Here is a 57,671-nt window from a genome sequence, read left to right on the forward strand (position 1 = left end):
CGGGCAACCACGACCCGAGTCGACCGACGTCGACCAGTGCAGCGCGGGCGGTCGTCGTCGGAACCCAGAATGTCGCTGCGACCTCGGGTGAAAGACCGTGGGGCACCTCGACCAAAGCCTTGTCCTTGACGACGACGTACTCGGCCCACGTTCCGTTCTTGAACAGTCCGAGGCCACCGCCGCGCAGAACGACCTTGGTGCCGGGCTCGAACACGGCGGACTCGACGACGACGCCGCTGCCCTCCACGCCTCCGGTGTACGGCAACGTCGGCTTGATACCGAACTCACCACTGGCGACGGTCACGTCGAGGTGCGCTACCGATGCGGCCTCGACGCGGACGAGTGCCTCGCCCGCTGCCGGCACCGGCACGTCGACGTCTTCGACGACCGGCGCTTCGCCCCACGCGTGCACCCGGGCTGCGCGCATCGTCGCACTCATGCGATCGGGTGCTTCTCGAGGAACGCGAGGCTGGCCGCGTTGTACTCGTCCGCGTGCTCACGCTGGGGCCAGTGGCCGCAGTTCTCGAACAACAGAAGCTCGGATCCGGCGATGTTCTGGTGCATCGCGTGTGCCTCCGGAATGTCGCCGAACGGGTTGTTGCGCCCCCACACGACCAGGGTGGGAACAGTGATCTGAGCGAGGTCCTCGGGTGTGAGGATGTTCCGCAGCCGAGTCTCCATGTTCTGCAGCGACAGGAGATTGTCGATACCTGCGATGAAATCCGGCTGGTGATAGATGGTGTGCCGAACCGAGATCAATTCCTCGCTCGCGTTGGCCGGATCGTGCATCAGCAACTGCATCCGACGGCGCGTCAACTCCACGTCGTCGGTCTCGACGGCCTTTCGCGTACTCGTGCGAATGCGATCCATGACCTCCGGATTGGCCACTGTTCCACCGGCCGCGATCATCTGCAGCGAAGCGACACGATCGGGGTTGTCGATTGCGGTCCGACCGCCTACCCAGCCGCCCAGTGACTCTCCGCCGATGTGCGCCTTGTCGATACCGACGGCATCGAAGTACGCGAGCAAGTGATCCCGGTAGCGCGGAATTTCGTACGGGTAGTCCGGCTTTCCGGTGTACCCGTGGCCGAGCATGTCTATCGCGTGAACGGTGTAGCGCTCCGCGTGCGGCTTGATGTTCTGGACGAACGCTTCCAGGTGCCCGCTGGTGCCGTGCAAGAACACGATGTGCTCGGCACCGTTACCTGCCCGAAGCGATCGGGTGGGGATGCCACCTGCGTCGATGGTGCTGACACTGAAGTCGAGCCCCGCCAGTTCCGTCCAAATTGTTCGTGCGAGTTCCTGCGTCACGTTGGATGCTCCTACTCAGTCGATACGGTGCTATTGATTGATGCGATGTACTTGGGTGTTGACGCGTGCCAACGGGTTCGGGATCAGACGCTGGTGGGTGGCCAGGCGCCCGCTGAAGTAGCGCAGCGCGCCGATCCCGGTACCGATGGCCAGCGGGATGTACAGAATCTTCACGACGGTGTCCTCGTTCGCTCGATCAGGGATGTTGGCTGGCAGTGAAGAATCCGGAGACCACGGCGTAGTACGCAGCGGGCCGCTCTTCCTGCAGATGGTGCGAGACGTTGTCCATCACATGCAGATTGCCGCGTTTGATCATGCGCGCGAGCATCATTGGATAGTCGGGCGTGAGGAATGCATCCTCGCGGCCCCAGATGAACAAGGTGGGCGCCTCGATCAGGCCCAATTGCTGTGTCAGGTCCTGCCATTCGCCGCGTGGGCTGTCCGACATCGCAGCGAGTGCCGTTTCCTCGGGATCGAGGCTCTGCTGGTAGCGCATGTCCAGGGTCTCCTCGGGGAGACGATCGGGGTCGCACCATTCCAGGCGGGTGATCAGCGTCCGCATCTTCTCCCGGGTGGGTCCTTCGCCGCCGTAGTAGACGTCCCGTGCGGTCCGTCCCCGATGACCGCGCTCGGGAAGTGGTGCCAGTGGACCGTAGAACACCGGCATACTTCCGGTGATCACCAGTGAGCGAACACGCTCGGGGTGCAGGGCAGCGAAGTTCAGGGCGATCGTTCCACCCCACGAGTTGCAGACGAAGTCGGCTTGCTCGATGCCGAGTGCGTCCATCAGCGCCACCGTCTTGGCCGCGTGGAAGTCCCACATCGGGCCATCGATCAGGCACTTCTCCGACTGCCCGTACTGCAGGATATCCACCAGCACGCAACGTCGGTCTGCCTCGAAATACGGTGCGACGGGGCCGAAGTCACTCCACGCGGTGCATCCTGGGCCGCCGCCGTGCAGGAAGATCGTGTCCTGCCCGGTGCCGATGTCGTAGTAGTGGTACGTGGCACCGTCCGCTTCGATGAAGCGGCTTTCCGGGGGTGCCGAAGCGGCGGGCGACTTCCCGACCGCAACCGGTGATGCGACAGTCATGAGTTCTTCTCTCCTGGCAAGGTGTGGGGTTCGATCACTGCCACGCCCATTCCCGTCAACCATTCGGGCATCGGCGAATACGCAAGGGTCTTGCCCGGCGCGAAGCCGAGAGCAGCAGCCATCATCAGCCACGTTCGTAGCTCCTGGCCACCGTTTCCTGCGTTTTCGGCAATCTGCTCGGACGTCCACTGTGTGTATTTCTGCAGATCTCCGTGTTCGAGATCGCGCAGAAACTGTTCGTCGAATTCCGGGAATATGGTCGGCTTCGCTCCGACGATGATTTCCCGTCGCCGCTTGTCGTAGCGTTCCCATTCGCCGCGCCCGTTCAACCAGGCTTCGACCAGGAACTCCTCGTCCTCGCCCTCGGGAGCGGTCCAGTCACTGGGCCACGGCAACTGGTGTGACAGTCCGCCCGAGGCGACGACCACGACGCGGCGGTCACCGAAGCTCTCGATTGCCGCGGCGATATTGCGACCGAGCTCGGCGACACGAGGAAGTGTCGGCAGGGGCGCGGCGAACACGTTGACCACCAACGGCACCACCGGGACGTCGATCCCGTCGAGCAGGTACTGAATTGCGTGGGACTGACCGTGGTCGATCTGCAGGCGTGCCGAAATGGCGACTTCGGTGCCGGCATCGACGAGGTACTGAGCCAACGCACGAGCGAATTCGGGATCGGTCTTCTGCGGGCCCTTCGGTGTTCCGCCGTCACCTGCGGCAACGACCTCGCCGACGCCCATGGTGAAGGACGGGATCATGTCCAGCCAGAACCCCCGGAAGTGATTGGATCCCACCAGAACCACGACATCCGGACGTGCTTCGACGATGCGGTCGCGGGCCGTCGCGAGTCCTTCTCGAAACGCCTCGGCACGCTCGGTGTGAACGACCTTGTCCCAGTGGGTGTTCATCAACGTGGAGTGAGATGCCCCGATTCCCAGCACGATTGACATGTTTTGCTCCTTAGGTCGAGCTCGAATCAGAGGGTGAGATCAGTTCGGGGTCGGTACGTCGATGCCCTGTTCGGCCAACGCATCGATCCGATCCTCTGTCGTGTCCTCGGCGAGCTTGCGCCACTGCAGAAGCGAGTCGTCGGGCCGGTACAGCTTCTCCGGCGGTGCATCGGTCACCTCGACCATCCACTTGTCCTGGCTGGAGAACTGACCGTGGAACAGCCAACGGACCGCTCCGAGGTACTTGAAGTAGAAGGGAATGGTTTTGAGCCCCTTCTGGAAATCCGCCATCACTCCCACGTAGAGGTGGTTGTCCTCGTCCACCGGTACGTAGAACTCGTAGTGAATGAAGGTGGGGTAGGCGATACGCAGAACACCCGGCATACTCACCGACGCGAACCCCGGGAACTCCTGTGCCGCAATCACCGGGTTCACCTCACGGTGGGAGCCGGTGTTGCCGATGTTCGTGGTGGTCTTCGGCGGGTTGCTCTTGAACCACGCCTTCCCGGTCCACTTGCCGAGGCCGGGGAAGTCCGCATCCCAGAACTGTTCCAGCTGAACTCGGTAGATCCAGCGACCGCGCTTGACGATCTTGGTGGTGTTCCACACCGGCATCGCCTTGAACAGCCGCCACAGCGCCGTTCGGTGCAGGTACTTCGCATGTCCCTCGTCGTACCCGTTCTCGCAGGCGAAGCGCCAGTTGCCTTCTCGCGGCATGATTCGCGATCCGATGACGGCAGCGTTGCTGACGAGTTCCTCGGGCAGCTGCTCGTCGATGGGGTGTGGCTCTTCACCGTCGCCGACGAAAATCCACACCATTCCCAGTCGTTCCTCGACGTGGTAGGTCGGTTGGGTGACCTTGCCGCAGATCGGCGACTTGGGACCGTCGGTGATGGCGGCCTTGAGGTCTCCGGTCTCGAGATCGAAAGTCCAGCCGTGGTACACGCACGAGATCGTGCCGGGAAACTGCTTGTTCCCGTAGCTCAGCGGCACTCCGCGGTGGGGGCACCGATTGGCCATGCCTCGAACGACACCGCGGTCGCGGATGACGAAGATGTCCTCGCCGAGCAGCTTGACCCGTACGGGACGCTCGCCGACCTTGGACGAGAACACCACCGGGTACCAGTAGCCGCGAAAGCCTGCTCCGGCTGCCTGATACAGGGGCCAACTCGACCAGTCCTGCCTACCGGGCAGGTTGCCGTCCTTCTTCTTCTGGGCCGGCGTATTCACTCGGTCCGCTTCTTTCGGCGGTGTCGCGACGGTAGGGCGCGATACCGTCGACGCCGCGCGGGGTTCCAGCGTCTCGCTCATATGTGCTCTCCAGGTGCAGTTCACTCGTGTCGTGGGAAGCGATCGACTTCTCGACCGATCGCTCCGAGTCGGCACAGCACATCACTGCGTTGCGGACACCACAATCGAAGCGGTCCGCCTACCGGAATTTGTCCACGCGCCTGGCCTTCTCTGACCGAGAACCCCGCCCGGTTCCGCTCAGCGGTCCAATCCACGTGATGTATCCGACGGCGGCGCCTACTGTCCCTAGGACCCAACGAACTCGAAGGAGACCCGATGACCATTCAGCCCTCGGTCGTCACGACCGACGTCGCCATCGTCGGTGCTGGCCCGACCGGACTCTACGGCGCGTACTACGCCGGCTTTCGCGGGCTGGAGACCGTAGTCATCGACGCTCTCCCCCAGGCAGGAGGGCAGGTGATGGCCCTGTACCCGGAGAAGCAGATTCGCGACGTGGCCGCGCTGCCGTCGATACGGGGTCGTGACTTCGTCGCCAATCTCGTGGAGCAGGCCGGTGCCTTCTCACCGACTTATCTACTCGGCCGTCAGGCCATCGAGCTGACCCACGAGGACGGCCTGCCGGTCCTGACCCTCGACGACGGCACGATCGTTCGTGCCGGTGCCGTCGTGCTGACCGCCGGTATCGGTACCCCGACGCCGCGGGCGATGGAGACCGGTACCGAATGGCTCGGATCCGCGCTCTCCTACTTCGTCACCGATCCCACGGTCCATGCCGACCAGGATGTCGTCATCGTCGGTGGCGGTGACTCCGCGCTCGACTGGGCAGATGCACTGGCCTCGATCGCCCGATCGGTCACATTGGTCCACCGCCGAGCCACGTTCCGAGGTCACGCCGCGACTCTCGAACGCGTGCGTTCGGGCAAGGTCGCCATCCACACGGACACCGAAGTCCTTGCCCTGGTAGGCGATCTGGAAACCGGGTCATTGTCGAAAGTGGCGCTTCGGGCGAAGAACGGCGAGGAAACCGTCGTCGCGGCCGATCATGTGATCGCCGCTCTCGGCTTCATCAGCAATCTCGGCCCCATCCGCGATTGGAACCTCGAACTGCGAGGTCGTTCCATCGCCGTCGACCGTTCGGGTCGAACCAACCTGCCCCGCGTCTACGCCGCCGGTGACGTGACCGACTACGACGGAAAGGTCAAGCTCATGTCGGTCGGATTCGGTGAAGTCGCGACCGCGATGAATCACGTTGCGGTCGACCTCGACCCCGACCTGGTGCTCTTCCCCGGACATTCGACCGACGGCGCCTGAGCGCCTCACCACACCAGACCTCACCACACCAGGAGGAACCAGCATGTCCTACGTCATCGGAATCAACTGCATCGATCAGCTCGATCGGTCGTGCATCGAAGTGTGCCCCGTCGACTGCATCTACATCGGCGACCGCCGCAGCTACATCAACCCCAACGAGTGCATCGACTGCGGGGCATGCGAAGTGGAGTGCCCGGTGGACGCCGTCTTCGTCGACCGAAAAGCGCGCAAGGATCCCGAGCTCGCAGAATTCGTCGCAGATTCCATCGCCTTCTTCAACGAGCCGTTGCCGGGAAGAAGCGAGCCGATCGGTGATCCGGGCGGATCTCAGAAATTGGGACCGTTGGGCGTCGACACCGAATTCACGGCGAATCACTGAGCGATCAGCTCGCGACCAGACGCCGGAGGACTTCTCGCAGCTGCTCCAGCAGCTGCGAGGTCCTGTCGTCGTCGGAGAAGACCATGTGCTGCATCACGAGTCCGTCCAGTGCCGAGAACACCAGCTCCGAGATGCTGCCGTCGGGGTCGGGCACGCCGGCATTGTCGAGCGTGTGTCGGACCTGAGCCGCATACCGCCGGTACAGTCCACGCACGTTTTCGATCGGTAGATTACCGCGGACCGCCTGAGTGGTCTCGTCGTATTGAAGCAACTGGCGCTTACGCGAATTATTGAGTGTTGGAACGAGATTGGAGGCAAACTCGTCGATCGAGTTCGCCTCCAGCCCGACGTCGTCCGAATCCTGTTCCGCCGCTCGGCGAAACGCTTCGATCAGCAACTGCTCCCGGGTGCCGAAATGGTGCCGGACCAAGCCGTGCGCCATGCCCACACGGGCAGCCACGGCCCGGTAGGTGACGGCCTGTACACCGGTCTCACCGGCGATATCGATGGCCGCATCCAGCAGTCGATCCCTGGTGGACTGATCGGATTCATGTTCCGTCGAGTCGTCGGCAGCGTTCATCCTCACAGCAAACCACGCTACCGACGACCGCGTCGCTACTGCCCGGCCAATCCCCACAGTGGTGGTCGGTCGCCTCCGAGATCGATGTTGACCGACTTGACTGCGGAGTACTCACGGAGCGTCTCGAACGACAACTCACGTCCGAACCCGCTGTCACCTCGGCCGCCCATCGGCATCCCGGGCGGCAGATCGAACCATCGGTTCACCCACACGATTCCCGCGTCCAGGCGATCTGCGAACTGATGCGCGCGGCGCAGGTTCTGTGTCCAGACTCCGGCCGCCAAGCCGTACGGCGATGCGTTCGCGCGAGTGATCGCTTCTTCGTCGGTTCGGTAGCGTTCCGCGACGGTCACCGGACCGAAGACCTCGGTCCGCACGATCGTGGCCTGGCCCTTCGGATCGGCCAGCAGCACCGGACGATGATAGAACCCACCGTGCAGAGAGTCGTCCAGGTCGAGTGGCTCGTCTCCGACGACCACCGAGACACCCTCCGCGCGCGCCCGCTCGACGTGTGCGCTGACCAGTTCGAGTTGACGACCCGACACCAGCGGTCCCATCTCGCTGCTCGGATCCGTCGCGTCGCCCACCTTGATCTTTCGGGCCACCGCAGCGAACCGCTCGACGAATTCGTCGTGGATGTCGTCGTGCAGCAGTAGACGCGAGGCTGCGATGCACGCCTGACCGTTGGCCAGATAGATCCCCATCAGCGCGTCCTGAACCGCGAGTTCGAGGTCCGCGTCGGCAGCGACGATCATCGGTCCCTTGCCGCCGAGCTCCATCAAACTCGGCCGCAGTGTGCGCGCTGCGGAACCGAGAATTGCCCGTGCAGTGTCCGGACCACCGGTGAACGTTATCTTGGCGACGTCGGGGTGCGAGACCAGAGCCGCTCCCGTCTCGGGGCCGAGACCGGTGACGATGTTCAGCACACCGGCCGGCAGGAGGTCACCGATCAACCGGGTGAACTCGAGAATGCTCGCAGACGCGTACTCCGAGGGCTTGACGACGACCGTGTTGCCGGCGGCCAGCGCGGGTGCCACCTTGTTGGCGAAGGTGATCAACGGCGAATTCCACGAGATGATCGCCGCGACCACGCCGAGAGGTTCGCGCTTGGTGTAGAGCAGGGTGTCGGGGTTCGACAGCGGAATCTGCTCGCCGTTGAATGCGCGAATGACGCCGGCGTAGAACCTGAAAATTGCCACCACTGTTGGGATGTCGGCAATTCCTGCTTCGCGGACCGGTCGGCCGTTCTCGGTCGCCAACAAGGCACCGAAACGTTCGCCGTCGGCCTCGAAGCGATCCGCGATCGACAGCAGGATTGCTTGTCGCTGGTCCTGCGTCGTCCTGCGCCACTGTCCGAAGGCGCGGACGGCCGCCGCCACGGCGGACTCCGCGTCCTCGGCCGTGCCCTGCGGCAGGACCGCCCACGGGCTTCCGACGCTGGGGTCGACCGCTTCGAAGGTGCTACGGGCGCTCACCCAGTCGCCACCGATGAACTGCTGATAATCCCCGTTGGGGACGAAAGCCGCGCGGGCTGTTTCCGACGAGAGAATGGACGACATTGTTCTCCTTCTGACGTGACACGTTGCGAGTACAACCCGCTTCCGTAGCGCGATACACGGAGAAGGGTTGTCTCGGTTTACTACTGGAAGGAAGCGCTCACCGATCCGAGGCCGGTCAGGGTGGCCGTGACCGACTGTCCTGCTGCGACCGCCCGCATCGGTCCCAAAGCTCCGGACAGAACGACCTGGCCGGCACGCAGCGGCCGACCGAGGTCTGCCGCGGTCTGCGCCAGCCAGACGACGGCTGCGACCGGATCGCCGAGGCAGGCGGCACCGGTGCCCTCGGACACCTGAGTTCCGTCGATCGACATGGTCATCTGCACCTCGGTGAGGTCCAGATCCCCGAGCAACACTTGCCGATCACCGAGTACGTAGGCACCCGCCGACGCATTGTCGGCCACGGTGTCTGCAAAGCTGATGTCCCAGTTGCTGATTCGGCTACCACATACCTCGAGGGCGGCGACCACGTAATCGGTGGCTCGTCTGACGCGATCTGCGTCGAGAGGCCCGTCGGCCAGATCTTCGCGCAATACGAAGGCGATCTCGGCCTCGACCCGCGGCTGTGACACCTGCTCGGCGGGAATGACGGCGTCGGCACCGTAGGCCATGTCGTCGAACAGCATTCCGAAGTCGGGACGGTCGACACCCAATTGCGCCTGAACGGCTTTCGACGTCAAACCGATCTTTCGGCCGACCACGACCGCTCCGGAATCCAGACGCTCGTTGTTGAGAATCTCCTGTACCGCATAGGCCGCCGTCACGTCGTCACGGCCGATCAGGTCGCGGACCGGCTCGCAGGGCTCGCCGCTGTTCGCAGCGTGATTCAGCCGCTCAGCGGCGGCCTCGATGTTGTTCTGGCTCACAGTCACGACGCAAGCTTCGGACACGGGGGCGTCACCGGCAACAACTGCGTCTCGCTCAGCGGTCCTCACCGTCGGTCCGGTGCCGACGAGAACCAGCACCAAGGCAACCGACGCCGCGAAAGCCATCATGGTCGCCACTGCGAGGGCATCGTTGCCGAGCAGACCGACGACGGGAGCGGCTGCCGCTGCGAAGGCGAATTGGACGCCGCCGATCAAGGCCGACGCGGTACCGGCCACGGACCCGTAGCCGGCCAGTGCTTGCGCCGGAGCGTTCGGTAGGACCGTGCCCATCACCGCCAAGATCAGCAGCACCGGCACGCCGAAACCGATCAACCCACCCGTATCGGTCGCCGCCAAGACCACGAACACGACGGCAACGACGGTGCCGATCAACAGCGCAGCGAGCAGAACGGTTCGAGTTGTCCATCGACGAAGAACGACGACGTTGAGCTGAGAAGCTCCGATCAACACGACTGCGCCTGCGGCAAAAGCGATTCCGAACTGCTGCGGAGTGAGTCCGAAGCTACCTTGTAGGACGAACGGCGAGGCAGAGATGTACGCGAACATCACCACCCGGCCCAGGCCACATACGAGCACCATCGAGACGAAGGCTCGATCCGTGCCGAGGCGCGCGTAATTCCGCAGAACCGTGCGCGCACTGTTCTGCTGCCGCGCCGCCGGGGGCAGGGTCTCGGGCATCGCGAACGCACCGATCGCGACCGCCGTCAGGCCCAGAGCTGCAAGGATCACGAAGATCACGCGCCACGTCGACATTTCGACGACCAGGCCACCGATCGACGGTGCCAGGATCGGTGCCACGCCCATCACCAACATCAGCCGGGACATCATGACCGCAGCGGCGTTGCCCTGGTAGAGGTCTCGCACCACGGCCATGGCGAGGACAGCTCCGGCTGCACCTCCGAAACCCTGCAGGACCCGAAGCACTGCCAGCACCTCGATACCCGGCGCGACCACGCACCCGAGAGAGGCCGCAACATGGAGCAGCGACGCCACGATCAGTGGACGTCGCCTACCCAGTGCGTCCGACATCGGACCGATCACCAATTGGCCGACAGCGAAGCCGATCAGAGTGCCGGTCAGGGTGAACTGCACCGCCGTCTCCGATATCGCGAATTCGGTTGCGATGACGGGAAAAGCCGACAGATACATGTCGACGGTGAACGGACCGAGTGCGGTGAGCGCACCGAGCATCACGACCAAGCGAAGACGGCCCCGACCCGACGGTGCCGTCACCGCGGACACGGAAACTCCGGTGCCGTCGGCACCGGAGTTTCCGTGTTCGCTCTCGGTCGCGGCGATGGATCTACTCACCGCCGGCACGCAGTGCACGCACCGATGCGCCCACTGCCAACACGATCTGAAGGGCTGCGAAGAACAACCCGGCCTGCATCAATCCCTCGAACGACTGCGCGGACAGAACACTGCCGGAGCCTGCCATGTCCATCGCCCCGTGCCCCATCGCAGCGTGATCCATGGCGCCGCTTTCCGCCGCCGTGTGGCTCGAGTGGCCCAGCGACGTCGACATCAACGCCCAGTGCACAGTGAGCATCGCGATACCGAAACCGGCGGTCACCGCGTACTCGCGTACGCGGTGGCCGTTGCCCTTCCTGCACGTGAACGCCACGCACAGGCCGGACAGAACGAGCATCGGCACAACCATGCCGAGCATCGCCGTGCCCGTGACGATGAGCAACACGACGTGCACCACCAGACACAGAATCGCAACAGCGGCGAGGACGGCATCGACGAGATCGACTCCAGCCCTAGTTCTTTCGCGCCCGGGTGGCATTCCCACCACAGGCCCGAGGGTCAGTGACACGACGCTTCGCCCGGCTGGTCGTCTGCAGTGCTCCCGCCGTGCGCACTCGACGAAGCAGGCACGTCCAGCGCCGGGTTCTTGTCGAAGAAGTTCACCGGCAGCAGGTGGAAACCGACGACCTCGGTCGGCATGACCGGCCAGTCCTCGGCGCGCGGAATGTGTGTCACTCCCAGGGTGTGCCACAGCACCACATCCGTGTTGTCGGTCGCGCGATTTTCCGCAGTCCATCGGGGAAGACCGTCACCGGAGCGGCTCTGGTTCGGGAAGTCACCCGAGGGGCGCATTTCAGCGGGCGAGTACGGCGTCACCCACATGTTGCGGGTGCCGAAACCGGCTCGCTTGGCAATCAATGAGGGATCCTGCGCCAGCATCGTTGCCGACGACCAACCGGGCAGGAACTTGTAACTGACCGGATTGCCCCAGGCGTTCTTCTTGGCGGTGTTCATGATCTGCCAACTGCGAGACGACTGCGTGTTGGTGTGGTCGTCACCGGTCAATTCGCGGTCGATGACCGTTTTCTTGACTCCGATTGCGTTGCCGTAGGGATTGTCCGGGCCGACAGGCACCCCGTAGGCATCGTTCTGTACGACAGTGTTCTGCCATCCGTCGATTTCGGTATCGAGCCGGAACGAGAACAGATGCTGGTGGTAGCTGGACACGATGTTCTTGGCGATCCGGGTGCCGTGCGCAGAGGTCTCACCCTCTTCGACGGAGCGGGTCTGCACGATCCCCAGTAGCTTGACCTCCATTTGAATGGAGGCGTCCTGGTAGAAGTTCCAGTAGAAGCCGTAGTGGTAGTTGCCGACGGTGGCGATGAAGCTGACGACCAGGCGACGCGAGCGACGTACGTCGACCTTGCCGGTCATCCAGTCGGTGTGCTTCCACAGAATGCCCGCGTCCTCTTCGTGGATGCAGATCGCATTCTCGATAGTGGTCGGTTCACCGTTCTCGCCGGCATTCTCCGCGTCCAGGTAGACGATCTCACCGAGGCAGTCACAGCCGAGTCGAAGCGAATTGGCGAGCTTTCCGAGGCCGAACTCGCCGGCGTCGAATGCGCTGCGCCAGAAGTGCTCCTTGGACGGGTCGCCGTAGGGTACGACCATTTCGCCCAGGGACGCGCGGTGCAGAACCGAGCGGTACTCGTCCCCGTCCAGGTACTCCACCGCATGCAGCACCAGTCCCTCGAGCGGATGCCAGTTGATCCGGAAGCGCCACTTCTGCCAGGTGAGCTCGCGGCCGTCGATCTTGAATCCGACGCCCTCGGGCTGAGTGATGACGAGCGGGGCGACGTCGGAGCGCATCGGCTGGTTCGCGTCCGCCGTGTAGTTGGCCTGCTCGACGTTCATCGGCCGCACGCCGAAGTCGTGGACGTCGATGACCTTCAGCGCCACCAGATCGACCACAGCGATGACACCCTCGATGGGGTGCGCGTACCCGTTGTCGTCGGGAAAATCGCGGTAGTAGGAGACCGAGCCGGCCAGACGCCTGCCGTCGACGGGGTAATCGAGCACGCCGGGCACGGCCATGTTGCCGACGCCCCACGGATCGATCTGGACCTTGTCCATGTCGGTGATGCCGCGCAGCGCAAGCGCCTCGACGTATCGCGGATCCTGCTTGATCAGGTCGGGAGCAAGATCGAACTCCTCGAGCAGGACGGGTGCAGCACCGTCGGTGATAACGGAGGACGAGACCACGGCGTCGGCATCGAGATCGACGACGACATCGTGCGTCGTTCCGGACGCACGATCGACCAACAGAACCCTTGCGCGACGGGCGATCTCGTGACCTTCGCGGAGCAGTCGCTTGTCCGGCTCGTCGGTGTAGACCGCGGCGAACCCCGGCCTTTCTGCGATGGCCTCACGACGAACGACATCTGCGACGCGGCGAAACTCGTCGGATGTCAGGGAATCGAAGAGCGGATGACGCACGGGTGTTCCTTTCATAGCATTCATCTGGTCGAGATCTCGAGTCGCCAGCGTGTGCTTCCTACACAACCAGTGTGCGGTCGAGCGCGCAGCTCGATGTTTTGCTCAGCGGTCCTCGAGGCAGCCGGGCCTCTGTGTCGCGAGCTCCGCCCGGGCGGCCGCCGCACGCAGTATCGCGGGGCATCTGCCCCGATCACGCTGTGCCGGTTCGCTCACCGAGACTGCGGGCCCTGCGATCGATGGTCCAGGTGGACACTGGCGAATTCTGACTGAAAGGAGTTCTGGTGACTGTCGATTCCGCACGATCATCCTGGGACCGCCGTGTTTTGGCCGCACTCTGCGACACTCTGATTCCGCGAATCTCTGCGCCACATTCGGCCTCGACGGACGAGCAGGTGTTCTGGAGCACGAGTGCCTCCGATCTCGCCGTGGACCAGATTCTCGACTCGGTCCTCCCACTCTGGGCCCCACATGTGCACATCCTCGTAGGCCGCACCCTCGACGCCCTGTCGGAATCGTTCGCGGACAGCTCGCCCGATCGCCGCGACGAGCAGTGGCTGACGGTGCTCGCCGACCCGTCGACTCGTCCTGGCGCTCTGATAGTGCAGAGCACGGTGTTGGCAATGTTCTACACCGTGCCGGACGAGGCGTCGAAGAACCCGACGTGGCCGGCCCTCGGCTTTGCCGGTCCGTTGCTCGAACCGCCGACCGCAGTGCAGTTTCCGAAGACCTTGACCGTGGCCGAGCTACCCGACAACGGGTCGATCACGTTGACGGTCGATGCGGTGGTCGTGGGTTCCGGTGCGGGCGGCGGCGTTGCCGCGGCCCGTCTCGCGGCCGCGGGTATGAAGGTACTCGTACTGGAGAAAGGTGGCTATCGGAACGAGCCCGATCTACCTCAGTTGGAGGCGTTGTCGTTTCCGAATCTGTATCTCGGCGGTGGATTCGTCTGGTCGACCGATGCCAGCGTCGGCCTGTTGGCAGGCTCGACTGTCGGTGGCGGAACCACGGTCAACTCCATGGCGTGTCTCCCGACGCCCGAGTACGTACTGGACGAATGGGTCGAGGCAGGCATGGAGGGCGCGTCCTCGGACGAGTTCGGCCCGCACATCGAATCGGTGATGCAGCGGATCAACGCTGTACCCGCCAATACCGTGCACAACAGCGTCAACCGAATTCTCAATCGCGGCCTCGACGCTGCCGGACTCCAACGAAATACTCTGGCACGCAACGCCAAAGACAATGACGACCGATTCTGCGGCGAGTGCAATGCCGGTTGCCTCGTAGGATGCAAACAATCCACGATGAAAACTTTCCTTCAGGATGCCAGCGACTCGGGTGCGCAGTTGCTACCCCAGTGCGACGTCCAGGAAATCGTGCACGCCGATGGCCGCGCAGTCGGCGTCCGAGCGGTGGTGAGCACTCCCGACGGAGACCGGGACGTACTCGTGGAGGCACCGATCGTCGTGGTCGCCGCGGGCGCGCTCGCCTCGCCCGTTCTGCTGCAACGTTCCGGGCTGGGTGGGCCGAGCGTCGGTCGAAACCTGCACGTTCACCCCTCGTACTTCGTCAGCGGAGTGTACGACGAGGTCGTGAAGGGTTGGGCCGGGCAGATTCTCACCAGCGTCAGTCACGACTTCGAGCACGTGGAAGGCGAACACGGATTCGTCGTGGAAGCCGCGCCCATGGGCCTCGGCTTCTGGACGGGTCTCACACCGTGGCACTCCGGTGAGCAACACAAGCAGGAGCAGTTACGCCTCGAACACGTCTCCGGAGTCTGGGGCTTCGTTCGAGATCACGGCTCCGGACGTGTGGAAGGCGACGCGCACGGAATGCCGGTCGTCACATGGGGTCTCGACGATCCGGTCGACCTGGCAGTCGTCCGCCGTACGCATCAGGAACTCGCGCGCATCCTCCGGGCGTCGGGTGCCAAAGAAATTTTCACGTTCCTTCCGTCCGACCCACGCTGGCGTCAGGGCGAGGACTTCGATGCATTTCTCGACATGCTCGGCAGCCTGGACGCCGCGGACATCCTGACGTTGTCGGCACACCAGAGCGGCTCCTGCCCTACCGGCCTCGACCCGACGACATCGGTGGTGAACGGCCGCGGTCGCCTCCACGATTGTTCCGGAGTCTATGTCGCGGATGCGAGCGCGCTACCCACTGCGCCTGGTGTGAACCCCATGGTGTCGATCGAAGCCTACGCACGCAGAACCGCAGAATTCATTGTGCAGGAATGGGACTCCGAAATACCCTGACCGTCGCAGCGCACAAGCTCGAACGCTGGTGTGCACTGTGCACACCAGCGTTCGAGCTTGTCGATGTCGGTTTCAGCGATCCTTGGGCGTGTGCGTATCGAGGAAGCCGACAACAGCGTCGGCCACCGGTGTCGGTAGTTGCTCCACCATGGGAATGGTGCCGCCCTCGATGACCACGATGTCGACCGTCGCTGCCTGCACGAGACCGTCCCGCACGAGGCCGACATCGGGGAAGGAGAACGGGTCCGCGTCGCCACCGAGGATGAGTACCGGGGCCGTCACTTCGCCGATCCGATCTTCCATGACGTACCGCGAACACGCGATATGTCCCTCGGCCGGATCCACCCCCGGCGCAAGCGCGTCGCGCACGAAGCGATCGAGTAGGTCCGGGCGATTCGGCGGATAATACGGTTCTCGCTGGCCCCACCACGTCGTGAGATGGCCACCGTGCGAGTCGATTTCCGCGACGTCGACGCCGGGGCCGTCGGCATGACCGGCACGGTACTCGGGGCCGGTGTAGGACGGCGACGACAGGATCACGGACTTCACCCGACCTGGTACCGCACTGGCAACCTCCACCGCGACCACGGCCCCGGTGTGGTGACCCATCACCGAGAACTGATCGAGACCCAACGCATCCGCTAGATGCAGAACACCCGAGGCATACTGCTCGATCGTTTGCGGGCCAACAGGTTTGGCGGACTGCCCGAATCCGTACATGTCCATGGCGATGATGCGACGGGACGGGCCGACGAGGGGCATCAACTCGGCGAATTCGTCCCACGAACGCGGGGTCTGGTGCAGGCAGATCAACGGGACTCCCTCGACTCCGGCTTCTGCATAGTGCAGTTGACCGAGCGGGGTGTCGGCGTAGCCGAAGCGCACGAGGGTCGTGGTGTCGTCGAGCACGGCTTCAGTCGACAAGGGTTCGGCCCATGTTCGCGTAGGTGTCCTGCCGGTTCTTGCGTGCGTACAGCGCAACCCCGATTGCCACCACGATCGTCGCGAGATGCAGCAACGGTAGACCGTTGATGATCACCGAATCGGTACCGGTGATGGCCGAGAAGTTGGACAGCGCGAAATATGTGATTGCTCCGAAACCGATCAGCGCCAGGGCCGGCGCAACCGTGTGGCCCCAACCGAATCGACGCTGCCGAGCGAAGAACACCAACACTGCCAGGGATGTCGTGGTGATCAGGACCATCAGACCGACCGCTCCGAAACCGGTCAGCGCGGACGTGAGAGTCGTCAGAGGGTCGAGCCCGGCGACGGCGAAGACGATGACGACCGCCGTCTCGATCACATAGCTCGTCGAACCGGCAACCACCGGCGACTGATGGCGCGGGTGCAGGGTTCGCATCGACCGCGGCAGGAAACCGTCCCGACCCAGTGCGAACAAGTACCGTGACGCTGCGTTGTGGAAGGCAAGCACTCCGGCGAAGCAACTCGTCACGATCAACGCCTCGAGTGTCGTGGTCCACGCGGAACCGACGAACTCGTCGCTGAGGTCGTAGACGAATGTGCCCGGGCTTGCGGCTGCCGCGGCGGTGGCACCACTCGAACTGGCCAGGAATGCCCAGGACGTCAGGACGAAGAAAAAGCCGATGCACCCCATCGAAATGTACGTCGCACGAGGAACGGTGCGTTTCGGATCGCGTGCTTCTTCAGCGTAGATCGCTGTCCCCTCGAAGCCCTGGTAGCACGAGAACGCGAAAATCATCGCGACGCCGATGGCTCCGGGAACGAAAACCTGACTGGGACTGAACGATTCCATCGGAAAGCTGCCGATCCCGTTTCGCGCGATGATCGCAATGTCGAGCACCAGAATGACCACGAGCTCGACGACGAGGGCCACTCCGAGTACGCCTGCAGCAAGCGTGATCTTGCGATAGCCGAGCAGGAACACGATCACCAGGCCCACCAAGGTATAGACCCACCATGGAAGATCGATGCCGAAAATCTTGTTGGCGCTACCCGAGGCGAAGAAACCCATCGCGCCACTGGTGGCGCATGCCAGCGCGATGTAGGCACTGGTAGCGATGTAGGCACCGGCCAAGCCGACGGGACGCCCCAGCCCTCGCACGATGTAGGCGAAGAAGGCTCCGGCGTTCTGCACATAGGGAACCATCCGGGTGAAACCGACGGCGAACAGAAGCATGATGACGAGTACGAACACGTACATTCCGGGTGTACCGATACCTACCCCCAGTCCGATGGCGAGCGGCAGAATTGCCACAGCGCCTCCGGCGGGCGCAACCGTGGCCATCACCATGAACACGATGTGCGCGACATTGAGACTTCCCTGCGCGAGCTCGGTCGACCCCTCAGTCGTCGATGCGCTGCTCTGCGTACGTGGCACCATAGATTTCAACTCCTCCTGCGAACACCAAGGACGACGAGCGCCGTCGAATAGCGATCAGTGTGGAGAGATATTCACCTGGTCGCCATGTGAAAGGTCCGCTCAGTGACACCGAGGCCGGCCTCGACCCAGCTGGAACCCGCCATGAGCACCCGGTTTCGACTATTTCGACCCGCTGGCCAGCGGTTCGCTGACCGGAATTACGTGCACCTCGATCCTTTGCCCGGGTGGTCCACACCAGCAACGTACCGCCTGGTCGTGTGGCCCGGACGTGTACCGCTCGGTGTTCTGCATCCCCTACTCCGTCCAGCGACGGTGCCCTCCCCGATGCGGACGACTCATCCATATTTGGGCGTGCGCAGTGGGCGAAGAATCCATCCCCCCTGAAGCCTGCTTCCCCTACTGTCGGCACCATGACCATCGATCGAGTACCTGTACCCGGCGGAGACATCGTCGTCGAAACACACACCGGCACCAGTGAGCCCGTCCTCGTGGTGCACGGCGTGTCCAGCCACCGCATGCTGTGGGGTTGGCTGCGGGCGGAGTCGCCGCACCTGACACTGGTCGCGCCGGATCTGCGCGGCAGGGGCGGCAGCGTCGAGGTCACGGGGCCGTCGTCGCTCGCTCGGCACGCAGACGACCTGGACGCCGTCATGGATGCCCTCGGACTCGACGCCGCTCACGTGTGCGGAATGTCCATGGGTGGATTCGTGGCAGTCGAGTTCGCGGCCCGGTATCCATCTCGAGTGAAGAGTCTCGTTCTGGTCGACGGAGGCGTTCCGGTGGCACCGCCCGCCGGTCTCACCCGCGAGACCGTAGGAGCCGTGTTCGCGGACAGAATTGCTCGAACTCAGAAGCATTTCGGTGCCGTCGACGACTACGTCGACTTTTTGGTCTCGACGTCGCTGCCGCTTCTCGACCCGGCGGATCCACTCCTGCGGACGTACGCCGAACACGATCTGGTCGACGGGTCGGTGCGACTGTCGACCGATGCAGTCGTCTCCGACGCCGAGGGTGTGTTCTTCGGCGAGTCACGGTTCCGAGAACTGACGATGCCGATTCGATTCCTGCACGCGCAGTGGAGCATTGGTAAGAATTCGGCACCGATGTACTCGCCCGAAGACATCGATGCGCTCGACCTGACCTCGATCACCCCGATGATGGAACTGGACCATGCCGGCACGATCATGACCTCGGCCGGTGCCGCCGCCGTGGGAGCACGAATCGACGAGGCGCTGCGGAACGGGTGATGAAGCAGCACAAGGACCGGAATGGAGCGGTCGGGGGACTTCGGCTGTCCATTTCGTCAGCTGTGTCGTGCGTCTCGTTCAGCCAGACTTAGCCGACAGTGAGCGTTGCCTCACCCTCGTCGAGCATGGTCAGGAGAAACAAATGAGCGGTGCCGGTGCAGTCCGGGAGGACAGCGGTGTGCGGCTGCGGTTCATCGACACTGTGGACGAGCAGCTGCCCGTTGCCATCCTGGAGTGGCAGCGTCGCGCTCCACTTCTCGCCGATCTGGTCGCACTGTTCGCCGATCTCGGGCTGCGTGTGGCGAACCACGAGTTGTTGCCCTCGGGCGAAGACAGCGACGCCCTCGTTCACAGATTCGGTTTCAGTACCGATGAAATCGATTGGTCCGCAGCAACTCCGAACCTGCTGCGGGCCGCATTCGAGGCCGCTGCATCGGGCGATCTCGAGGTCGATGGTTTCACTCGCCTCATCGCATCGGCGTCCATCCCCTTCACCGACGCCGTTCTCGTTCGCGCCGCAGCCCGCTATCTGGGCCAGGTAGGGCTGGAGCTGTCCGAACCCACTGTGGTCTCGATACTGCTGCGGCACAGCGACTTCGTCCGAGGATTCTGCGCACTCTTTCATGCACGATTCAATCCCGACGTGACCGACCGCGACAGGCCGACGACTGCCGCCGAGGACATTCTCGACACCGCTGTCGAGCGCACCTCGGCACTCGACGAGGATCGCTTGTTACGAGGACTGCGTTCTTTCCTCTCGGCAGTGTTGCGCACCAATTGGTTTCGACACGACCGCACGGTAGGCACCCCACCCGCAGCGTTCAAGATCGACCCGGCACGATTGTCCCTCGCTGCGGCTGTCACCCCGTACCGCGAAATTTTCGTGCACTCGCCGATCGTCGAAGGAAGTCACGTTCGGAGCGGTGCGATATCTCGCGGGGGCCTGCGTCATTCGGACCGGCACGACGATTTCCGCACCGAAGTACTCGATCTGATGAAGACGCAACACGTCAAAAATTCACCGATCGTGCCGATGGGCGCCAAGGGCGCTTTCGTGGTTCGAACGGAGACGACTCCCGAAGGTGTCCGCAACGCGTACACCGATTTCATAGAGGCACTGCTCGATGTCACCGACAACGTCGTCGACGGCGCGGTGGTGCATCCGACGCGCACGGTGATCCGCGACGGCGACGACCCGTATCTCGTCGTCGCCGCCGACAAGGGGACTGCCCGATTCTCCGACCTCGCCAACAGCATTGCAGTCCGCCGAGGCTTCTGGCTCGGGGATGCGTTCGCCTCGGGAGGCTCGGCGGGCTACGACCACAAGGCCATGGGCATCACCGCACGCGGCGGGTGGCTGTCGGTACGACGCCACTTCGCCGAGAAAGGGATCGACGTCGATACCGATGCGTTCACGGTGGTCGGCATCGGAGACATGTCGGGTGATGTGTTCGGCAATGGAATGCTCCTGAGCCACGCCATCCGACTCGTCGGCGCGTTCGATCACCGGCACATCTTTCTCGATCCGAACCCCGACCCCGAGGTCTCGTACCGCGAACGGGAACGGCTGGCATCGATCGCCGGAAGCAGCTGGGCAGATTACGACACCAGGGCACTGTCGTCGGGCGGTGCGGTGTGGCCCCGTTCGGTCAAGTCCATCGAACTGTCACCGCAGATGCAGGCACGACTCGGAATCGATGTCGGCTCCCTCTCCCCCAATGCACTCGTCGAGGCGCTGCTCACCGCCCCGGTGGATCTACTGTGGAACGGAGGGATCGGCACCTACGTCAAGGCCTCGACCGAGGGACACTCTGACTCCGCCGATCCGGCCAACGATTCCGTTCGCGTCGACGCGTCCGAACTGCAGGCCCGGGTGGTGGGCGAGGGTGGCAATCTCGGCCTCACGCAGCGTGCTCGAATCGAATTCGCCCTTGCCGGGGGTTGCGTCAACGCCGACTTCATCGACAACGCGACGGGCGTCGCCACCTCCGATCGAGAGGTGAATCTGAAAATCGCGGTGGATGCGGCCGTCGCGGACGGCGAACTGTCCGTCACCGAGCGAAACAGAGCGCTGTCCCAGGTTCAGGACGAGGTTGCCGAGTCGGTGCTTGCAGATGCTGCATCGCAGACCCTGGCGATCAGCCTCGCCGAGGCCCACGCGCCGTTCCTGCTGGGCCGGCACGAACGGTTGATCGACAACCTCGAACGCGACGCGGGAATCAGTCGAGTCGCTGCGGTTCTTCCCTCGCCTGCCGAGTTGCGGGCTCGACATCGCTTGGGGCAGGGACTGGTTCGGCCCGAGATCGCGGTGCTGTTGGCGCAGTCGAAGAACCTAGTGGCCACCGAATTGCTCGCCTCTCCCCTATTGGACGACCCGGTGTTCGACGGGGTACTCGCCGGCTATTTTCCAGAATCGATCCGTGTCCTGGTTCCTCACCACATTCGCAGGCATCCACTGGCCCGGGAGATCGTGGCGGTCGTCGTGACCGGACACATGATCGACCGCGTCGGGCCCGGCATGATTCACCGGCTGGAGGAGAGGCTGGGCGTGAGCACTGCCGATATCGCGGTCGCGTATGCCGTCGTGCGCCAGGTTTTCGACATCGACCACCTGTGGGACATCGTTGCCGATCTACCTGGAATCCCGCAGAGCACCAGGCTGGTTTTGCAGTTCGGTGTTCAGGATCTGATCGAGCGGACCACGTCGTGGTTGTTACGGAACCGCGACGAACAAGCGACGCCTCTGGAGACGATCGAACGCTTCACGCGGCCGGTACGTGAACTCCGAGCATCGTTGCCGGAGTTGACCGGCGATCTCGTCGTCGATCAGAACACACTTCGACTCCTCTCCGAGGCATTCGCATTGGAGACGACAGCCCGGTCGCTCAACCGATCGATAGCGCACGTGGCGCAGACGTATCTCGAATTCGGCCGCGTCGTGGGTCTCGACCGGTTGGTGGAACGCTCCTCTGTCGCCTCCGGTGGAGCCGACTACTGGGACGCCATGGCAAGCGCGATTCTGGTCGATGCGATTCGTGAGCACTGGCACAACATGACCGAACAGGTCCTGTCCGAGGCGGTACACACCGAATCTGCTCCCGACGCCGTTGCAGCGTGGCAGTCTGTGCACACCAATTCCGTCGAACGATTGGCCCAGATGGTCGGTGAACTCCACAGCGTGGAAGGGCTGAGCAATTCGCAAGTGTGCGTGGTGAGCGCAGAGCTGTCGCTCGCCCTGTCTCGGTGCCGATGATTCGCAGGAGCGAAGCCTGCGGAGTGACTATTTCAGTACTACCTCTACCTGTTCGATCGAAACGAAGGAGCCGTCCCCATGCGCTTGATCGTCGGATATCTCGCCACCCCCAGCGGTAAGGACGGTCTTGCCCTCGGGGTGCAGCTCGCCCGCAGCCTGGGTGCTCAGCTCGACATCTGCATGGTTCTACCGCCGGACCGCACCGTTGCGTCCAGAGTCCCCGCCGAGACCGGTTACGAGGACGTCCTGGTCACACGAGCGCAAGGCTGGCTCGACGAGGCGAAATCGTTGGTGCCGTCCGACATCGAGGTCGCCGTGCACGCGAGTTTCAACGACTCGTTCGCCCAGGGACTGCTCGACGAGGTGGCTCGGCTGGGGGCCTCGGCCATCGTCGTGGGTGCGTCCGGAGACGGCCTGCTCGGACGGCATTCCGTCGGCTCGGTCTCGACCGAACTGCTGCATTCGGCACACGTGCCGCTTGCACTCGCGCCGCGTGGCACCCGGCACTCGTCTGCTCGGGAGATCCGTCAGGTGACCTGCGCACTCGGGACCAGGACGGGAGCGGATGTGTTGCTGCGGACGGCGGTACGGACCTGCGAGAGAATGCACACTCCGCTCCGGCTCGTGTCCCTGGTTGCGCTCGACCCCCGCAACGATCTTCGCGATGCCCGGGACAGCTACGACAGCGCGCGTGACCGTGCCGTCGCGCACGCACGTGCCCTTGTGGACGAAGCGAAATCCACGTTGCCGGAAGACTTTCCGATATCGGTGACCATCGCGGACGGATCGTCCGTCGAGTCTGCGGTGCGGACGCTCGACTGGCAGGACGGCGACCTCGTCATGGTCGGCTCCAGCCGCCTTGCCCAACCGCGCCGACTCTTTCTCGGTTCGACGGCAGCGAAGATGCTTCGCGTCCTGCCCGTTCCCATGGTGGTCGTCCCCAAGCAGGAGTTCGAATCATGAATCCGTCGACGGAAGGCTCGAATATGGGCAAGAACGCAAGCGGGCCCTCGCCCACTGCCGGTGAAGTCAGCGCCAAGGGGCTGGCGACAGGCACAGTCGGCACCTTCTCTGGTGCGATACTCGGAATCTCCTCTGTCGCACCGGGTTACACTCTGACGGCAAGCATCGGTCTGATCGTCGCGGCCGTAGGTCTGAAAATGCCGGCAATCCTGATCGCGGGCTTCGTTCCGATGTTTCTCACCGCTTATGCCTACCGCGAGCTGAACTCCGAGTCTCCCGATTGCGGTGCGTCGTTCACGTGGTCGACCAAGGCATTCGGACCTTACGTCGGATGGATGTGCGGTTGGGGCATGGTGATTGCGACGATCATCGTGTTGTCCAATCTTGCGGCCATCGCGGTGCAGTTCTTCTATCTGTTCATAGCGAAGTTGTTCGACACACCGTCGATCGCCGATCTACCGGGCAACAAGTTCGTCAATGTCGGTACGACGCTGGTGTTCATCGCAGCGGCCACCTGGATTGCCAGCAGAGGCATCACCACCAGCGAAAAGCTGCAGATCGTCACGGTCGGCTTTCAGATGGTGCTTCTCGTCGTCTTCGCCGTCGTTGCGCTGATTCATGTCGGAGCAGGAGACGCCCCGGGCGAGGTCACTTTCGACTTGGACTGGTTCAACCCGTTCACCGGCGTGGCTGTCGGTGCGTTCGTCATCGGACTCACGGGATCCATCTTCGCTTTCTGGGGTTGGGATACGTGCCTGACGCTCGGCGAGGAATCGAAGAACCCGAAGACGACGCCCGGCCGCGCCGGGTTGCTCTGCGTCGCAACCATTCTGCTCACGTACCTCCTCGTCGCGGTGGCCGCCATGATGTATGCAGGGGTAGGCGAGGACGGCCTGGGCCTGGGTAACCCGGACAACGCCGAGAACGTCTTCGGCTCTCTGGCCGACCCGGTGCTCGGTAAATGGGGCGGGCTGCTGCTGTTCCTGGCCGTGCTGGTGTCCTCACTGGCGAGCTTGCAGACCACGTTCCTTCCGGCTGCGCGAACGATGCTGGCGATGGGTTCCTACGGTGCCTTCCCCAAGAAATTCGCCGAAGTGTCACCTCGCTTCCTGGTGCCTTCCTACGCAACCGTCGTCGCAGGGGCCATCACCGCAGGGTTCTACACAGTGGTCACGTTCCTGTCCGAGCGCACTCTGATCGACACCATCGCGGCCCTGGGCATCATGATCTGCTGGTATTACGGCATCACGGCCTTTGCCTGCATCTGGTATTTCCGCGGCAGGCTGTTCGACAGTGTCCGTAACACTGTCTTCCGCTTCCTGTTTCCACTTCTCGGTGGCCTCATGCTGCTCGCCGTTTTCGTCATATCACTCGGCGAGAGCATGAATCCCGACAACGCCAGCGGAGCCTCGATCGGCGGCATCGGACTCGTGTTCTTCCTCGGCTTCGGCATCCTGGTCCTCGGCGCTGTGCTGATGATCGTCATGAGGTTCCGCCATCCCGCATTCTTCGAGGGCAGAACACTCGACCGCAATACTTCCGCATTGCGGGACGAAAGCGATCTGGCGGGCAGATAGCCGAGGCCCGAGAACGGCCCGAGTGCCCGACCTCAGTTGTGGGGTCGGGCACTCGCGCACGAGGTGACGATCGACACTGTAGCCAGCGCGATCACCGCACCTTGCTGAGTACGTCCAGAGTGCTCACGAACAACGTCAGTTCGTCATCGGCCAGGCTCTTCAGCGGGCTGACGGACGTCAACGCCTGGCCGAGGCGTTCTCGCGCACGGGCTCCGTCATCGGTCAATCCGACGAATTTGCGCCTCCCGTCGACCGGGTCGGGGGTCCGTTCGACGAAACCGCGGGCTTCCAATTGCTTGACGACGAATGTGGCGTTGGAGGCATTGCATCCCAGTTGTGCGGCAACCTCGGACATCGTCAGGTCGGTTCGATCCGGGTGAACTTTCCAGAGGGCATGCGCCGTAACGAGTGTCAGGCCCTCCCGTGTGGCATACGGCAGAAAATCGTCGTTGATCCGAAGCGCAAGTTCTTGCAGGCGCAGGGTCGCCTCGAGAATGTCCACATCAGCAGACTAGCACTCCTTCAAGTCTTGAAGTACCTTGATAGTTCAAGACTTGAAGGAGATGCGGATGTTGAAACTGGATCGACTCGACGGGCGCACGGTCGCCGTCACAGGCGCTACGTCAGGAATCGGGTATTTCGTTGCTGAACGGCTCGCGGGCCTGGGTGCCGAAGTTATCGTGGTGGCCCGTTCTCCGGAACGAGGACGACATGCAATCGGTCTCTTACCCCACTCCGGTCGCCACCGGTTCCTGGAGATGGACCTGACGGACGTCGACTCTGTCCGTCGGGCGGGCGAAGAGTTACGCAACACCGCACAGCTCGACGGTCTGATCATGAATGCAGGCTTGGTTGCTGCACCCGCGTCGTTCGAGAGTGGCCCCTTCGGCGTGGAGCTGACTGTGGGCACGAATGCGCTCGCACATGTGGAGCTACTCCGTCTCGCCCTTCCATCCTTGGAACGGGCACCGGGTGCCCGAGTCGTGAGCATCGGAAGCATGCTGACGCAGCGCATTTCGTTCGATCCGAACAACTGGCTGTCACAGCAGTCCTATCGCCCACGTGCGGCGTACGCCATGTCCAAACACGCGACGGAGATTCTGGGTTTCGAGCTGTCCCGCAGACTTCGGAGCCGGCATTCTTCGATCGCGTCGATCGTTGCCCATCCAGGCGGAGCAATCGACGCATTGACCGCTGATCGGCCGGGGATCCACACTCGACCTGTCGTTGTCCGAGCAGCTGCCCGGGTCCTCGGGCCCGCATTCACGTCCGTGGTGCAGGGCAAGGACTCGGCTGCCGAATCAGCGGTAGCGGCAATCGCGGCTCGCGATCTACCGCTCGACGAGGTCTACATCGGTCCACGAAGGAATGCCTCGGGCCCACCGGTGATCACCGAACCCGTTCGTACAAGCGTTGATCCGCAACTCGGCGCATTCCTCTGGAACGACACCGAACGCATCATCGGTGCCTCCATCGTCGCGTGACGTGCCCCGATACTGTCCCCCTCGATGATCAGCTCCCCAGATTCGATTATTGGCTTCCGATCGGCGTCGGATATCCGAAAACAAAGAGCTGATGCGTGGTGCACACTGCCGCGAATCGTGTTGTAAGCCTGACTCGATCCCGAGCATGGCATCCGATTGCCAAGAGATTCGAGTCGTCGACATCCCACCACGCACACCCCATTGCGGATGCAAAAGCACCGTCCGCAGATGCGCGCGGCGTCCTCAGGTCGATCGAGACTGAAGTTTGTCGAGCAGCACAGCCACGACCAGAACGGTGCCAGTAACAACCCCCTGCCAAAATGCGGAAACTCCCATCAAACCCAGTCCGTTTTGCAGGACGGCAATGAGAAGCACTCCTACTACTGTCCCGAAGACTCCACCCAGGCCGCCGTAGAAACTGGTTCCCCCGAGTAGAACGGCGGCACCGGCAGTCAAAGCCAAACTCGCACCAGCGGTCGGTGACGCTGATGCGAGTCGACTTGCATCCACCATGCCCGCCACCGAAGCGAAAAGTCCGCCGAGACCGTACACGCACACGTATACCCAAGAGACGTTGATACCCGCCAATCGTGCGGCTTCCGGGTTACCGCCCACCGCATAGACGGCGCGCCCGAACGACGTGAAGCGGAGCAAGTAGCCACTCAACACCAGGACCGCGAGGCTCAGGACAACCGGCACGGGAATGGTCATGATAGTGCCGTTTCCGAGCGCGTATAGAAGGCTCCCCTCCTCGATGGGTATCGTGTTGGTCTTACCGTTCGTCACAACGTTCAGCGCACCGGTGAAAAGGGACGTGGTGCCGAGAGTGACAACGAAGAAGTTGAGGCGAATACGTCCGATCAGCACTCCGTTCACCGCTCCACCCAGCAGAATTCCCGTAAGACCGCCCAGCACAAGAGCTATCACCTCCGGGAGTCCGGACTCCAGGGCGCGGTACGCGACATACCCGGCCGCGGCGTAGATTGCTCCAACGGAAAGATCGAAACCTGCAGACAATACTACGAACGTAAGACCAATAGCCGTAATCATCAACGCGCTATTGCCGGACAGCACATTCAGGATGTTTGCTTTCGTGAAGAAGAACTCCTGCGTTACCGATAGGTAGACGACCATGATGAGAAGCGCGGCCAATGCTCCACCGAACCCGCGGAAGTTCTTCAGTACAGCACCCGCCGACGTCGACATCCCCGGACGTTCCGCACGGTCGGGCGTAGGCATCTCCGCGTCGGACGAATCTTTCGGCGGGGCAACGGTTGGTTCAGACATTAATAACTCCTGCGGCGAGTTCAGCAATTGTCAATTCATCGAGCTGATCGGATGGGCGGTCGGCGACAATCCGGCCACGAAACATCACCAGTACGCGATCGCACACACCGAGCAGCTCGTTGTTTTCGGAAGAACTGATGAGAACAGCCACGCCCTGCGACGCGAGCTCCCTCAGAAGCCGATAGATCTCGGACTTGGCACCTACATCCACACCTCGCGTGGGCTCGTCCATCAGCAAGACTTTGGGCGCGCTCGACAGCCATCGGCCTATGACCACTTTTTGCTGATTGCCACCCGACAGGCTTCCCGCAAGCAGACTCATGTCAGCTGGTCGAACCTGAAGTTCATGCATGGCGCTGGAAGCAGCGACGCGCTGACTTCCTCTGTTGATGGGCAGGAGATTCAGCCTGTTGTTTGCAATGAGACTCAAGTTGTGGAACACGCTTGCGCCCGGAACGAGCCCTTCGCCTTTACGGTCGCCGGTGACGAACGCCAGGTCCCGCTGGATGGACCGACGAGGTGTCCGACGGGTGTAGGCCTCGCCCGCAACCGTCACATCTCCTGTACCTGCATCGGCACCGAAGATGGACCGGACGACCTCGACTCGACCACAACCCACCAAACCCGCAAGGCCGACTACTTCCCCGGGCCGAACGTCGAAACCTACGTCCTCGATGACGCCCGGAGCCGAAAGGTGCCGAACCGATAGGGCCGGCTTGTCCGATGAAATTCGAGTCTTGGCAATTTCTCGATGGAAGTAGTCCGTGAGAGGCCTGCCGACCATCAATCGAGTAATTGTGCCTTCATCGGCTTCGGCCAGGTCCATCGTCTTCACCAGCGCGCCGTCACGAAGAACGGTGACGCGGTCTGCCACGGGTTCGATATCTTGCAGCCGCTGAGAGATGAATGCGATGGCCAAGCCGAAACTCTTCATTTTACGAATGATGTCGAACAGGGATTCCGTCAATTCCGCTGTGAGCGAACTCGTAGGTTCGTCGAAAATGACAACGGAAGACTTCGACGCAATGGCCCGGGCAATTGCAACGACTTGACGATCACCCGGACCAAGAGTGCCTACTATTTGGTCGGACCGGATTCCGGAACCTAGCTCGCCCAAGGCCTCGGTCGCGGTCCGGTGAGCTTTGGTCCAATCGATTCGGAATCGCGAGCCGGGCAGGTTCCCCAACGCAATGTTCTCCGCGACCGTCAAGCTTTCCACAACGGGCACCTCCTGCGCGACCATTGCGATGCCGGCCCGGGAAGCCTGAAGTGGGTTGGCGAACTTCACCGGCTCACCCCGTAGCAACACGTGACCGCTACTGGCAGTGACTTCACCGTAGGCAATCTTCATCAGGGTGGACTTACCGGACCCGTTCTCGCCCAACAATGCGTGCGCTTCTCCGGCGCGTATCTCGAAGTCGACTCCCTTCAGAGCATGAGTTCGGCCAAAGCGTTTGTGGACGGACTGCATCTGCAAGAGCGGTGGTTCCATGCGTGTCTCCTGGGGAATCATTCCAATGCTCGTTCGAGATTAGTTGGCAAGTCTTACAACGTCTTCTGGGCAACCGCCGCCTTGTGCACAGGTGATTTCGCCCGACTCGATCTGTGCCGCCGCGTCGGCCCACGGCAAACGATTGCCAGCGTTGCCCGGGGTGTAGAGCTCGGTTGGGCTTTCCACGAACGCAGGCACTTCCTGCCCGTTCAGAACGGCACGCGAGATCGACTCGAGTATCAGTCCGGTGCGCCACGGGACCAGGTCGATCGTCGCGCTGAGACGACCGTCCTCGACTGCCTTGATCCCATCCTCGTCGCCGTTCTGGCCCACGATCACCACATCGTTGAGGCCGGCCGCCTTGACTGCAACAGCAGCTCCGATCGCGGCCGCATCGTTGTAAGCCATGATTCCCTGAATATCGTTCTGGTACTTCGTGAGAGCAGTCGCGACCACCTTCTGGCCGCCGGCAATATCATCGGTGGGGTCGTCGACACGGCCGAGCCAGTCGATGGAGCTGCCTTCTGTCGTATTTTTCTCGTACTGCGACATCATCGTCTCGAGGATCGGTACAGGCACGCCGAGGCCAACTCCGAGAACATTTCCGTTGCCGCCCAGTTGATCCTTTACAAAATCGGACAGCAGTTTGGAACCGCGATAGCTGCCGCCGGTGTCCACGTTCGACGTAAGGACTCCTGGATCGGATTCTGGCGACGCCATGCCGGCCCATCCCACAACTTTGATTCCTGCGGCGTTCGCCCTTTGAAGAGCAGGCTTCAGCGAATTTGCGTCCAGCGGATAGACGACAATCAGATCGACTTGTTGCGCTATGAGCTGGTCGACATCGGTTACCTGCTTAGCGGGATCGAGTTGCGCATCGAGAGCCTTGACCGCGATACCGTTCCGCGCAGCGGCCGATGTGAATGTATCTTGAGTCATTTTCAGGATTGGTTGTGCACCTTGAGGATTCGAGATTCCGACGGTGAATTTCGAGTCTCCCTCCGAGCCTGGATTGGACGCACAGGCCCCCAAGATCAACGCCGCAGCAAGAACGATCGGCGTGAATGCGGATACTGAGCGGCGGGGCGGTTTGGTCATTTTTCCTCCAAAGGGCCGTAACGTTTTCGGTGGTGTTCGAGTCACTTTGAGCGAAAATCTGCGGTCGAGGTGTGAGGAGTACAACACGTGTTCGATGCCCGCTCCACGGCGAAGTTTCACTGACCGAAACCACCCGGAACAGAATTTTCGGTGGCACGCAGGTCGTTGGCAGATTCCGATCTACGACTGCAACATTCCTGAGGCACAGAGATTTCCGTTGCGCGTGCAACCCTCACCACGTAGCGGTCGTGCGTGCTTCCAGCCGTCCAGGTCGCTCCAAACCGGCGGAGATTCGGAGCTCGTCCGGTGACTGCGATACAGCCACTCCTGCACCAGACGATGGCAAGGCCATGGAAGCGAGACCCAGATATGCATCTCGACGCCGTATCGATCCGTGATCGAACCCTTCGGCCGCGGGACTGCGAACGGCGAGAACCTGTTGAGACGTAGAACTACCGGACAGTGCCCTTGGCCGAACCTCATTCCCTGCGAGCGGAAACCGACGCACGTACCAAGCCATGTCGAGCCATCGAGTTCGACCTAGTTCTCCGCGTCGTATACGGTACGTCCACCGAAGACCGTGCGAAGCACTTGTGTCCCGCCAATCGAGCTGGTCGGGATGTCGAACAAGTTACGGTCGAGCACAATGAAGTCAGCAGCCTTGCCGACTTCGATGGTGCCACGGTGCTCGCTCCGTCCCACTGCATGGGCCCCATTTATCGTCATCGCCGCCAACCCCCTCGCGAGGTCGATCGACTGTTCTCCGTGTTCGATGGCACCCTGCAACGCTGGAAATAGATTCGGCGAGTCGGCGATACTCCAGTCTGTGCCGAAGGTCATCTCTGCTCCAGCTCGTGCCACCGAGTCGAATTCGTATAGGTGACTGACCCCGTGCTCCGGAAGATGCCATACGGCGGGCGACATCTCGGCACCCACTCGTAGCGCCGCGAAACGCTCGAAATCGTCTTTGTGGACCAGGCAGCAGTGCGCCAATTCATGCCGGGGTCCATCAGGTCCATTGACGGAACGAGCATGTTCCACGGCGTCGAGCGCTCGCCGGATGGCTCCTTCGCCGCCGCAATGCACCTTGACCATCAGTCCCGCAGCGTCGAACCGCACCATGGCAGCATTCATTTCATCCTGCGGGATCAGTAGGTTCTCCTCATCGACAGTGCCATCGTCGTGAATGCACGATTGAGTCCAGTAAGGCGGAATCGGTGACCCGTCGAGCCAGAACTTCACAAAGCGGGTGTCGACGTGGTTCGACGCGAAATCTTCGTGATGATCGATCATATGATCGAGGACATCAAGCCCGGCCATTCCGAAGGACTCTTCCCGCCAAACAAGATGCGCTGCCACGTGAAGCTGCAGTTCGTCGGCGGAGTCGAGCTGGCTCATCACCCTGAGCAGCTGCTCCGTTGACGAGGCATCCTGTACAGAGGTCACCCCGTACCTGTGGTTCAGATCGCGGGCGTAGCGAATTGCTTGCGACATGACACTGTCTGCATGTGTGCCAAGCGCACGAAACACCGGCCAACGGGCCTGTTCGTAAAGCTCACCCGTCAACCGACCCGTTGCATCTCTGATGACTTCACCGTTTTCGGTATCCGGTGTTCCGTCGTCGATGCCCGCAAGCCTCAGCGCACAGGAATTGACCAACACATTGTGCGCCGATCTGTCGTGGAGAACAACGGGCTCGTCCGGGAATTCGCGATCAAGGAAGGCACGGTCAGGGCCCTTGTCACCGAACGAATCAGGCCAATACCGTCCACCGATCAGCCACCGGTTACCCTGACGATCAACAGGTCTCGGCCCGTTCCAGCTGCGCAGCGCATCCAGAATCTCGGCCTCGCCCGCACCGTGTGGCAGTGCCACTTCCCAGCGATTCAGACCGCTGACCAAATGGGTATGGGCATCGTGAATTCCCGGCATGACCATTCGTCCACCCAAGTCGATGACTTCATCCGCCTCGGATATCCCCTCCGCGAGTGAGGACGCGTCACCGACCGCCGATATCCTGCCTTCGCTCTCGAGAATAACCGAAGCCCAGGATGCGGGTGACTGTCCCGTGTATACGGCCGCATTCACGTAAGCCTTGTGCATAAAAACTTCTCCCGTTCGTTTTTATCATGGCAGTCGGGTGTCGATTCGCAGTTGTGCACAGCTAGGGCTCATGACGTACAAATCCAACCGTCCTGCCCGAATTACGCTTTACCACTTCGTTACTCGATCGCGTTCACTCGCACATTTCACGAACCATACCGCTGCCACGTTGCACGCCTGGCACGAAATACTGGCCCGATTGTTTCGGTGAGCGAACCGATCGACTTATTCGCCAGACGGTCCGATCAGTGAACTCTCTCGCTTGACGCCGGTGACGACGAGCGCACTATGTACCTATGACTGCACTCGTGACCGAAGTTGCTTACGCCGATACAGTGCTACGGGGTGGCCCCGTGCTCGATCTGTCCGATTGGAAGCCGGGCGATCGCGTAACTCCGCCTTGGCGGGGAGAACGGCCTCGCGCAATTGCGATCAGGCAAGGCAATATCGTCGCGCTCGGAACCGCCGCGGAAGATCTGATCGGGCCAGATACGCAGGTCGTCGAACTGAACGGCAATACTGTAATTCCCGGAATCAATGACGGTCATCTGCACTTCACGGCCTACTCGGTCACAAGCCACACCTATGTAAAACTGGGTACCGACATTTTTACCGATGTCGATCAGCTGGCCAGCTTCCTGACCGCCGACCGGATCGATGAAAGCGGCTGGATCCGCGGGCACGGCTGGGACGCGCTCACCCTCGGCCGTAAGCTGACCGCGTCCGACATCGACAGCGCCCTTACGGTCAACGGCATCGCCGGCACCCCCGTCGTTCTTTTCGACTGGAGCGGTCATTCGCTCACGGCGAATAACATTGCTCTCTCACTCGCAGGTATCACCGCCGACACACCCGACCCGGCCGGCGGTGTCATCGAACGCGACGCTGACGGGAACCCGGAAGGGTTTCTCACCGACTCAGCGATTTCATTGTTGATCGCAGTGGTTCCACCAGTGCCGAGAGAACAGCTACTCGATGCCTACCGCGCGGGCCAGGCCGATCTGCACGCACTCGGAATCACGGCCCTTACCGAACCTGGTCTCGGTCCTGGCCATCGGGCACTGTTGGACGGATCGGGTTCGGTCGAGGCATTGGACGCGCTGGCCGACCTTGCCGAGGCCGGTGACTTGACTATGCGAATTTCAGTACTGGTCCTGCCCAATGGAACAGGTGGAGCCAACGCCGCAGACGTGAAATTTCACCTGGACGCGGGTCTCGCGCATCGCTACGAGGACCGCGACGTCGACCCACGAAGGTTGACGATTGCCGGCGTCAAGGTTTTCGCGGACGGCACACCGCAGAACGGCACCACTTGGCACAAAGACCCCGTTCACGAGCAAAACCCTCCAGGGCATCACTGCGGACACATGGTAGTAACCGGCGACACCGATGTCGACAAGGTCGCAGAGCTGCGCGAGATCATCAAGATCGTCGACGAGGCCGGACTTCAAGTCGCCATTCACGCAATCGGCGATCAAACAGTCGAAACCGTTATCGACACCATCGCCGAAATTGCTCCGAACAGCCCGTTGCGGCACTACCTCATTCATACCACCGAGTTGTACCCCAGCGGATGGGAAACGCTGGCTGCCAACGGAATTGGTGCGTGCTTCAATCCTGTGATCATGGGCACCTTCGTGCGATTTCTTGCCAAAGATCGAATTTTGCGTACGGAGCCGATCAAATCGACCCTTCACGCCGGCGTTCGTCCGGGGATTACCTCGGACGCTCCAGTGGTACCGCCCGACTGGCGCCCCGCAGTTGTCAATGCTGTGTCACGTGCCCATTGCTGGGAAGGCCCTGTGCCGGCAGAGGACCACGAAGGCATAACCACCGTGGACGCCCTTGCGCTGTTGACCGGCGGTGCAGCCATCCGAGACCGTGCGGAACTGTGGCGCGGGACGCTGGCTGTCGGGCAACGCGCCGACTTGGCAGTGCTCGAGGGTGAATGGCCGAGTGATGAGGACGTCGAATCGCTGCTCGACCGTAGAATATTACGCACCTTGATCGATGGCGAAACTGTCTACACTGCTTGACAATAGAGCCCGGGGCTGTCGAAGTTGAGGCCAGCGCTCAACCCGGCATGAACTCGGCGGGACGGGCCATGGCCGGATGCTGGTTCGCCCCGTCGGGCATGACGTGTCCGACGGGGCGCCTCCGAGACTCTGCACTCGGCGTGATCGGCCTAACGAGGTCCTCGAGTCGTTGCTTGCCTGCTGCTCAGCCGGCGGCGAGAGCCTCTGCTTCGGCGACCAATGTTGTTGCTATCCAGAACGCGTCGTAGTTGTGCACCACCGCCGGCTCGCCGTAGGGCTCGTCCAGTTGCTCGGGCTGCGGCAATCGGCGGTTGATGATGAATGGGATTTGCAGTTCACCCAGCGCTCCATGCGAGCGGAGCGGTGCGTCCAATCCGCTGAGATCGTGCCAGTCAGCGTATCGACCCACCGCTGTCCCGGCTTCGGCGAGCAGAATGATGTCTCCGATCCGGTCCGCCGGCTGGTGGTAGATCTCCACAGCTTCATCTCGGGTGTGGACTGCCTGCACCCCGTCTAATTTCCGCAGTTGTTCGATGACAAAATTCCTGTCCGCGTCGGCCGGCAGGTAGATGCTGGCGAACGAACCGAGTGCCCCGTGGTGCACCGTGTACGGGTCGGTGATCGGGAGGATCACGCGAATGCCCTCTGCGCCCTCGCTATTGGCATCTGTCGGAGCGACTCCGAGAATGCGACGCACCTCGTCCTCTACATAGACCACACGCGTGACACCGTCGGCGTCGGTCTTTGCACTCATTCCGTGGTCGGCAGTCAGCACGACAACTGCTCCCAACGCGTCGAGTCGCGCTGCATAGGAATCGATCATCGCGTAGAAGGCGTTTGCGACGTCGGTCCCGGGGGCGTGCTTGTGCTGGATGTAGTCGGTCAACGTCAGATACATCAGGTCCGCACCACGGGATTCGAGGATCTCGACTCCGGCGGCGAGCGCGAATTCCGAGAGGTCCGCCGAATACACCTGCGGCAAGGGCTTTCCGACCAGTTCGAGGACGTCGTCGATTCCATTGTCGGCGATAGTTGCCTGATCGGCCTTCTCCGCCGAGAAGCAGATGCCGGTCCGGGACGGCATTTCGAATGTCCCGCTGCCGTTCATGCTTGGTCCCTCTTCGACGAGCCCGGCACCGAGCAGGCGTCGTAGCTTGTCTTTCGCGGTGACCACCACGACGTCGAGGCCGGCGTCGTTGGCTGCTGCGAAGACGGTGGGTGCCCGGAGAAACCGCTTGTCATTCATGAGTACTTCTTCGCCGGTCGCGGTGTCGTAGATGTAGTTGCCGCTGATTCCGTGCACCTTGGGGGGATGTCCGGTGGCGATGGAGATGTTGTTCGGGTTGGTCAACGCCGGCATAGCGCAGTGCGCGGGCCACGAACTCGACTCACCATCGAGGATGTTGCTCAGCCACGGCATCAGTCCGGCCTTCATCGCCTCGACATGATAGTCGGGCTCACTGCCGTCGATGCAGATCACCACCACCGGCGCCTCCGGCAGGACGTAGGTACGGGAATTGACGCTGAACGTACGGGACTTCATGGTGTAACTCCTTGTTGTGAATGTGTCGTGGTGGGAATGCCGTCGGCGACGAGAGCGAGGAAATGCTCTTCGGCTCGGCTCAGGTGGCGGTCGTTACGATGTATCAGAGAGACCGGCCGGGGCGATGGCAGCGGGTCCAGGTTCAGCTCGGCAATCCTGTTCGACGCCAACGCATCTTGGCATGCCACTCGCGGCAGGAAGGACATACCCAAACCTTCCGCCACTGCGGATACGATCGCACCGGTACTCGCCAGAGTCCATGTGCGAACAAGTGGGATTTTCCAACTTTCCAGCAGCGATTCCTGGAATCGCCTTGTTGCAGATCCCTCTTCACGCAAGAGGACAACCGAGCCCCGCAGGGTTCGAGAATCACCCGACAACCCTGCCAACGGGTGCGCACGGGAGACGATGACTGTTTGTTCCTCCGGCGCGAGTGGCACGACGGTGAGCAAAGGGCTGTCCACCTCGTCGGCGAGAATTGCCACTCCGACATCACCGTCGAACACTTTGCGTAGCAATGTGGTCGAGTTCTCCACCCGCAGATCGAGAGTGACCTCCGGGTAGGCAGCTGTGAATTTTCGCAACGTAGCGGGAAGGAAAGAGCCCTCGGTGGTTGTCGTCGTCGCCCCTACGACGAGGGCCCCGGTCAACGGCCGCAGGCTCATCTTGGCCAAATCGTCCACAGCCTCGTCGGCGACAACGATCAGGCGACGGGCGTGTGCGAGCAGGACGTTGCCTGCCTCGGTCGGCGCGAAGCGCCGGCCGGTTCGTTCGATGAGCAGTGATCCCACTTCGACTTCGAGCTGCCGCAGCTGTGTCGACGCCGTGGATTGGGTGATGCCCAGAGCGCGCGCCCCAGCGGATACGCTGCCGGCATCCACGATGCCCACGTACACTCGTAGCCGTTGCAGACTGGTGAGCGTCATCGTGCCGAGGGGACAGGTTGTGGATCCGGCACGAGTGCCGTGGTGTCGAAATCCTTTGTCACCTTGTTTGATTCGAGCACGAAGCCCGGCTGGTGTCCGGCCATGATCGCGTGCACCTTGTCCGGCTCGATTTCACCCTGCCAGCGGGCGACGACGATGCCCGCCACCGCATTGCCGAGCGAATTCACCACCGCGCGGCACTCGGACATGAACCTGTCGACCCCGAACACCAGCATGACACCGGCCACCGGTATCAGGTTCGTCGCGGAAACACTGGTGGTCAGCATGACGAATCCCCCGCCGGTGACCCCCGCAGTTCCCTTGGAGGCCAACAGCATCACCAAGAGCAGGATTACCTGTTGGCCCAACGAAAGGTCGATGCCGAGTGCTTGAGCTATGAATACCGTCGTCAAAGTCAGGTAGATACACGTGCCGTCGAGGTTGAAGGAGTATCCGGCGGTGACACTGATGCCTGCCGTGCCTTTCGTGACGCCGATATTTTCCAGTTTGCGCACGATCCCCGGCAACGCGACCTCCGACGACGACGCACCGAGAGCGAGCAGAACCTCGTCTTTGAAGTAACGCAGCACTCGCCACGGCCGCAAGCCGACCAGCATGAGGATGCCGCCCAGGACGACGACGACAAACACCAGGGACGTGGCATAGAACGTCGCAATCAGTTTGGCCAGCGCACCCAACGAAGCGGCACCGAAATTTCCTGCGGTGAAGGCCATGGCCCCGAATACACCGACCGGTGCCGCCCACACCACGATTCTGACGACCTGAAAAAGCGCCTCGCTCAGCCGTTCCACACCGCGAGCGATGTCGCGTCCGCGCTCCCCCATCAGCTGGAGGCTGATGCCGAAGAGAATTGCGAAGAACAGAATCGGGAGGATGCCACCGTCTGCCAAACTGGCAATGATGTTGGACGGGATGATCTGAAGGATGTAGTCGTACCAGGAGAGGTCCTGGCCGGCGGCGATGCCGTCCGCGACCTTGTCGGTCACTTCGAGCGAGTCGACTTCCGTGTTCAGGCCCGCGCCCGGTTCGATCATATTGACGGCAAGGAGGCCGAGGCCGAGTGCGATCGAGGTGACAACTTCGAAGTAGAGAAGCGACCGCAGAGCGACCTTTCCGACCGAACCGAGATTCGCGACCGCGCCGATGCCTGCGACGACCATGCACAGCACCAATGGTGCGAGCGTCATCGTCAGAAGGCTGACGAAGGCGTCGCCCAGTGGTTTGAGGGCTTTGCCGGTCGTGGGCCAGAGGAGGCCGACCGAGGTGCCGAGGGCCATGGCGATCAGAACCCAGATGTACAGATGTCGGTACCACGGGGTTCGTCGCGCTGCGACCACAACCCGTTCCGCGCTCGATGGATATGACATGGCCAGTCCTCCTCGTGGCGATTCGGTACCGCCTGTGACCATGGTCCGAACCGAATCGGGCACACCAGTGAACGAACAATGGCCGGAGCGTGAACGGGACAACCAATCTGACCGACGACCCGATGGGCCCCTATCGCCGAACTGGATGGCCGAGGACTTCGACCCCTTCGGTATCGAATCGATCGGTAGTGGCCGAAGCTCTGTAGCGACGAAACTGACTCTGGCACAGCGGCGGACGTGACCACGTGGTCCCACCGACTCCCCTGACCCCGGCCACATCAGGACGTAGACTCCCCTTCATGACGCGTCCCGAACCATTCGTTTCGACGACTCTTGCTGCGGCGCTGGATGACCTGAGAACACGACTTCGCGCAACACGGTGGCCGGACAGTCCTGCCGATGCTGGGTGGTCACTCGGTGTCGACGTCGGTTACCTTCGTGAACTCGTCGAATACTGGGCCGACGAATTCGACTGGGGAGCGCAGGAGTCTGCCCTGTCGAAGCATCCTCGATTCCGGGTCGACGTCGGCGATCTGGGCATCCACTTCGTGCACGCGCGGGCAGTGGCACCTGTGGGCCCGGTTCTTCCCGTGGTGCTCAGCCATGGATGGCCGGACTCGTTCTGGCGCTACTCGAAAGTGGTGTCGCTACTGACCGATCCGGGCGCACACGGTGCCGACCCCGCCGATGCATTCGACGTCATCGTGCCCGACATGCCAGGTTACGGCTATTCGGATACACCGGCAGGCACCCCTTTGAATTCGATTGCGGTTGCCGGTCTTTGGGCCGAGCTGATGCACATTCTGGGGTACACCCGTTATGGGGCTGCCGGAGGCGACATCGGAAGCGCCGTGAGCCGCTACCTGGCACTCGATCACCCCGACTCTGTCGTGGCCGTCCACCGTATGGATGCGGGACTGCCCGTGTTCACCGGCGACCGCGCCGAACTGTCACCGCAGGAGCAGGACTTTCTCGACAGGTCCGCCGCGTGGGGCAGTACAGAGGGTGCATACGCTGCGATGCACCGCACGAAACCGCAGACCGCTGCCGTCGGGTTGACCGACTCCCCGGCCGGGTTGGCCGCATGGATCGTCGAGAAGCTGCGAGGGTGGACCGACGGCGACGGTGACATCGAGCGCAATTTCACCAAGGACGAGATCCTCATGAACGTCACCCTCTACTGGCTCACCGAGACCATCGGCTCGTCGATGCGTATGTACAACGCCAACGCGTCCATTCCCTCGGAGCAGCACGCCCGCCGCGTCGAGGTGCCGTCGGGGTTCTCGTTCTTTTCGGGTGACCTCTTCACGAATCCGCCCCGCGCGTGGCTCGACCGCGTCGCGAATGTCGTTCGTGTAAGAGAACTTCCGCGCGGTGGGCACTTCGCTCCGTTCGTGGAGCCCGAGCTGTACGCTCGAGAACTACGCGAGTTCTTCCGACCGTATCGCGCAGCCCTTGCGTAGAGCGCCCCAACACACCTGAATTCCTCTGCGCCCAGCACCTGATTCCCGAAGCGCTACCGGGGTTCGTCGAGTTCCAGGGCCAATTCCATGCACCGCAGGCGTGCAGGAGAGAAGTCGTACGGCATCATCCGGACGGCCTCGGTGAGGCTCGTCGACCCGCACGCCGGACCGGCGTCGGCGGGAGCGGGGTGCGACTCGTCCCAGGCGTCGAACCGGGCGTCGTCGGCCTGCGCCAGGCCGGAGCTCTCGATGACCGCATGGAGGGCGGTCTCGAAGGCGTGCCGTTCGGCCGCGACCTCCGCCACGCGGGGGTCGTCGACGGAGACCGAGTCGTCGAGCGCCCCTTCAGCGGCGTCGACTCGGTCGGAATACTCTCGCAAGTCCAGGTGGGTGGCCAGGGCGATGACACGCGATGCCTGGACCGACGCGCCGAGCTCGCCGAAGATCCGCTCGGTCACGAGCAGGGTGTCCAGGTCGTCTTGCCGCACCGCTCCCTGGGGCAAGTCGACGAGGCGCTCACTCACCACATCGGAGAGCAGGCCCAACCTGCTCCCCCGCGCACGCATGCGCTGCACGGCGGTCCGTTGCCGCTCGAGTTCGGCCTGCCGGGCGACGATGACCCCTTCGAGCCGATCAAGGATGCGCGCGACGTCGCTGTCGGAGGTGCCGGACGCGTCGGCCAACGCGTCGCGGATATCGTCGAGGGCAATGCCGGCGTCCGCCATTCGGCGGATCCACATCAGCCGAATCATCTCGTCGTAGCCGTAGCGGCGGCGGTCGTCGCTGCCCCGCTCGGGCTCCGGCAACAGACCCATCTGGTGATAGTGGCGAATCGCTCGCGGAGTGGTGCCGACGAAGGCGGCGGCTGCCCCGATCGTGACTTGGCGCGGCGGGATGAAGGACGAGAACATGTGCGAGCCTTCCTCATTGGGCGGAATATGCTCACTGCACCACATGACCCTACGGAAGGTGCAACTCGCCACCTGATTTCGCGCGTCGGGCAACGCCGCACCGAAGTCTCACATCGCCTCCCCTCTTTGCGCAAACAGCAAACTTTCTTGCGCATCCATACGTCTTCGTCGATCCTGTGAAGAACACCGAACGAGATGGAGATGCCCGACAATGACCTCGACTACGAACAACGACTCGGATCACACAGGCGATGTTGTCGTCACGGAGGGCAGACATGAGCCCTTCTCGGCCGCCATGGAAGCCCTTGTGGCCGAACGCGTTCTCGGAGATCGCCGCCACGGCGTTTCCATCTGACGACTGGACCCGACTGGACAGCAACGGTCTCTAGCGCGGGGAATACGCACGAACGAAGGCGTGCACACCGTCGATCATTGTCTGGCGAATGCCCTGAGCGTCGCGATTGGCTGGGCCGGGGTGTCGGTCGAATGCCAACAGAACAGTCAATGCGAAGAAATGCTCTGCCGCCAATTCTGGACGGTCGGTCTCTACCAACCCAACGTCCACGAAATGCCCGAGACGCTCGGCGAGGGCCAGAACAACGGCGTCCGTTGCGATGTCGTCTTCGGTCGATGGAGTACGCAGTCGTTCTTGTGCGACGAGTGCGAATCCGTCGCTGTAGTCAGCCGAACCGACAACAGATTGCCCCAAGTCGATGGCAACCTCGGTGAGCGTCTGCTGTAACTGCGGCACGGTCGTGATGGGCGCCGTGTCCGACAGATGCTTGTCGAGCGTGAGCTGAACTGTCGCCAGTAGGGACTGCGAAACATCGGCGAGTATGGCCAGGAAAAGGCGGCGTTTGTCGCCGAAGTATTCGTAGACAGTCGCTTTGGACACCTTCGCACTGGACGCAACGGCATCCATGCTGACGCGATCGACTCCTTGCTGGACGAAAAGCTCGCGCGCTGCGGCGACGATCGCCGCGCGCTTGAGTGGGGATCCTTCACGGACCGGCTTCGTAGCCTTGCTGTCGTTCACCCGCGTCATCTCCTTCGAATCGGCCTGCGAAGTGAACTGTACCGTACAGTCTTGCGCTACTAAACTGAACCGTCTAGTTTAGCTGCATGACAACTTTTTCTCCCCCTTCTGCTGCGGTAACCGACCGCAGACTGAATGCCATCAGCCTGGTACTGGTCCTCGGTGCCTTCACGACGCTTCTCGACACCACGATCGTCAATATCGCTCTCGATCACCTGCATACGGCTTTCGGCGCATCGGTGGCGCAAACCCAATGGGTGACAACCGCATACCTACTCGCGTTCGTCGCGGTCATACCCGTCAGCGGATGGTTCTCCGAGAGAATCGGTTCGCGAAATGCGTGGATGGTTGCGGTCGGAACGTTCTTGGCCGGCTCGATCCTCTGCGGAGTGGTCGACTCGCTGCCGGCGCTCATCGGATTCCGAGTGCTTCAAGGAATCGGCGGAGGCATGGTTCTCCCCATCACGATCTCGATCCTCACGCGCGCGGCGGGTAAACCGCGAATCGGTCGCGCGATGATCGCAGTGGCACTGCCTGCCCAACTCGCGCCCATCCTGGGATCGGTTCTCGGAGGATTGATTCTGCAGTCACTGCACTGGCATTGGCTCTTTTTCGTGAACGTCCCCTTCTGCCTCGCTGCACTCGCACTGGGACCGTGGGTTCTGCCCGCCACTTCGGGCAGCCGTCATCATCGGTTCGATTTACTCGGCTTCGCTATGCTCACCCCCGCGATTGTGGCGATCGCCTATGGCGTCAGCCAGGCACCGGAACACGGAGGATTCCTCGCCGTCGCAGCGTGGTCGCCCATCGCGGGCGGGATTGCACTACTGACAGCATTCACGTTCCACTCGCTGCGCGCCCGACGCCCAGCGCTGCTGGACGTCCGGTTGTTCACGCGACGCAGCTTCGGCTTGACCAGCATCATCACTTTCGTCAGCGGATTTTCGGTGTACGCAGTCATGTTCTTGCTGCCGCTCTTCTATCAGCAGGTCCGTGGCGAGTCGGTGCTCGCCACCGGATTGTTGCTCATCCCGCAGGGGCTCGGAACGATGTTGTTCTTCCTCGTCCTACGCAGATTCGCTGCCGCCGTGGACGCCCGGATCGTCGTCGCCGCAGGGGTGCTCATGACGATGATCGGGATCCTGCCGTTCGCTCTCGCGGGTGCGGAAGGCGGGACTGCGTTGATGCTGGCCGGCCAGGTTTTGCAGGGTATCGGTTTCGGCGCCGCAACGTTCCCGGTGATGACCCTCGCCTTCGCGAGCCTCGGTCACGACGAAGCGCCGAGAGGCAGTGCTGCATTCAGCGTGGTCCAACGTGTCGGGGCACCCTTCGGCGTCGCAGTCATCGCAATCATCCTCCAAAATCTGCTCGACGATGCCACGACTCAGGCCGGCCAGCTCGCGGCCTTCGCCCATAGCTTCTGGTGGACAATAGGTTTGAGTGCTGTCCCCCTACTCATCGCCTTCTTTCTGCCGGCAGCCGAAACAAGCAACGAACCGGCACCTTCTGCGTCGGTCGAGTGAAAACCCGTCAACCAACCCCGCGCCACGAAGCATCGGCGCACCCAGTCGATTCGAGGACCCCCGTGCCCCAATCACCAGCATTCATAGGAAATTTGGCACAATCGGCGTTGGGTCGACGGGCTCGCGTGCTCGACGTGAGTGCTCCGGCCCCCGGCTTCATCGAACTACAGCTGGCTGCGGACGCGCCACCGGGCGGGTGGCACCCGGGCCACGAGATCCAGTTTCGAGTGACCCCCACTCTCGGACGCCGCTACACCGTCCGAACGGTAAACAACAGCCAAGAGTTGGAACGCATCGGAATCCTCGTGGACACCACGCCATCGGGACCGGGAGCCGCATGGATCAGCCGGCTGCGGCCCGGCGACGACATGACCCTGCTGGCGGGCAGGCACCGTTCGTCGTTCAGGAATGGAACCCGACGCCTGTGTCTCGGTGACTCGTGCTCTCTCGGCACGCTCGATGCCTACGGCCAGGACAACCCAGTGGCCGACATAGTCATCGAAGTGAGAGCGAAAGCTCTCCCCTACTTGGCAATCCGATGGCCGAAGTATCGCTTCGTGCCCGCAACCGACGCACCCGGTGACGCACTGCAGTCATGGCTGGAGGCCGCCATCGTCGCCGGGGACCTCGGGCATATCAGTGGAGCCTGGCTGCTCGGCCACGCCCAATCGATCCAACGCCACAGGAAAGCACTCATCGAGGGGCTCGGCTTGGCAAGGCGCAGCGTTACTGTGCGACCGTACTGGGCCGACGGCAAGTACGGACTTTGACCGAAGGTAGCCCGGGACGCCGGCGCGGCTACCGGCCGACGCTTGCGCCGAGCAACCACTCGTCCGGGGCGAACAGTTCGCAATGGACACGCGACTTGTCGACCCCACAGTCGACGAGTTGCGATCTGGCGGCCCGCACGAAACCGATACCGCCGCAGACGAAGAACGTCGCACCCTGCGGAAGGTCGACAAGAGTGAGATCCAACCGCCCATGGTGTGCATCGGCCACATCGCCGGGCTCCTCGTACCAGAGTTCGAGGACGGCGTTCGGCAAGGCGTCGACCAGTTGTCGCTGACGCGTCCGAAGCGGATGGCTGACGGGGGTACGGTCTGCGTGGACAACCAGCACCTCAGATCGACTGTCCGCCAGAACGAGGTGTTCGAGGATCCCGTTCATCGGCGTGATGCCGATGCCGGCCGAGATCAATACGGCGGGCCCCGCAGAGATGTCGGCTGTCGGCAGATCACCGAACGGGATGCTGATGTCGACCAGGTCTCCCGGGCGTAGCGTGCTCGAGATCCAGTTCGACACTTCACCTGCCGGGCAGCCACCGCTGGCGACGACAGGCTTGACGGCGAACGTCAATTCGCCTGTGTCACTGCCGGAGATGAGGCTGTACTGGCGGATCTGTCGCGCACCGTCGGGCAGAGTCACTCCGACCGAGACGTACCCACCCGGGTGCTCTTTTCGAAGCTCCGGCCAGTCGCCGGTCACACCGATCACCTTTACCCCGGACGGATCTTCGGTGCGCGTAGTGACGATTCCGCGGTGAAAGACCTGTCCCGCAACCACTCCCGCGCTTTCGTAAAGGCGGTTCTCGAGATCGACGAGAGTGTCGGCCATCATCCAATACACCCGGTCCCAGGCTTCCGCGACTTTAGTCGTCACTGTCTCGGCACCGAGTACGTCGACGATCGCAGCGAAGAGGTGCTCGTACACGATCGAGTACTGGTCGGCGGTAATTCCGAGAGATGCGTGCTTGTGTCCGATCCGGGACAGCATTTCGTCCGGGTGCGGCAGCGTCGGGTCCACCAGATGAGTGGCGTACGTCGCGATCGACGCGGCCAGAGCTCGTTGCTGCGCTCCCTGTGCCTGATTCCCGCGGTTGAACAGATATCGCAGCAGCTCCGGTCGTGCGGCGAACATGCGCGCATAGAAGTTTGTTGTGATGGCGTCGATATTGGCACCCACCAACGGCAACGTCGCTCTGACGACGTCGACGTGATCGGGTTGGAGCTCGTGCTCGACAGTGAGGGGACCGAACGTGGACACAGGTATTCCTTCCAATGGACCGCCCACGTCGAAATGGCAGGTCAGGGTGAGGGAAAAGCGACCATTGCGAGTGGAATGGTCGGGGACGCGGCTAGATCGTCGATCGTGTAGCGGTCGAGTTCGCCATAGAACGCTTCTTTGGCGACGGCCAGGGCATGCCGCAATCGGCAAGCGGCAAGAAGTGGGCAGGGCTGGTCCCCTACGCACTCGACGACTTCGCGATCGCCTTCGAGTTGACGGATCAGGTGGCCAACCGATATCGATCGGCCCGTGTCGGTGAGGAAGAGCCCACCGGTGCGGCCGCGCTGCGCACGGACGCAGCCCAATCCGACCAAGCGTGTAATCGCTTTCGCTACATGGTGTTCCGACGCGTTGACTCGAACTGCAATGGCTCCGGTGGTCATCCGTGGGCCGTCCGGGCCGGCGGCTGCCAGCAACATCATCGCCCGTAGGGCCAGATCGCTGAAGCGAGTCAGTTGCATGTCTACGACGGTACTCAATCCCGTACACCCGATGCGGGTTTTGGAGCGTGGGTTCAAACACCACGATCCGTGCGGTTTTTACACCTGGACATTCCTCACAACTCCGAGGCCAATTCTTCGATAATTCGCGCTGCCGGGTCAGCGGAAGCGCTGCGGTGCCCGGCACCGGCCCACAGGTTGATGCCGTGAGGGTCGTTCGCTGCGGCCTTGCGGATGCCGCCGGTCAGCGTGTTCACGGCGGGGTACTGGCGTGACGATCCTGTATCGAACCGATCGACGAACTTGTTGCGCAAGGCTCGGGCGGGACGGCCGCTGAAGGCTCGAGTGACCACCGTTTCGGTGAACCGAGGATCGACCAAGGCGGCGGCGTGGGCAGGCTTCGTCCCGGCTTCCGGCGACCGGAGCAGGGCGGTTCCGACCTGAGCCGCCACTGCCCCGTAGCCCAGGACTCGACGGACATCGGACGCGGTGGTGATCCCGCCAGCCGCCACGAGGGGAACCGACACTGCTCGGCGTATCGCAGGAATCAACTCGTCGAGGGAAATGTCCGAACTCTCGGCATCGATGCGAAAGGTCGAGCGGTGCCCGCCGGCATCGGGGCCTTGCACGCACAGGGAGTCGGCACCTGCATCGACCGCCGCGCGCGCGTCCTCTTCATCGGTGACGGTGACGGTGACGGCGCTCCCGGCGTCGTGCAGGCGGGCGATGATGTCGGCACTCGGGCACCCGAAGGTGAACGACACGACCGGGATGGCTTCGGCCACGACGATGTCGAGCTTCTCCTCCCAGTAGTCGTCGATATTCTCGGCAAGGGTGCTGTCGGCGGGGAGTTCGACGCCGAGATCATCGGCGTAGGGCTGGAGCAGCGCGCGATACCGCGCAATGTCCTCGGTGTCGACAACCTGCCCGTCCTCGGGGACGAACAGATTGACCCCGAACGTTTCTATGCCAGCACCGCGAACGGCAACGATGTCCGCGGTCAACCTTTCCGGGGTGAGATAACCCGCGGCAAGGAACCCCAGCCCACCTGAATTCCGTACTGCTGCAACCAGGTCAGGCGTCGTCGGGCCTCCCGCCATCGGCGCTCCGACGATAGGCACCTGCAACGACTCGTAACGAAACATCGAAACTCCTAGTGAAGGGTGAGGCAGTGAGTCCGAGAGTAGGAGCCATCGGCGCAGCAGGCCAATACGCCGAGCACCGGTGGATATACGCTGGACGTATGGAGGTCGAGCTGAGACACCTGCGCGCGTTGGTCGCTCTGGCGGACTGTGGCACTCACACCGCCGCAGCCGCCGAACTGCGCGTTTCGCAGCCGACACTGACGCGTTCGGTTCGTCAACTCGAACAGCGTTGCGGGCGTCGATTGATCGAGTCCCGTACTGCCGAACTGACCGAGGACGGATTGGTCGTGCTGGGGCGTGCACGCAGAATCCTGGGAGAGGTGGATTCACTGATCGCAGATCTCGACGACCACCCGGTCGTGCGGTTGGGCTTTGCATGGTTGCTCCCCGACGGATGGTTCGCTGCCACGCGTGCCTCTCTCGTACGTCAATACGCCGCGGACGTGGACGTGCGCCGCGTCGACGACCCTCTCGCAGCTCTGGATGCGCGCCACGTCGATGTGGCGCTCTACCGAAGTTGCCCACATCATTTGACCGCCGGCACGGTGACTCGTCAGGTCGGCACCGAACGACGAATTCTTGCGGTGAGCCGGTCGAACCCTTCCTTCGGTGATGCCACCGAGGTGCGGTGGGACTCGCTCCCACCCGGTCCATTGGTGGTCAACACGCTGTCCGGTTCCACAACAGCCGACTCCATTCCGGTTGCCGAAAACGGTGTACCGCGAGTGGTGATCACCTGCCGAAATTTCGAGGAGTGGCTCGAGAATATCGCTGCTGGACGCGGAATCGGCATTGTTCCGGAACTGGCCGCACGACGGATCTCTCACCCCGGACTACGGTTTCTCCCTATCGACGGCGCACCGCCGACCCAGGTGCGGCTGGCGTGGCGTGATGGACCGATGCCGCCACGAGCCGTTCGTTGGTTTCTCGACGTTGCTTTCACCGATTGCCAAAATGCTTGAACTGACCGACCGCCTTCCAGTCTGATCTCCGGGGAAGGGTTTTCCGTGCGATGATCACGGAAAGCGCGATATCACAGGCGAGTACGACGAACGCAATGGTGAATGCAACTCCGTAGCTATCGCCGATGACCGGCGCGACCATCAGCGGTCCTAGCATCTGCCCCAATCCATAGACGGCGGTCAGGGGTGCTGCGGAATTCGACCCGATCAGTGCTTGTCCACATTCATGGCGTGCATCGGGCAGCGTTCGCCCCGCAAGCGGGAGGGACGCCCTTCTGAAGTCACCACCCAGCACTGCGAGCACGGTGTGAATGCAGCGTCGGGCGATGAGCCACGTGGCTCCTTCAGGGACGAGAGTCGATGAGCCTGTGTACAACGCCTACCAACGCCTCGATGTGGTCGGGCGATCGGTGGTCCGTTCCGGCCGATGCTGCGGCGAAGTAGAGGCCGTCGCCCATCAGAAGGACCGCTTCTGCGACCGCCGGATCAGCGATCTGCTCGTTCAACGCATCCAACCAGGATTGCCGGATTCGCTCCAGGGTCTGCTGCGCAACCTCGTTCGCACCCTGGCTCAGCCGCATCGTGGCAACCACGGCACGATCGACAGCAGTGTCGTGGAACGTCGATGTGCGTATGTGGTAATCCGCTGGGCCCTCTGGATGCTCCCTCATCCGTCGAACATCGTCGGCCGCGAGCTCCTCGACGACACGCATCAACCCCTCCACCAAGGCTTCCTTGCTGGGGAAGTGGTACATCAAGCCGCCCTTCGAGATCCCGGCAGCAGCGGCAACCGCGTCGAGGGTCGCCGCCTTCTCCCCCTGCTCCAGCACGAGCTTGACGAAAGCGTTCAACGACTTGTCACGCGCTACAGGAGGAGGAGGCACAGCAAGAGTTTACGGGCGAACGCGACTTCGACTTCGACTTCGTTACTGCACCGTCTGGTTGGTACAGTAACGAAGTCCCGCCCAACCTCATCGGAAGACGGCACATGCCTGAACTCACAAGTCCGCCCACTCCGGGCCACCTCTCGCACGGCAGAACGGCGGGGGTTCGCCAATGGTGCGCGCTCGCTGTCCTGATGCTGCCCGTGTTGATCATCGCGATCGACAACACAGTGCTGTCCTTCGCTTTACCTTCGATCGCCGAAACTCTCGAACCATCCGGCGCACAACAACTCTGGATCATCGACGCCTACCCCCTCGTCTTGGCAGGGTTGCTCGTCGCGATGGGTAGCCTGGGTGACCGAATCGGACGACGACGCTTACTGCTCATCGGCGCGACCGGCTTCGCAGCGGCATCCGTTGTTGCGGCCTACTCGCAAACGCCCGAGATGTTGATCGCCGCACGTGCCGGCCTCGGCTTTTTCGGAGCCACCTTGATGCCCGCGACCCTGTCTCTGTTGCGCAATCTGTTCACCGATCGCTCCGAACGCCGTCTGGCGATCGCGATCTGGTCGGCCTCCATCGGAGCGGGTGCGGCCATGGGACCTGTCGTCGGCGGATTCTTGCTGGAGCACTTCTGGTGGGGTTCGGTGTTCTTGTTCGCGATTCCACTCCTGGTGCCGTTGCTGCTACTGGCCCCGGTTCTGGTACCCGAATCGAAGGACCCCGATCCTGCGCGTATCGACGGCATCAGCATCGCCCTGTCGTTGATCGCCTTCACCCCGATCGTCTATGCAATCAAGGATTTGGCGACCGGAGGAAGTTGGTTCGGCACGGCGCTGCCCGCGCTGATCGGAGCACTGGCAGTCTGGATGTTCGTACGCAGGCAGCTCCGCCGACCCGACCCGATGCTCGATGTTCGCCTGTTCACCGTGCCTGCCTTCGCCGGCGCAGTGTTGGTCAACTTGCTCGCGATATTCGCGCTCGTCGGATTCTTGTATTTCGTATCGCAACACCTTCAGCTCGTCGTCGGGTTGAGCCCGATGCAAGCTGGGCTCCGCTTGCTGCCCGGCATTCTGGCGATGATCACCGCAGGCCTCCTGGCAGTCGTACTGGCACGAATGCTGCGGCCTGCCATGATCATTTCGGGCGGAATGATGTTGGCGGCGTTCGGATACGCAACGATCGCGGTGTTCGCCGAGCCGACATCGGTGTGGTCCTTCGTCGCGGCGTTCGCGGTCCTCGGAGCAGGTATCGGGGTTGCAGAGACCATCTCGAACGACATGATCTTGTCCACAGCTCCCCCGGAAAAGGCCGGTGCCGCGGCCGCTATCTCCGAGACGGCCTACGAGCTCGGTGCCGTCACCGGTACGTCCGTGCTCGGTGCAATCCTGTTGGCGCAGTACCGTGCCAACGTCGTCACGCCCGAGAACGCCGGTTTCGACACTTCCGCGGCTCGAGAAACCCTCGGCGGTGCCCAAGCCATAGCGGACCGACTGCCGGCCGAACAGGCCCGTGGATTGCTCGACTCGGCCGCAGACGCCTTCACCAGTGGGGTAACGATCACGTCTGGCATCGCCGCATGCTTGATGGTCGTCGCAGGCGGCGCCTCCTGGCTGATCATGCGGAAGATCCCAGCAGGCCAACGCGACGACTCCGGTGATCACGCCGACATCGAGGTACACGAAACCAACCGGGCAACCTGACACCGTCGGTCGAACTCGAAGTTGTGGACGGAATCCGGCCGAAATCCATCCACAACTTCGAGTTCGGCAGAGAACTACTTGGACAATTGACGTCGCAGGAGTTCCGCGCCAGCGGTGAGCGCGACCATCTTGTCTCGTGCGACGCGTCGGTCGAGTGGCGCCATACCGCAATTCGTACTTGGGTAGAGCTTGTCTGCGTCGACGAACGGAAGTGCGCGACTGAGGGTTTCAGCGACTTCTTCGACAGTCTCGACGGTGTCGCTTGCTACATCGATCGCACCCAGCATGACCTTCTTACCTCGAAGCAGTTCGATCAACTCGACAGGTACGCACGAATTGTGACTCTCCAGCGACACGATGTCGATCGAAGACTGTTGCAACAGTGGGAACGACCGTTCGTACTGGCGCCACTCGGCCCCGAGAGTTGCCTTCCAGTCGGTATTGGCTTTGATGCCGTAGCCGTAACAGATGTGTACGGCTGTTTCGCAATTCAGCCCTTCGGTTGCACGCTCGAGTGTCGCGATTCCCCAGTCTTCGAGCTCGTCGAAAAACACGTTGAATGCGGGCTCGTCGATCTGAATGATGTCGACGCCTACCGCTTCCAAGTCTTTTGCCTCTTGGTTCAGAAGAGTCGCGAACTCCCATGCGAGCTTCTCGCGACTCCTGTAGTGGTCGTCGTAGAGCGTGTCGATCATTGTCATAGGGCCAGGCAGCGCCCATTTGATCGGCTGGTCGGTCACTGCTCGAAGGCGCGTCGCATCTGCGGCAAACACTGATTGTTCGCGGCTCACCGCACCGACAACCGTCGGAACACTCGCATCGTATCGGTCCCGAATTCGCACAGTTTCGCGTCGATCGAAGTCGACACCCTCGAGATGCTCGATGAACGTGGTCACGAAGTGCTGACGCGTTTGTTCACCGTCGCTGATGATGTCGAGACCGGCACGACGCTGCTCATCAGCTGCGAGCGCCTGAGCGTCGAGTCTTCCTTCGCGCAGTTCGTCGTCTCGTAATTTCCACGGCGACCAGAGCTTCTTCGGCGCACAGAGCCACGAGGGCTTGGGTAGGCTTCCGACGATCGAGGTGGGCAGGAGTGGGAACATCTCTTGTACCTTTCGGTCTCGCTCGGTCAGGCGCATCGATCGGTAGCCCACCGCTTCAGGACTGACCCGTACGGTTGCATCAGATTCACGTCGGCGAACTCTGCCTGTGTCGTCGCAAGTCGATTGCGCTCGACACGGTCGTAGCTCACCTGCGGAAGTGAATAGTTTTCGTTGTCGAGACTTGGCTGGTAGACCTCCGAGGCAGCAGTATTCGCGTTGTAAATTTCAGGCCGATAGATTTTTTGGAAAGTCTCCATCGTCGCGATCGTGCCCGCGAGTGCCAGGACCGAATAGTCGTTGAGCAAGTCACCGCAGTGGTAGAACGCCAAGGGAGCGAGGGATCCCTTGGGCATGAAGTAGCGAACCCCGAGACCCATTTTTCCGAAGTACTGATCGGTGATCGAGGTGTCCTCTGCCCCGTATTCGAGCCCGAGGACCGGGTGATGATTCGTGAGGCGACGGTAGGTACTGGAAGTCGACACACTGATACAGATGACAGGTGGTTGCGAGAACCGTTCACGGTACTCGGGCGAATCGACAAAACGCTGAAAGACCTGACCATGTACATCGCCGAAGTCGTTGGGAATTCCCGTCGCTCGGTGCTTCGGGAGCTGAACAACGAAATCGTGGTCGCGAATGTACGAGGAGAAGTTGTTTCCGACGATGCCCTCTGTGCGGGTGCCGGTAGTGGTATCGACTATTCCGACATCGAGAATTTCGATTACCGGAAATGCGGCGTCGGCCCCGACGGATACTAGTTGCAGATCCACCGAGATGATGTCGAGTTCGAGTGCGTAGCGGTCACCACGTGGATTGTCCCAGTGAACCACCTCGTTGAGACGGGTGTTCATCATCGTCACCGCGTTACGCAAGTTCTGTCGACCATCCTCGCCGCGTGCAAGATTCGCAAAGTTGGTCGTGCGACGCGAGTTCGTCGACGGGGTGTAATCCTCGTCGAAGCGTGTCGTGCTGATGCTGAAAGTACAGTCGTTCGTCATGCTGACCAGTAACCCCAATCACGTGCGGTGAATGTGGCGACGAACGCGTCACCACACGGGTTCTCTGCCTGAGCCCTCGCGACACTTCGACCGAGTTACTCGATGGTCGGGCCGATTTCTCAGGTCCATAGAACCGGGAGGCAACTGTTCGAAGCGGCCTGAGCATCAGCCTAAATCGACCAGTCGACATAGCCTAATCACTCTCGATTATCGCTGACCATAGGCAATGGCTATGTCAATAGGTCGACGCCGAAACCAGACACGACGTCGCGCATCTCCGCCACGAAGCGCTGAGCCTGGACGGTCAAAGACACCGAGGCATGACCGATCCAACCGATCTCGATGCGATCGTCGACATCGAGTGGAACGGAGACGATGGACGGATCGAGATCATCCGAGACAATGCCGGTGGAGATCGTGTATCCGCCCAGACCGATCATGAGGTTGAAGATGGTGGCACGATCGCTCACCCGGATTTCTTGTTTGGACGAACGGGTGGAGAGTATCTCTTCGGAAAGGTAGAAGGAATTGTTCGCGCCCTGGTCGAACGTGAGACGCGGATATTCTTCGAGATCACTCAGCTCCACACTCTCTCGCCCCGCCAAGGGATTCGTGCGGGCGATGAAAATATGCGGCGATGCCAGAAACAACGGCGTGAAAACCAGACCTGCCTCGCGAATCAGCTTGTCGATGACGCTTGCATTGAACTCGTTGCGATAGAGGACACCGAGTTCACTGCGGAGCGTGCGGACATCCTCGATGATTTCCCACGTGCGGGTCTCTCGAAGACCGAACGAATACTCCGGAGCCTCGGACGCTTTCACCATGCGAACGAAGGCGTCGACGACGAATGAGTAGTGCTGAGTCGAGACGGCCAAGAGTCGTCGAGCGGGCCCACGGCCGAGGTACCGCTGTTCCAAGAGTTCTGATTGCTCGACCACCTGGCGCGCGTAGCCGAGAAATTCGGTTCCATCCTCTGTGAGTGTCACCCCACGGGTCGAGCGAACGAAGAGGGTCCGACCCACGCGACGTTCCAGGTCTTTCAATGCGGCCGACATGGTCGGTTGCGCAATGTAGAGCAAGTCCGCCGCGGCACTGATGGACCCCTCGGCGGCCACTTCTACGAAGTAGCGCAACTGCTGAAGGGTAATGCCTCGCACCGTGCCCGCGACGTCCCGTGCCATGACAGAAATCATCGCACTTGTTCATCTCTCCGCACCCGAGCCGTCGACAGCGGGCTCGATCCAGCGACCAGGTCGAGAACAGCGGCCACCCAACGTGCAGTGGGGAATCGGACCAACGGGTTGGCCGGCGTCAGGCGACGACAGCGCGTTGCGGCACTCCCGAGTACTGGCTCAGTGGTCGGATCAGCGCATTCGACGCACCTTGCTCGATGATGTGAGCCGTCCAACCGGTGATGCGACTCATGACGAAAATTGGTGTGAACACGTCGATGTCGAAGCCCATCAGATAGTACGTCGGACCGGTAGGGAAATCGAGGTTGGGCTTGATGCCGGTGGCATCGTGCATGGTTTTCTCGAGGATGTCGTACATACGCACCCACTTGTCTCCGCCGGTCACCGCGGCGACGTCACGGAATGCTGCGTTCATCGTCGGCACGCGTGAGTCGCCGTTCTTGTAGACACGGTGTCCGAACCCCATGACCTTGTCTTTGGCTGCGAGTTTGTTCTGCAGCCACTGTGCGGCCCGTTCGGGGTCGTCGATCTCGAGCATGTCTCGCATGACAGCTTCGTTGGCACCGCCGTGCAACGGACCCTTCAGCGCTCCGATGGCGGCGGTGACGGCGCTGTAGATATCCGACAGTGTCGAGGTGACCACGCGGGCAGCAAAGGTGGAGGCGTTGAAGCTGTGCTCGGCGTACAGGATCAGGGAAACCTCGAAGGCCTTGACGATTTCCGGTTCGGGAACGGAGCCGAAGCACATGTAGAGGAAGTTCTCCGCGAATCCAAGATGCGAATGAGGGGCGATGGGATCGAGGCCGTGTCGGCGGCGATGGTCGGCGGCGACGATGGTCGGCAACACTGCCGTCATGCGCAGCGCCTTGGCCAGGTTCGCCGACACCGAATTATCCTCCTCGGCAGGGTCTTCGGCGCCGAGATAGCTGATCGCGGTGCGCACGACATCCATCGGATGACAATTGTCGGGCATTTTCGTCACGAGCGAGAGCAACGAGCGGTCTGCTCGCCGTTGGGCTCGCTCGCGCTGAACGAACAGTTCGAGTTGCTGCAGGGACGGGAGCTCGCCGTGCCACAGCAAATACGCGACCTGCTCGAAGCTGCAGTGCGCGGCTAGATCCTGCACGGCGTATCCGCGGTAGGTCAGCGAGTTCGTCTCGGGGACGACCTTGGAAATGGCGGTGGTGTCGACCACGACACCGGCCAGCCCCTTGTAGATGGCTTCGGTCATGACTTCGTCCCTAACGTGAAATTGAAAATCCCGGTATCGAATTCGTTGTACTTGTCGTACTCGAGCAGTTCGTACAGACGTGAGCGGGTCTGCATCCGGTCGAGGAGTCCCTTTTGCGTTCCGCGGTCGTGGATTTCACGCATTCCGGTTTCGATGGCACCCATGGCCAGTCGCAACGTGGTGACCGGGTACAGGACGGCGTTGTAGCCGATGTCCTCGAGTATCTGCGCGGAGATCAGCTCGGACTTGCCGAACTCGGTCATGTTCGCCAGCAGTGGGATGTCCACTGCAGCACGGAACTTCACGAAGTCGGCTTCCTCGGCGAGCGCCTCGGTGAAGATCAGGTCTGCTCCGGCGTCGGCATAAGATCTGGCTCGTTCGATCGCGGCGTCGATTCCGTCGATACCCGCTGCATCGGTGCGGGCGCAGATGACGAAGTTCGGATCTCGCCGCGCGGTGATGGCCGCGCGGAGGCGTCGCACCATCTCCTCTATCGGGACAATCGCTTTGCCGTCGAGGTGCCCGCAGCGTTTCGGGTTGATCTGGTCTTCGAGGTGCAGCCCAGCGATCCCCGCATCCTCGGCCGCCAGCACCGTGCGTGCCGCGGACATCGGCTCACCGAATCCGGTGTCGGCGTCGATCAGTACCGGCAAGTCGGTGACGGCCGCGATCTGCGCACTGTGGGTAATGACCTCGGTCAACGTGGTCAGTCCGATGTCGGGCAGACCGAGCCCGGCAGAGAATGCGCCACCGGAGATATAGACCCCCTCGAAGCCGATCTCCTGAATCAACTTTGCGGTCAGCGGGTTGATAGCGCCGGGAAGCCGAGTGATCGACGTCGACGCAAGCGTGGCGCGCAACGCAATACGCTTGTCCGCGGCCGACGTCGAGGCCGCAATGAGGCCCGGCATCAGAAGATGCCCTTCGGGGTCTTAGGAGCCCTCCCGAGGACATCGTCGGCGACGGCGAAGGTCAGCTGATCGAGTTCACCTGCGGCGAGCTCGGGAGCCCGCTCGGCTGCGCGAAGGAAGCGATCCTGTTCCCAGGGTGCGATCACACCATCGGCCAACGAACGGAACTTCGCGATGTACTGCTCGCGGGCGAACGGGCGGGCACCGAGGGGGTGCGCGTCGGCGACCGCGAGTTCGTCGACGATGACCGTGCCGTCTTTCAGCGTGATCTCCGCGCGTGCACCGAACGCCTTTTCGTCCGGATCGACAGAGTGGTATCGGCGCGTCCACTCGGGGTCTTCTACGGTCGAGATCTTGTTCCACAACGCGACGGTGTTCGGCCTCTGCGCGCGTTCGGGGGCGTACGAGTGCTCGTGATGCCAGATTCCGTCCTCGAGCGCGACTGCGAAGATGTACATCACCGAGTGATCGAGGGTTTCCCGGGAGGCGGTGGGATCGAACTTCTGTGGATCGTTCGAGCCGGTGCCGATGACGTAATGCGTGTGGTGACTGGTGTGCAACACGATCGTCTCGATCTGTTCGAGATCGGAGATCTTTTCCCGCATTCGTCGGGCGAGGTCGATCGGGGCCTGACTCTGGTACTCGGCGGAGTGTTCCTTCGTGTAACTGTCGAGAATTGCACGCTTGGCTTCACCCGGGCGGGGAAGCGGCACATGATATTCCGCGTTCGGTCCCCCGAGAAGCCACGCGATGACCCCGTCCTCACCCTCCCAGATCGGCGACGGGGCACCCTCGCCGCGCAGTGCTCGATCGACGGCTTCGACGGCAACCTTCCCTGCGAGCGCAGGGGCGTAGGCCTTCCAACTCGAGATCGACCCCTTGCGGGACTGACGGGTGGCTGTCGTGGTGTGCAGCGCTTGCCCGACGGCCTGGTAGATGGTTTCGGTGTCGAGGCCGAGCAGGGTGCCTATACCGGCGGCAGCAGAGGGACCGAGATGGGCAACGTGGTCGATCTTGTGCTCGTGCAACGAGATTGCGCGAACGAGGTCGATCTGAATCTCGTACCCGGTGGCCAGACCGCGGATCAGATCGCGCCCCGAGCGCCCGGCGTGCTGGGCGACCGCGAGGATCGGCGGAATGTTGTCCCCCGGGTGGGAGTACTCGGCGGCGAGGAACGTGTCGTGAAAGTCCAGTTCTCGCACCGCTACCCCATTGGCCCACGCGGACCACTCGGGTGAGTACTTTCCACCGATTCCGAACACAGTGGCACCGGGGCTGTACGGGTGCGCCTGCGCCTGTGTGCGAGCACTCGTCACTGGACGGCGCACCAGCGAGGCCGCAGCCACCGAGGCATTGTCGATGATCCGGTTGACGATCATCTCGGCCGTCGCTTCGGGTACCTCCACTGCGTCGGTGGCGACCTCGGCGACCTTCCAAGCCAGGTGCTCGGACTGGGGAAAGTCCTCGGCGGATGTACGGGTGCGTACGAGATGGGTCTTCACAGAAAATCCTCCGTGCTGATGAAAGGGCTTACTACGCTTCATTCACAAGCTACGCACGAGTCCGGACCTGCGGAAGACATCGCAAATGCCTATTTTTGCGAGGCAATTCCTGCAAATCGGCAAATGTTGCGAAGTCCAGTTCGGCTACAGTGTCGACACCCGAAGGAGGCAGCGACAAAGATGCAGAAGATCTACGCAGGCGGGCGGCTGCGTCGCCTACGCGAGGAACGACAGCTGACGCAGTCCGCGCTGGCGAAGACACTCGAGCTCTCGCCGAGTTACCTCAACCAACTCGAGAACGACCAACGACCTCTGACCGTCCAGGTACTGCTCAAGCTCAACACAATGTTCGAGCTCGACCCCTCGTTCTTCGCCACCGACACCGACGCTCGCCTCGTCGCCGACCTGCACGATGTACTCACCGAAACCTCCGACCGAGGCGAGGTGTCGATGTCCGACATCCAGGAATTGGTCGCGCGCATGCCGGACATCGGGCGCACCCTCGTGTCGCTGCACCGCA

At 62.2% G+C, this 57,671-nt stretch carries 50 protein-coding genes and 1 pseudogene (2 of these 51 running past the window's edge); 16 read left to right on the forward strand and 35 right to left on the reverse strand.

Features of this window, described 5'->3' with window-relative positions; genetic code table 11:
- The 6 genes in view from CH262_RS24460 to CH262_RS24480 are tightly spaced (at most 39 nt apart) and all read right to left on the reverse strand, a layout consistent with a single transcriptional unit that may run on beyond the window.
- A protein-coding gene (locus CH262_RS24460) for an alcohol dehydrogenase catalytic domain-containing protein (protein ID WP_256988963.1) crosses the window boundary here: on the reverse strand, positions 1–439 show its 5' portion. The gene continues 548 nt to the left of window position 1, outside the view; the window shows 439 of its 987 coding nt (coding positions 1–439); the start codon lies at positions 437–439; the stop codon falls past the left edge of the window.
- Positions 436–1,311 (reverse strand): alpha/beta fold hydrolase, encoded by an 876-nt coding sequence (locus tag CH262_RS24465; RefSeq protein ID WP_032385612.1) that lies wholly within the window; start codon positions 1,309–1,311, stop codon positions 436–438. Before CH262_RS24465 ends, CH262_RS24460 begins: the two co-directional genes overlap by 4 nt.
- A gap of 30 nt (positions 1,312–1,341) precedes the next feature.
- Positions 1,342–1,485, reverse strand: a complete 144-nt coding sequence (locus CH262_RS27860; RefSeq protein WP_155288885.1) for a hypothetical protein — start codon at positions 1,483–1,485, stop codon at positions 1,342–1,344.
- A 22-nt stretch (positions 1,486–1,507) separates the two neighbouring features.
- Entirely contained in the window at positions 1,508–2,404 is an 897-nt protein-coding gene (locus CH262_RS24470; RefSeq protein ID WP_094718630.1) for an alpha/beta fold hydrolase, read from the reverse strand.
- Positions 2,401–3,354, reverse strand: coding sequence for a catechol 1,2-dioxygenase (locus tag CH262_RS24475; protein WP_094693249.1), 954 nt, complete (start codon positions 3,352–3,354; stop codon positions 2,401–2,403). The genes CH262_RS24470 and CH262_RS24475 overlap by 4 nt, the downstream gene beginning before the upstream one ends.
- A gap of 39 nt (positions 3,355–3,393) precedes the next feature.
- Entirely contained in the window at positions 3,394–4,665 is a 1,272-nt protein-coding gene (locus CH262_RS24480; RefSeq protein WP_094718631.1) for a Rieske 2Fe-2S domain-containing protein, read from the reverse strand.
- 255 nt (positions 4,666–4,920) lie between these two features.
- Here CH262_RS24480 and CH262_RS24485 point away from each other — a divergent pair, with 255 nt between their 5' ends.
- Both CH262_RS24485 and CH262_RS24490 read left to right on the forward strand, forming a co-directional pair.
- The gene (locus tag CH262_RS24485; protein ID WP_032385614.1) at positions 4,921–5,916 is read left to right on the forward strand and encodes an NAD(P)/FAD-dependent oxidoreductase; all 996 of its coding nucleotides are present in this window, start codon (positions 4,921–4,923) and stop codon (positions 5,914–5,916) included.
- Positions 5,917–5,959: 43 nt separating this feature from the next.
- Complete coding sequence (locus CH262_RS24490) at positions 5,960–6,295, forward strand: indolepyruvate ferredoxin oxidoreductase subunit alpha (protein WP_032385615.1); 336 nt, start codon at positions 5,960–5,962, stop codon at positions 6,293–6,295.
- A 4-nt stretch (positions 6,296–6,299) separates the two neighbouring features.
- On the opposite strand, the gene CH262_RS24495 is transcribed toward CH262_RS24490, so the two are convergent.
- From CH262_RS24495 to CH262_RS24515, 6 genes and pseudogenes are all read right to left on the reverse strand, one after another.
- Positions 6,300–6,875 (reverse strand): TetR/AcrR family transcriptional regulator, encoded by a 576-nt coding sequence (locus CH262_RS24495; protein WP_032385616.1) that lies wholly within the window; start codon positions 6,873–6,875, stop codon positions 6,300–6,302.
- 35 nt (positions 6,876–6,910) lie between these two features.
- Positions 6,911–8,434, reverse strand: a complete 1,524-nt coding sequence (locus tag CH262_RS24500) for an aldehyde dehydrogenase family protein (protein WP_094718632.1) — start codon at positions 8,432–8,434, stop codon at positions 6,911–6,913.
- 80 nt (positions 8,435–8,514) lie between these two features.
- Complete coding sequence (locus CH262_RS28255; RefSeq protein WP_256983372.1) at positions 8,515–9,321, reverse strand: 2-keto-4-pentenoate hydratase; 807 nt, start codon at positions 9,319–9,321, stop codon at positions 8,515–8,517.
- Positions 9,322–9,396: 75 nt separating this feature from the next.
- A pseudogene (locus CH262_RS27985) lies at positions 9,397–10,647 on the reverse strand (multidrug effflux MFS transporter); the annotation flags it as partial.
- A complete protein-coding gene (locus CH262_RS24510) occupies positions 10,622–11,137 on the reverse strand; it encodes a hypothetical protein (protein WP_048319512.1) in 516 nt (171 codons plus the stop codon). The pseudogene CH262_RS27985 and the gene CH262_RS24510, both read right to left, overlap by 26 nt.
- Entirely contained in the window at positions 11,128–13,065 is a 1,938-nt protein-coding gene (locus CH262_RS24515; protein WP_167325245.1) for a primary-amine oxidase, read from the reverse strand. Before CH262_RS24515 ends, CH262_RS24510 begins: the two co-directional genes overlap by 10 nt.
- 281 nt (positions 13,066–13,346) lie before the next feature.
- On the opposite strand from CH262_RS24515, the gene CH262_RS24520 reads away from it, so the two are divergent.
- A complete protein-coding gene (locus tag CH262_RS24520; protein ID WP_143547165.1) occupies positions 13,347–15,320 on the forward strand; it encodes a GMC family oxidoreductase in 1,974 nt (657 codons plus the stop codon).
- Positions 15,321–15,392: 72 nt separating this feature from the next.
- Here CH262_RS24520 and CH262_RS24525 read toward each other — a convergent pair whose 3' ends face one another.
- Both CH262_RS24525 and CH262_RS24530 read right to left on the reverse strand, forming a co-directional pair.
- On the reverse strand, positions 15,393–16,229 hold the full coding sequence (locus CH262_RS24525; protein WP_256988964.1) for an alpha/beta fold hydrolase: 837 nt from the start codon (positions 16,227–16,229) through the stop codon (positions 15,393–15,395).
- A 4-nt stretch (positions 16,230–16,233) separates the two neighbouring features.
- The gene (locus CH262_RS24530; protein ID WP_032385621.1) at positions 16,234–17,682 is read right to left on the reverse strand and encodes an APC family permease; all 1,449 of its coding nucleotides are present in this window, start codon (positions 17,680–17,682) and stop codon (positions 16,234–16,236) included.
- A 410-nt stretch (positions 17,683–18,092) separates the two neighbouring features.
- Between CH262_RS24530 and CH262_RS24535 the strand changes: the two genes are divergently transcribed.
- From CH262_RS24535 to CH262_RS24550, 4 genes are all read left to right on the forward strand, one after another.
- Positions 18,093–18,929, forward strand: a complete 837-nt coding sequence (locus CH262_RS24535; protein WP_094718635.1) for an alpha/beta fold hydrolase — start codon at positions 18,093–18,095, stop codon at positions 18,927–18,929.
- 142 nt (positions 18,930–19,071) lie between these two features.
- Entirely contained in the window at positions 19,072–22,182 is a 3,111-nt protein-coding gene (locus CH262_RS24540) for an NAD-glutamate dehydrogenase domain-containing protein (protein WP_094718636.1), read from the forward strand.
- A 78-nt stretch (positions 22,183–22,260) separates the two neighbouring features.
- Positions 22,261–23,145, forward strand: coding sequence for a universal stress protein (locus CH262_RS24545; protein WP_032393235.1), 885 nt, complete (start codon positions 22,261–22,263; stop codon positions 23,143–23,145).
- Between the two features lie 23 nt (positions 23,146–23,168).
- Positions 23,169–24,722, forward strand: a complete 1,554-nt coding sequence (locus CH262_RS24550) for an APC family permease (RefSeq protein ID WP_094718676.1) — start codon at positions 23,169–23,171, stop codon at positions 24,720–24,722.
- A gap of 91 nt (positions 24,723–24,813) precedes the next feature.
- On the opposite strand, the gene CH262_RS24555 is transcribed toward CH262_RS24550, so the two are convergent.
- Positions 24,814–25,224, reverse strand: coding sequence for a MarR family winged helix-turn-helix transcriptional regulator (locus tag CH262_RS24555; protein ID WP_094718637.1), 411 nt, complete (start codon positions 25,222–25,224; stop codon positions 24,814–24,816).
- 67 nt (positions 25,225–25,291) lie between these two features.
- Between CH262_RS24555 and CH262_RS24560 the strand changes: the two genes are divergently transcribed.
- A complete protein-coding gene (locus CH262_RS24560) occupies positions 25,292–26,206 on the forward strand; it encodes an SDR family NAD(P)-dependent oxidoreductase (protein ID WP_179275097.1) in 915 nt (304 codons plus the stop codon).
- A 243-nt stretch (positions 26,207–26,449) separates the two neighbouring features.
- Here the strand turns inward: CH262_RS24560 and CH262_RS24565 are convergent, their stop codons facing one another.
- The 4 genes from CH262_RS24565 to CH262_RS24580 form a co-directional block, all read right to left on the reverse strand.
- Positions 26,450–27,493, reverse strand: a complete 1,044-nt coding sequence (locus tag CH262_RS24565) for an ABC transporter permease (protein ID WP_094718639.1) — start codon at positions 27,491–27,493, stop codon at positions 26,450–26,452.
- Positions 27,486–28,985, reverse strand: a complete 1,500-nt coding sequence (locus CH262_RS24570) for a sugar ABC transporter ATP-binding protein (protein ID WP_179275098.1) — start codon at positions 28,983–28,985, stop codon at positions 27,486–27,488. The genes CH262_RS24565 and CH262_RS24570 overlap by 8 nt, the downstream gene beginning before the upstream one ends.
- A gap of 39 nt (positions 28,986–29,024) precedes the next feature.
- Entirely contained in the window at positions 29,025–30,083 is a 1,059-nt protein-coding gene (locus CH262_RS24575; protein WP_094718641.1) for a sugar ABC transporter substrate-binding protein, read from the reverse strand.
- Between the two features lie 540 nt (positions 30,084–30,623).
- Positions 30,624–32,186: an amidohydrolase gene (locus tag CH262_RS24580; RefSeq protein WP_094718642.1), complete on the reverse strand. Its 1,563-nt coding sequence runs from the start codon at positions 32,184–32,186 to the stop codon at positions 30,624–30,626.
- A 296-nt stretch (positions 32,187–32,482) separates the two neighbouring features.
- Here CH262_RS24580 and CH262_RS24585 point away from each other — a divergent pair, with 296 nt between their 5' ends.
- Entirely contained in the window at positions 32,483–34,222 is a 1,740-nt protein-coding gene (locus CH262_RS24585; protein WP_094718643.1) for an amidohydrolase, read from the forward strand.
- A 184-nt stretch (positions 34,223–34,406) separates the two neighbouring features.
- Here the strand turns inward: CH262_RS24585 and phnA are convergent, their stop codons facing one another.
- Genes phnA through CH262_RS24600 form a run of 3 tightly spaced genes read right to left on the reverse strand, consistent with a single transcriptional unit; the run spans position 34,407 to position 38,079 of the window.
- On the reverse strand, positions 34,407–35,765 hold the full coding sequence (gene phnA, locus CH262_RS24590) for a phosphonoacetate hydrolase (RefSeq protein ID WP_094694670.1): 1,359 nt from the start codon (positions 35,763–35,765) through the stop codon (positions 34,407–34,409).
- A complete protein-coding gene (locus tag CH262_RS24595; RefSeq protein ID WP_094718644.1) occupies positions 35,762–36,691 on the reverse strand; it encodes a LysR family transcriptional regulator in 930 nt (309 codons plus the stop codon). Before CH262_RS24595 ends, phnA begins: the two co-directional genes overlap by 4 nt.
- On the reverse strand, positions 36,688–38,079 hold the full coding sequence (locus tag CH262_RS24600; RefSeq protein WP_179275099.1) for a cation:dicarboxylate symporter family transporter: 1,392 nt from the start codon (positions 38,077–38,079) through the stop codon (positions 36,688–36,690). The genes CH262_RS24595 and CH262_RS24600 overlap by 4 nt, the downstream gene beginning before the upstream one ends.
- A 299-nt stretch (positions 38,080–38,378) precedes the next feature.
- Here CH262_RS24600 and CH262_RS24605 point away from each other — a divergent pair, with 299 nt between their 5' ends.
- Complete coding sequence (locus CH262_RS24605) at positions 38,379–39,542, forward strand: epoxide hydrolase family protein (RefSeq protein WP_094718646.1); 1,164 nt, start codon at positions 38,379–38,381, stop codon at positions 39,540–39,542.
- A gap of 53 nt (positions 39,543–39,595) precedes the next feature.
- Here CH262_RS24605 and CH262_RS24610 read toward each other — a convergent pair whose 3' ends face one another.
- Entirely contained in the window at positions 39,596–40,453 is an 858-nt protein-coding gene (locus tag CH262_RS24610) for a MerR family transcriptional regulator (RefSeq protein WP_032385625.1), read from the reverse strand.
- Between the two features lie 211 nt (positions 40,454–40,664).
- Here CH262_RS24610 and CH262_RS27865 point away from each other — a divergent pair, with 211 nt between their 5' ends.
- Complete coding sequence (locus CH262_RS27865; protein ID WP_155289472.1) at positions 40,665–40,808, forward strand: hypothetical protein; 144 nt, start codon at positions 40,665–40,667, stop codon at positions 40,806–40,808.
- Positions 40,809–40,838: 30 nt separating this feature from the next.
- Here the strand turns inward: CH262_RS27865 and CH262_RS24615 are convergent, their stop codons facing one another.
- Positions 40,839–41,489 (reverse strand): TetR/AcrR family transcriptional regulator, encoded by a 651-nt coding sequence (locus CH262_RS24615; RefSeq protein WP_230074007.1) that lies wholly within the window; start codon positions 41,487–41,489, stop codon positions 40,839–40,841.
- 86 nt (positions 41,490–41,575) lie between these two features.
- On the opposite strand from CH262_RS24615, the gene CH262_RS24620 reads away from it, so the two are divergent.
- Entirely contained in the window at positions 41,576–43,012 is a 1,437-nt protein-coding gene (locus tag CH262_RS24620; RefSeq protein WP_057473792.1) for an MDR family MFS transporter, read from the forward strand.
- A gap of 134 nt (positions 43,013–43,146) precedes the next feature.
- On the forward strand, positions 43,147–43,782 hold the full coding sequence (locus CH262_RS24625) for a hypothetical protein (RefSeq protein ID WP_200937324.1): 636 nt from the start codon (positions 43,147–43,149) through the stop codon (positions 43,780–43,782).
- Between the two features lie 28 nt (positions 43,783–43,810).
- Here CH262_RS24625 and CH262_RS24630 read toward each other — a convergent pair whose 3' ends face one another.
- From CH262_RS24630 to CH262_RS24640, 3 genes are all read right to left on the reverse strand, one after another.
- A complete protein-coding gene (locus tag CH262_RS24630; protein ID WP_373453799.1) occupies positions 43,811–45,055 on the reverse strand; it encodes a globin domain-containing protein in 1,245 nt (414 codons plus the stop codon).
- A 41-nt stretch (positions 45,056–45,096) separates the two neighbouring features.
- Positions 45,097–45,537 carry an RrF2 family transcriptional regulator gene (locus CH262_RS24635; protein WP_048319493.1) on the reverse strand — a complete coding sequence of 147 codons (441 nt, stop codon included), beginning with the start codon at positions 45,535–45,537 and terminating at the stop codon, positions 45,097–45,099.
- Positions 45,538–45,632: 95 nt separating this feature from the next.
- Positions 45,633–46,661 (reverse strand): nitronate monooxygenase, encoded by a 1,029-nt coding sequence (locus tag CH262_RS24640; protein ID WP_094718648.1) that lies wholly within the window; start codon positions 46,659–46,661, stop codon positions 45,633–45,635.
- Between the two features lie 26 nt (positions 46,662–46,687).
- On the opposite strand from CH262_RS24640, the gene CH262_RS24645 reads away from it, so the two are divergent.
- A complete protein-coding gene (locus tag CH262_RS24645; protein ID WP_256988966.1) occupies positions 46,688–47,623 on the forward strand; it encodes a LysR family transcriptional regulator in 936 nt (311 codons plus the stop codon).
- Here the strand turns inward: CH262_RS24645 and CH262_RS27870 are convergent.
- Together CH262_RS27870 and CH262_RS24655 are read right to left on the reverse strand one after the other, a co-directional pair.
- On the reverse strand, positions 47,601–47,927 hold the full coding sequence (locus tag CH262_RS27870) for a hypothetical protein (RefSeq protein ID WP_179275100.1): 327 nt from the start codon (positions 47,925–47,927) through the stop codon (positions 47,601–47,603). The genes CH262_RS24645 and CH262_RS27870 overlap by 23 nt on opposite strands.
- A 40-nt stretch (positions 47,928–47,967) precedes the next feature.
- Positions 47,968–48,507, reverse strand: a complete 540-nt coding sequence (locus CH262_RS24655; RefSeq protein WP_032385632.1) for a TetR/AcrR family transcriptional regulator — start codon at positions 48,505–48,507, stop codon at positions 47,968–47,970.
- A 104-nt stretch (positions 48,508–48,611) separates the two neighbouring features.
- On the opposite strand from CH262_RS24655, the gene CH262_RS24660 reads away from it, so the two are divergent.
- Complete coding sequence (locus CH262_RS24660) at positions 48,612–50,210, forward strand: MFS transporter (RefSeq protein ID WP_094718650.1); 1,599 nt, start codon at positions 48,612–48,614, stop codon at positions 50,208–50,210.
- A gap of 74 nt (positions 50,211–50,284) precedes the next feature.
- Here CH262_RS24660 and CH262_RS24665 read toward each other — a convergent pair whose 3' ends face one another.
- The 6 genes from CH262_RS24665 to prpD form a co-directional block, all read right to left on the reverse strand.
- The gene (locus tag CH262_RS24665; protein ID WP_179275101.1) at positions 50,285–51,313 is read right to left on the reverse strand and encodes a methionine synthase; all 1,029 of its coding nucleotides are present in this window, start codon (positions 51,311–51,313) and stop codon (positions 50,285–50,287) included.
- A 26-nt stretch (positions 51,314–51,339) separates the two neighbouring features.
- Positions 51,340–52,311, reverse strand: a complete 972-nt coding sequence (locus tag CH262_RS24670) for a putative oxygenase MesX (RefSeq protein WP_094718652.1) — start codon at positions 52,309–52,311, stop codon at positions 51,340–51,342.
- Positions 52,312–52,541: 230 nt separating this feature from the next.
- The gene (locus CH262_RS24675; RefSeq protein ID WP_094718678.1) at positions 52,542–53,495 is read right to left on the reverse strand and encodes a LysR family transcriptional regulator; all 954 of its coding nucleotides are present in this window, start codon (positions 53,493–53,495) and stop codon (positions 52,542–52,544) included.
- A gap of 130 nt (positions 53,496–53,625) precedes the next feature.
- Positions 53,626–54,738 (reverse strand): bifunctional 2-methylcitrate synthase/citrate synthase, encoded by a 1,113-nt coding sequence (locus CH262_RS24680; RefSeq protein ID WP_032385634.1) that lies wholly within the window; start codon positions 54,736–54,738, stop codon positions 53,626–53,628.
- Positions 54,735–55,649 (reverse strand): methylisocitrate lyase, encoded by a 915-nt coding sequence (prpB, locus tag CH262_RS24685; protein WP_094718653.1) that lies wholly within the window; start codon positions 55,647–55,649, stop codon positions 54,735–54,737. Before prpB ends, CH262_RS24680 begins: the two co-directional genes overlap by 4 nt.
- Positions 55,649–57,151, reverse strand: a complete 1,503-nt coding sequence (gene prpD, locus CH262_RS24690; RefSeq protein ID WP_094718654.1) for a 2-methylcitrate dehydratase PrpD — start codon at positions 57,149–57,151, stop codon at positions 55,649–55,651. Before prpD ends, prpB begins: the two co-directional genes overlap by 1 nt.
- A gap of 180 nt (positions 57,152–57,331) precedes the next feature.
- Between prpD and CH262_RS24695 the strand changes: the two genes are divergently transcribed.
- A protein-coding gene (locus tag CH262_RS24695; protein WP_179275102.1) for a short-chain fatty acyl-CoA regulator family protein crosses the window boundary here: on the forward strand, positions 57,332–57,671 show its beginning. 1,088 nt of this gene lie beyond the right edge of the window; 340 of the gene's 1,428 nt are visible here — the first part of the coding sequence; the start codon lies at positions 57,332–57,334; its stop codon lies beyond the right edge, outside the window.

The sequence above is a fragment of the Rhodococcus sp. 05-2255-1e genome (assembly GCF_002259025.1).
Lineage (GTDB): Bacteria > Actinomycetota > Actinomycetes > Mycobacteriales > Mycobacteriaceae > Rhodococcoides > Rhodococcoides fascians.

Bases quoted from the DNA above. Each gene is read 5' to 3' on its own strand.
- CH262_RS24575 (WP_094718641.1), bottom strand. From the start codon at position 30,083: ATGACCAAACCGCCCCGCCGCTCAGTATCCGCATTCACGCCGATCGTT.
- CH262_RS24545 (WP_032393235.1), top strand. From the start codon at position 22,261: ATGCGCTTGATCGTCGGATATCTCGCCACCCCCAGCGGTAAGGACGGT.
- CH262_RS24660 (WP_094718650.1), top strand. From the start codon at position 48,612: ATGCCTGAACTCACAAGTCCGCCCACTCCGGGCCACCTCTCGCACGGC.
- CH262_RS24475 (WP_094693249.1), bottom strand. From the start codon at position 3,354: ATGTCAATCGTGCTGGGAATCGGGGCATCTCACTCCACGTTGATGAAC.
- CH262_RS24635 (WP_048319493.1), bottom strand. From the start codon at position 45,537: ATGCAACTGACTCGCTTCAGCGATCTGGCCCTACGGGCGATGATGTTG.
- CH262_RS24565 (WP_094718639.1), bottom strand. From the start codon at position 27,493: ATGTCTGAACCAACCGTTGCCCCGCCGAAAGATTCGTCCGACGCGGAG.
- CH262_RS24470 (WP_094718630.1), bottom strand. From the start codon at position 2,404: ATGACTGTCGCATCACCGGTTGCGGTCGGGAAGTCGCCCGCCGCTTCG.
- CH262_RS24595 (WP_094718644.1), bottom strand. From the start codon at position 36,691: ATGACGCTCACCAGTCTGCAACGGCTACGAGTGTACGTGGGCATCGTG.
- CH262_RS24665 (WP_179275101.1), bottom strand. From the start codon at position 51,313: ATGTTCCCACTCCTGCCCACCTCGATCGTCGGAAGCCTACCCAAGCCC.
- CH262_RS24560 (WP_179275097.1), top strand. From the start codon at position 25,292: ATGTTGAAACTGGATCGACTCGACGGGCGCACGGTCGCCGTCACAGGC.
- CH262_RS24585 (WP_094718643.1), top strand. From the start codon at position 32,483: ATGACTGCACTCGTGACCGAAGTTGCTTACGCCGATACAGTGCTACGG.
- CH262_RS24600 (WP_179275099.1), bottom strand. From the start codon at position 38,079: ATGTCATATCCATCGAGCGCGGAACGGGTTGTGGTCGCAGCGCGACGA.
- CH262_RS24670 (WP_094718652.1), bottom strand. From the start codon at position 52,311: ATGACGAACGACTGTACTTTCAGCATCAGCACGACACGCTTCGACGAG.
- CH262_RS24675 (WP_094718678.1), bottom strand. From the start codon at position 53,495: ATGGCACGGGACGTCGCGGGCACGGTGCGAGGCATTACCCTTCAGCAG.
- CH262_RS24480 (WP_094718631.1), bottom strand. From the start codon at position 4,665: ATGAGCGAGACGCTGGAACCCCGCGCGGCGTCGACGGTATCGCGCCCT.
- CH262_RS24680 (WP_032385634.1), bottom strand. From the start codon at position 54,738: ATGACCGAAGCCATCTACAAGGGGCTGGCCGGTGTCGTGGTCGACACC.
- CH262_RS24640 (WP_094718648.1), bottom strand. From the start codon at position 46,661: ATGTTTCGTTACGAGTCGTTGCAGGTGCCTATCGTCGGAGCGCCGATG.
- CH262_RS24495 (WP_032385616.1), bottom strand. From the start codon at position 6,875: ATGAACGCTGCCGACGACTCGACGGAACATGAATCCGATCAGTCCACC.
- prpB (WP_094718653.1), bottom strand. From the start codon at position 55,649: ATGCCGGGCCTCATTGCGGCCTCGACGTCGGCCGCGGACAAGCGTATT.
- CH262_RS24580 (WP_094718642.1), bottom strand. From the start codon at position 32,186: ATGCACAAGGCTTACGTGAATGCGGCCGTATACACGGGACAGTCACCC.
- CH262_RS24490 (WP_032385615.1), top strand. From the start codon at position 5,960: ATGTCCTACGTCATCGGAATCAACTGCATCGATCAGCTCGATCGGTCG.
- CH262_RS24500 (WP_094718632.1), bottom strand. From the start codon at position 8,434: ATGTCGTCCATTCTCTCGTCGGAAACAGCCCGCGCGGCTTTCGTCCCC.
- CH262_RS24530 (WP_032385621.1), bottom strand. From the start codon at position 17,682: ATGGTGCCACGTACGCAGAGCAGCGCATCGACGACTGAGGGGTCGACC.
- CH262_RS24535 (WP_094718635.1), top strand. From the start codon at position 18,093: ATGACCATCGATCGAGTACCTGTACCCGGCGGAGACATCGTCGTCGAA.
- CH262_RS24620 (WP_057473792.1), top strand. From the start codon at position 41,576: ATGACAACTTTTTCTCCCCCTTCTGCTGCGGTAACCGACCGCAGACTG.
- phnA (WP_094694670.1), bottom strand. From the start codon at position 35,765: ATGAAGTCCCGTACGTTCAGCGTCAATTCCCGTACCTACGTCCTGCCG.
- CH262_RS27865 (WP_155289472.1), top strand. From the start codon at position 40,665: ATGACCTCGACTACGAACAACGACTCGGATCACACAGGCGATGTTGTC.
- CH262_RS24550 (WP_094718676.1), top strand. From the start codon at position 23,169: ATGGGCAAGAACGCAAGCGGGCCCTCGCCCACTGCCGGTGAAGTCAGC.
- CH262_RS24570 (WP_179275098.1), bottom strand. From the start codon at position 28,985: ATGGAACCACCGCTCTTGCAGATGCAGTCCGTCCACAAACGCTTTGGC.
- CH262_RS24605 (WP_094718646.1), top strand. From the start codon at position 38,379: ATGACGCGTCCCGAACCATTCGTTTCGACGACTCTTGCTGCGGCGCTG.
- CH262_RS24540 (WP_094718636.1), top strand. From the start codon at position 19,072: ATGAGCGGTGCCGGTGCAGTCCGGGAGGACAGCGGTGTGCGGCTGCGG.
- CH262_RS24485 (WP_032385614.1), top strand. From the start codon at position 4,921: ATGACCATTCAGCCCTCGGTCGTCACGACCGACGTCGCCATCGTCGGT.
- CH262_RS24610 (WP_032385625.1), bottom strand. From the start codon at position 40,453: ATGTTCTCGTCCTTCATCCCGCCGCGCCAAGTCACGATCGGGGCAGCC.